Origin of the sequence: Rathayibacter tritici (assembly GCF_002932875.1) — a bacterium.
Taxonomy (GTDB): domain Bacteria; phylum Actinomycetota; class Actinomycetes; order Actinomycetales; family Microbacteriaceae; genus Rathayibacter; species Rathayibacter tritici.
In genome coordinates this window covers 1-56,226 of record NZ_PSWS01000070.1, presented here as the reverse complement: position 1 = coordinate 56,226, position 56,226 = coordinate 1, and the positions used below count along the sequence as shown (strand labels likewise).

The following is a 56,226-nucleotide window of genomic DNA, read 5'->3' as shown; positions in this document are numbered from 1 at the left end:
TCGATCCTGACGAAGGGGTCCCTGCTGCGGCGCGACCTGCCGCTTCTCCGCGAGGCCGCGGAGCACGTTCCGGTCGACCTCGGTGTCTCGATCGCCGTCTACGACGAGGAACTTCAGCGCTCCGTCGAGCCGGGGGCGCCCACGGCCGCGGCTCGATTGGCAACGGTCACCGCGGCACGGGAGGCGGGATTCGAGTGCTCGGTGTTCCTGATGCCGATCCTGCCCTTCCTGACCGACACCCGCGCGCACCTCGACGAATCGCTCCGAGCCTGCCGTGAGGCCGGCGCCAGCACGATCATGTACTCGACCCTCTACCTCAAGCCCGGAGTCAAGGAGTGGTTCCTGCAGTGGCTTGCGCAGGAGCACCCCGAGCTCGTCGACCGCTACCGCTCCCTCTACCCGGGCCGCGCCGCCTACGCCCCGCTGGAGTACCGCCGCTGGCTGTCGGAGCGCATGCGCCCGCTGATGCGGGCACACCGGCTGGAGCGCGGCGAGGAGGATCCGGCGACCGGATCGGTCCGCTCCTCTGCGCTGGGCTCGCTCGGCACCCTGCGAACCCTCGGTGGTGAGCGCCGCTCCCTCGAGCACGACGGTCTGCTCGTCGGCGAGCTCGGTGCCGAGCGCGCCGCGATCCTGCCGGGCGTCGGGCAGCCGACGCTGTTCTGAGCCGGTGGCGCAGCAGGCCGCGGCTAGGATCGTCCGCATGATCACCCGCTCCGGTGAGCCCTCGGGCTCCTGCGCCCGGAGCGCTCGCGACACGGGCCCGCGCCCGGTCCGCCTTGGCCTGCTCGACCCCGACGAGGACCAGCTCGCCGAGAGCGGCGCGTGGATCCGCTCGCACGCCCCGGACTTCGAGGTCGTCGTCGCCGCGTGCACCTGGCTCGATCTCGTCACGAGCGACGTGTTCCCCACTCAGGTGGTGGTCATGGCCACCGAGTTGCGCGAGCCGATCTCGATCGAAGCGCGGATCCGTACCTGCCGTGCCGCGGGCGCCGCTGTGGTTGTGCTCTCGGACAGCGAGGACGACGAGGTCCACGAGCGCGCGCTTCGCGCCGGAGCCGTCCGTCACCTCGCGAAGTCGCGTCCGATCGCCGAGGTGATGGAGCAGACTCGCGCCGCTCTCGAGATGCGCTCCGCCGACCTCTCGTCCGCGCAGTGGCGTCCGCTGCCGTCCGGGGTCGCCGCGCAACAGCGCCCTCGCCTGAGCGCGTGCGAGCTGGAGGCGTTGCGCCTGTACGCGTCCGGCTCGAGCACGCCGGAGGTGGCCGCGAAGATGAATGTGCGGTTCGAGACTGCCAAGACGTATTTACAGCGCGTGCGCCGCAAATACGTCGCCGTCGGCCGCCCCGCGAGCCGGCGCGCCGATCTGATCCGCCGAGCCGGCGAGGACGGGTTCCTCCCGTGAGCGCCGCGCACTCGCCACGGGGGAGTCTCCTCCGCACCAACCTCGAGGAGACCTGATGGCCAAGCTGTACTTCCGCTACGGCGCGATGAACAGCGGGAAGAGCACGTCGCTCCTGCAGGCCGCGCACAACTACGAGGAGCGGGGCCACCGGGTGCTGCTGGCCAAGCCCGCCGTCGATACGAAGGGTGACGAGCTGATCGTGTCGCGTTTGGGTGTCACCCGTTCGGTGGACGTCCTGTTCGAGCCCGACGGCGATCCGGTGGCCGTTTTCACCGCCGCGCGGGCCCGGGTCCTGGCCGAGTCGGCGCGCGATGTCAGCGCCCTCCTCGTCGACGAGGCACAGTTCTTGCCCGAGTCGCACGTGGACGATCTGCTCCGGATCGCCATCCTCGAGAACGTCCCCGTGCTGGCCTACGGCATCCGGACGGACTTCCGCACCGCCGCGTTCCCGGGCAGCCGACGGCTCCTCGAGATCGCCCACAGCCTCGAGGAGCTGAAGACGATTTGCCGGTGCGGGCGCAAAGCGATCTTCAACGGGCGCGTCGTCGACGGCCGTTTCGTGTTCGACGGTGACCAGGTCGCAATCGACGGAGCGGCGGTCACTTACGAGTCCCTGTGCGGCGCGTGCTACCTCCAGGAGAGCCGCGGTCGGCTCCGCGGCTAACCTGAGGAGCATCTCTCGCCTGGCCGACACCCATCGGAAACGAGGAAGTGGGTAGCCTGGCGACGTGACAACACCGGAAACGGAAGTACGCCTTTCGGAGCAGCAGGAAAGGTCGGGGAAATCGATGACGGCGCAAGGGACATCGCCGAAACGTCGACCGTCGTGGGAGCAGGACTACCGGCGACGGCTGTTGATCACGGACATCGTCGCGATCGTCCTCTCCGTCTTCGGGACGCAGCTCTTCTGGTTCGACCTGAACCTCAACTCCGACGTGGGCTTCCAGAACCCCGCAGACATCGCCGTCAGCTACACCTGGGTGTCCGTCGCCCTCTCGGTCGGCTGGCTCCTCGCCCTTCAGGTCTTCGACACCCGTGACCGGCGGATCGTCGGCACCGGCTACGTCGAGTACCGCCGCGTGGTCGACGCGTCGATCTGGCTCTTCGGCATCGTCGCGATCATCGCCTACCTGTTGCAGATCCTGCTGGCGCGCGGCTACATCATCACGGCGTTTCCCGCCGGGATCGTGCTCATCTGCGTCGGCCGTCTGGTCTGGCGCTCGTGGCTTACCCGACAGCGCCGCTCGGGCCGCTTTTCGAGCCAGGTCGTGCTGCTCGGCTCCCGCGCGAGTGTCCTGCACACCGCGCGTGAGCTGCGCCGCGGCAGCGAGGCGGGCTACAAGCTCGTCGGCGCCGTCTCCACGTCGGTCGGCGGTGCGGCCGCCCTGGAGAGCGAGCAGGAGCTCTCGGGCCTCGCGGTCCACAGCTTCACCGGGATCGACGGAGTCCGCGCGGTGATGGACGCCACCGGCGCCGACACCGTGGTCGTCACCAGTTCGGACGAGCTCGCTCCGCAGCGGATCCGCGAGCTCAGCTGGACGCTCGAGCCGGGGCGCGAGCACCTGGTTGTCGCGCCGAGCCTCACCGATATCGGTGGCCCCCGCATCCACACCCGCCCGGTCGCCGGTCTGCCGCTGATCCACGTGGAGACCCCGCGGTTCGACGGACGCCAGCGTTTCGCCAAGCGGCTGTTCGACATCCTCGCCTCGACGATGCTGATCATCCTCAGCGCGCCGGTCCTCGTGGTCGTCGCCGCTCTGGTCACGATGACGAGTCCGGGGCCGGTGCTCTTCCGCCAGGAGCGCATCGGTCTGAACGGAGCGACGTTCGAAATGCTCAAGTTCCGCTCGATGGTTGTTGACGCCGAAGCCCGTCTGGACGCTCTCGCCTCGCAGCAGCGCGCCGAGGGGAACTCGATCCTCTTCAAGATGGCGAAGGACCCGCGCGTCACGCCCGTCGGTGCGATTTTGCGCCGCTTCAGCCTCGATGAGCTGCCGCAGTTCCTCAACGTCTTCCGCGGCGACATGTCGCTGATCGGCCCCCGGCCGCCGTTGGCGCGCGAGGTCGAGCAGTACGAGGAGCACGTGCATCGCCGCTTCCTGATGAAGCCGGGCATCACCGGCCTCTGGCAGGTCAGCGGTCGCTCGAACCTCTCGTGGGAGGACACCGTCCGTCTCGACCTCTACTACGTCGAGAACTGGTCGATGACCGGCGACATCGTCATCCTCTTCAAGACCGCGCGCGCTGTGCTTGCCCGCGACGGAGCGTACTAATCGCCGCCGTCAGGGCCCGAGAGCCCCGCACACTGTCCCTCTCGATACTCGAGACCCCGTTCCGAGTCGTCTTCGGTGACGGCGTCAGCGATGAAGACGCGGCGCGCATCGCCGACAGCTGGGCGTCCTGCGCCGCTGAGCCGGACGGCGCGGCGCGGGACGTCCTCGCCGAGGTGGCCGTCACTCCCTCCGCCCCGCTCGACGACTCGCCGCGGGTCTCGAGCACCACTCTCGCGCAGCTGGAGGAGTCGCTCACCTCGACCCTCACCGTCGAGGCGATCGGCGCGCGGCGTGGCGACCTGCTGATGCTGCACGCGTGCGGGATCGCCGACGACTCCGGCCGCGTGCTCGCCTTCGTGGCCGCCTCGGGCACCGGCAAGACCACGATCGCCCGGACGCTCGGCCTCCGCTTCGGCTACGTGACGGACGAGACCGTCGCAGTGGCCGCCGACGGCCGCGTCCTTCCGTACCCCAAGCCGCTGTCGGTGAAGCCACTGACCGGCTCCGCGCCCAAGGCCCAGGTCGCCCCAGCGTCCCTCTCACTGCTGCCGGTCCCGAAGGCACCGCTACGGCTCGCGGGAGTCGTCCTGCTCGAGCGTCGGGACGGAGTCGGGGCCCCGTTCCTCGAGCACGTCGACCCTATGGAGGCGATCGAGGACCTCGTGCCGCAGACGTCCTACCTCTCGGCTCGTCCGCGCCCGATCACCGACCTCGTCCGCAGGCTGACCAGTCTCGGCGGCGTCCGGCGTCTGGTGTACTCCGAGGCCGACAGCGTCGTGCCGCGGGTCGAGGAGGTGTTCGCCACTCTCGGCGCCCCGGCTCCGACGATCTGGAGCGAGGTCGTCGCCCTGCCGCTCGAACCGCTCCACGAGGCGCGCCCCGGCTCGGTCCGGCGCGCTCCCGCCGACGACGCGGTCGCCCTTCCCGACGGACAGCTCCTGGTGTTCTGCGACGACACCCTCGTGCGTCTCTCCGGCATCGGGCCGCTTGTCTGGCGGCACCTCGGCAGCGCAGTGGACGTCGACGGCCTCGTCGCCGCAGTGCTCGACGAGGCCGGTCCGCCGCCTCCCGGGGTCGATGCCGCGGCGGTGGTCGAGGCGGCCCTGGTCGAGCTCGAGGGCCTCCGCGTTATCACGAGAGGGACTTCTCCGAGGCTCACCCCCGACGGGTGGCACGTATGACGCGCCTCGCGTCGAGGGTGATGGAGCCCTGTGCCAGACTTCGGAAGAACATGTCCACGGCGTCCGCCGCGTGATCCGTACCAGCGAAGGAATCTGACTCCGTGGAACTTCGAGACGTCCTCCGGCTGCTTCGTGACCACTGGATCCCGATCGTTGCGGCGATCCTCCTCGGTACCCTCGTCGCCTTCGGCTGGTCACTGACGCAGAAGCCGCGTTACGTCGCCGACTCGCAGGGTCTCGTCTCGGTCGCCACCGGGGGCGGGGGCAGCGATGACAGCCAAGCGATCTACACCCAGCAGATCGCGCAGACGGTCGCCAAGTCGAACCTCGCGACCTACATCCCCATTGCCACCTCGCGCGATGTGGCGCAGATCGCGATCGACAGCCTCGGGCTCGACGTCTCGCCCGCCACGCTGATCTCGGCGATCACCGTGCAGCCCGACACCGTCGCTCCGGTGATGAAGGTCAGCGCCACCGCCTCCACGCCGGAGGGCGCGCAGAAGCTCGCCGACGCGTGGGTCTCGGCGATCGCCACGAAGGTGCAGCAGGTCAACCAGGAGACGGGAGTGGGCGACACCGTCACCCTCACCGTCCTGCAGACCGCCGCACTTCCGTCCGCACCGGCGTTCCCGAATCTGCGCCTCGTCCTCGCGGTCGGCGCGCTCGTCGGCCTCGTGCTCGGCCTGATCTACGCGTTCGTCCGCAACACCCTCGACCGTCGCATTCGCACCGCAGAGATGGTCGAGCGCCTGTTCGATCTGCCCGTGGTCGGCACCCTCCCCGTCGACAAGCGCCTGAGCGAGACCAACCGCATCGTCCCCGAGGCCGACACCACGGACTATGTGAAGGCCGACGGCAAGCACGCTCTCGCGGAGTCCCTTCGCGAGCTGCGGACGAACCTGCAGTTCATGAACATCGACAGCCCGCCGCGGATCATCGTCGTGACGAGCCCGCTGCCCTCTGACGGCAAGTCGACCGTGACCGCGAACCTCGCAGTCACCCTCGCCGCGTCCGGTCAGCGCACCGTCGTGGTGGACGGCGATCTTCGCAAGCCCACCGTCGCCAAGTCCTTCGGCCTCGTGCCCGGTGTGGGCCTGACCGATCTGCTGATCGGCAAGGCCGAGCTGCAGGACGTCCTGCAGCCGTGGGGCCCCTCCGGCAACCTCTGGGTGCTCGGCGCGGGCTCGATCCCGCCGAACCCGTCCGAGCTCCTCGGCTCCAACGGGATGGACATCCTTCTGCACGAGATCGCCCGCGAAGCCATCGTCATCGTTGACGCACCGCCGCTGCTTCCCGTGACCGACGGCGCCATCCTCACCGCCCGCACCGATGGTGCGCTCGTCGTGATCTCGGCCGGCAAGACGACGACGGATGAACTCGGCAAGGCGATCCAGAACCTCGAGCGGGTCAGCGGGCACACCCTCGGCGTGATCCTCAACCGTGTGCCCGCGCGCGGTCAGGTCGGCCGAGGCTACGGCTACTACTACACGAGCTACTACGGCTCCGAGCGATCGGGCGCCCGCCCGGACACGGCCGTCGAGGCCGAGCCCGCGCCGACCTCGGCCTGAGCGTTCCGCGATGATCCTGTCCGGAGACGACTCCGCCCGCCCCGCACGACGGAGCTGGCGACCGGACGAGCCGGTCGCCGCCTCCGCCGCCCCGGTCTTCACTGTGCTGTCCGTCTGCACCGGAAACATCTGTCGGTCGCCGATGGCCGAACAACTGTTGCGCGCTGCGCTCGGCGATGCGACCTCCCCGAACGGCGGTCCGCTCTTCGCGTTCACCAGCGCCGGAGTGCGGACCCGCGCCGGGCTGCCGATGGACGCGATGTCGGCGCGCTTCTCGGCGCAGCACGGCGGTGACCCGGCCGCTCACACCAGTGCTGTGCTGGACGAGGCGGTCGTCGGCGGGGCCGACCTTCTGCTCACGATGACCCGCGACCACCTGGTCGACGCCTCCCGGCGCTTCCCGTCGCTCCTGCTCCGCGGATTCACTCTGCTCGAATTCGCGCGAGTACTCCCGTTCGTGGTACGTGAAGTGCCGCTGCCGGCCATCGAGGATCCGGCGGCGCGACTCCGCGCCGTCGTGCGGCTGGCCGCCGCCCATCGTGGGCGTGCCCCGCGCGGTGAGGGCGACGACATCGAGGACCCGATCGGCCGGAGCGAGGCCGTGCACGAACGCGTCGCCGCGCAGATCTCGGCCGCTGTCGCCGACGTCTCCCGTGATCTGAGAGCATTGGCGCGGCGGTAGTCGCGCGCCACCGGCGCGCCGACGCCTCGCCGCATCACCTCGCTCCCTCCTCACCGTCGCGACCGCGACACGAGCCTGTCACGATTCGGAGACCCCCTGTGAAGCTTTCTGTCATCGGCTGCGGCTACCTCGGTGCCGTCCACGCCGCCGCCATGGCCGAACTCGGCCACGACGTCATCGGCATCGACGTGGACCAGAAGAAGATCGACGCTCTCGCCGCCGGCACCGCGCCGTTCTTCGAGCCGGGCCTACCCGAGCTGCTGTCCTCCGGGGTCGCCTCCGGCCGCCTGCGCTTCTCGACCGACATGGCTGACGCAGCCGGTGCCGCGGTGCACTTCGTCGCCGTCGGCACGCCCCAGAAGCCGGGCGAGAACGCCGCCGACATGACCTACGTCGACTCGGCGATCGACGGCCTCCTGCCGCACCTCGGCGCCGACTCCCTGGTGGTCGGCAAGTCGACCGTCCCCGTCGGCACCGCTGCGCGCTTGGCCGAGCGGATCGCCTCCTCCGGCGCGACCCTTGCCTGGAACCCCGAGTTCCTCCGCGAGGGCTTCGCCGTGCAGGACACGATCAGCCCCGACCGCCTGGTCTACGGCGTGCCCGAGGGCGCAGCCGGAGTCGCGGCCAAGGCGACCCTCGACGAGGTCTACGCGACCGCGCTCGCCGCCGAGACCCCACTGGTGGTGACCGATTACGCCACCGCCGAGCTGGTGAAAGTCTCGGCGAACGCCTTCCTCGCCACCAAGATCTCGTTCATCAACGCGATTGCCGAGATCGCGGAGGTCACCGGTGCCGACGTCACACAGCTCGCCGACGCGATCGGCTATGACGTGCGCATCGGCCGCCGCTTCCTCAATGCCGGCATCGGCTTCGGCGGCGGCTGCCTCCCCAAGGACATTCGGGCCTTCTCCGCGCGAGCCGACGAGCTCGGTGTGGGCGGCTCAGTCGCCTTTCTCAAGGAGGTCGACGCGATCAACCTGCGCCGCCGCCAGCGTGTCGTCGATCTCGTCACCGAGGGCCTCGGTGGGTCCGTCACGGGGCGCCGAGTCGCGGTGCTCGGCCTAGCGTTCAAGCCCGAGTCGGACGACATCCGTGACTCGCCGTCTCTCGACGTGGCTATGCGCTTGCACGACCTCGGCGCCGTGGTGGTCGCGACCGACCCGGAGGCGATCGAGAACTCGCGCCGCCGCTGCCCCGAGCTCAGCTATACGAGCGACGTCGACGAGGCCCTGACCGGCGCCGACGCCGTGGTCGTCGTCACGGAGTGGAAGCAGTTCCGCGCCCTCGATCCGGCTGCCGCCGCTGAAAAGGTGGCCAACACCTTCCTCGTGGACGGACGCAACTGCCTAGACCCCGCGGCCTGGCGCGCAGCCGGCTGGGAGTACCGCGGCCTCGGTCGCTGATCCGCCCGGGCCGTCGGCCGCGCTCTCAGAGCACGCGGCTCGGCTGATCCGCCACAACGCCGGAGGTGCCGCGGAGGGGGATGTGCGCGAAAGCGTCGTCTCGCTCGGCAGCCCTCCGGCGTCGCTGCGCATGGACGATGATCCGCAGCAGAACCCCGGCCAGAGCACCGAGCAGGGCTCCCGAGGTGTTCATCACCACGTCCTGCAGGCTTGCGAAGCGGGACGAGAGGAAGAGCAGCTGTCCGGTCTCGATCAGCGAGCTCACCAGGGCGCCGACGACGACCGCGATCCACGCCGACCGGGGGCGCAGGTTGAGCGCGAGGAGCAGGCCGAGGGGGACGAACAGGGCGATGTTGGCGCTGGCCTCGAGGAAGGCGTAGTCGACCCGGGGCAGATGGTGCCGGGAGAACCACGAGCCCACTCGGCCGAGGTCGCCTCTCATCCCGCTATCGACGGGCGTCGGCCAGAAGGCGATCATCGCGAGTGCGATCAGGTAGGGCACGCCGATGGCGAGGGTGAGGCGGCTGAGCGACCGAGTCACGGTGCTCCTCTCGTCGGGCGTCGGGCAGAGGCGACGACGGCGGCGGAAGCTCAGTCTGACCTGTGGCCCCTGGGATAGGGCCGGGAGGCGCAGGGGGACACTGTGAGAGGCGCGGGAGAAGACGTCAAGGGTCGCGGGGAGGCGGGAAGCGACTCCGTAGGCTCGCGAGCCGCGAGGCAGCCCGGCCTGGAAACGACGAAGCCCGGCCGGATCATCGATCCTGGCCGGGCTTCTCACCGGTCGGGGTAGCGGGATTCGAACCCACGACCTCCTCGTCCCGAACGAGGCGCGCTACCAAGCTGCGCCACACCCCGGCGTGCTCGTCACGGAGAACCGCTCACGAGCCTCGACAATAGTAGCCGATTTCCGGGGCGCTGTCGGACATCCCTGTCAGGCGGAGGGAGCGGCGGAAGGAGCGGCGGAGGGAGCGGCGGGGGGAGTGAGCGTCACGAGCGTCACCTCGGGGCGGCACGCGAAGCGCACGGGCGCGTAGATCGACGTGCCGACTCCGGCCGAGACGTTGAGGTAGGCGCTGCGCCGTCCGCTGTCCCATGTCGTCGAGCCGGCGACCTTATCGCGCGGGATGTCGCAGTTGGTGACGAGGGCGCCGAAGCCCGGGACGCAGACCTGGCCGCCGTGGGTGTGTCCGGCGAGGATCACCTCGGCTCCGCGGGCGACGAAGTCGTCGAGGACGCGCTGGTAGGGCGCGTGGGCGACGCCGATGCTGACGCCCGCCGGTCCGTCCTCCGAGCCGCGCAACTCGTCCACGGCACCGGCGACGAGGTCGATGCGGTCGAGGCCGATGTGCGGGTCATCGACGCCGAAGAACTCGATCCGCGTGCCCTTCACGGTGATGCTCTCGGCGCGGTTGTTGAGATCGATCCAGCCGAGTCCGCCGGAGAAGAAGCCGGTGAGGCCCTCGATGTCGAGGTCGGCCTCGTGCTGCTTCGGATTGGTGGAGGGACCAAGGAAGTAGCGGAGCGGATTCTTGATCCGCGGGCCGAAGTAGTCGTTCGAGCCGTTCACGAAGGCGCCGGGGATCCCCGCGAAGGGCTCGAGGGCCCGGCGGATGCCGAGAACGCCGTCGCGGTGGCCGAGGTTGTCACCGGTGTCCACGACGATGTCCGGCGCGAGCGCGAGGAGCGAGCGGACCCACTCCTGCTTCTTCGACTGCCAGGGGGCCATGTGCAGGTCCGATACGTGCAGGATGCGGATCGGATCGGCACCCGCGGGCAGCACCGCGAACGAGGTGCGGCGGACGGTGAACAGCGTCCGCTCGATGCCGATGCCCCAGGCAGCCGCGAGGGTTCCGGCGGCGGCGATGGTCGCGAGGGCGGTGGTGAGGGGGCGGCTGCTGCGTCCAGTCATGGGTCCTTCTCTCGCGGGTCGGCCGCGAGCGCGACCGCGTTCATTCTGCCGGACGCTCCCGGCAGTGGCGCCCTGGCTCAACCACGGGGCGCGGGCCCGGCGCTCATCAGCAGGGTGACCTCGGCCCCTCTCGAGAGGCGGGAGCCGGCGGGGTCGGTGCTGGTGCCGACCATGCAGGTGTGTAGCGCGTTGTCGGTGGTGCCGGTCTTGCCGATGTGCGGAACTCGGCTGCGGGGGGTGGAGAGCGCCCCCGTTCCTCCGGTGACCACCCGCTGTAGCGCGTACCCGGCGGTCGCGGCGACCTCCTCCGACATGCCCTGGCTGCACTCCGAGGCGGGCGGGGCGATATCGGCGCCCGTGCGGTCCACGATGCGGTCGATCGCGACCGGGGTGGTGCCCAGAAGGGTGGGCGCGAGTTTCTGGAGTTCGGTGCCGTCGGCGCGGTGCACACCCGTCGGGAGGGCGGTGTTGCGAATGCCGCAGTGGTCGAGCTGCTGCGCCATCGCGGCGAAGGAGGTGTTGATGGAACCGGTGGTGGCCTGGAGCGTCGTGGTGACTCCTCCATTGCCGCCCTCGTCGTGCCCGGGGTTCCAGGGCTCGCTGACGTAGTAGACCCCGTCGGGCTCGCAGCTGTCGCGGAACGTCGTGTACGCGCGGCGGGTGCCGTCGACGCTCTCACCGAGCGAGTGCCCCTCCTGCAGCCACTCGGCGAGAGTGAACACCTTGTCGGTCGAAGCGACCTGGAATCCGGAGGAGCCGCCGTAGCCGAAGTCGGCGTTGTCGTTGACACTTGTGGACGTGGCGCCGGTCAGATCCGGATCGTTGGAGTAGTCCTTGTTCTGGGTCATCGCGAGGATGCGGCCGGTGCCGACCTCGACCGACACGCTCGCGCTGCCGATGTTAACGTTCGCCCGCGCTTGAAGGTCGCGTCGCGCTCGTCCTGGCTCGCCCCGAAGGCCGCTACTCCGGCAGTCTGGCAGCCGGTACTGGGCTCGGTGATCACGAGCACATTCTTGACGTACTGCTGCGTGATCGAGGAACCGCCTTGGACGTCACCGCCCATCGCCGTCGTCGCCGCGGCGCGCGCCGTGCCGCGTCCTTGACGAACGGCGAAATGTCGTCCCAGCCCACCTCTACCCGGTTCTGCGCGGAGAAAGAGGCCAGCAGTACGTCGCCACCGGAGGAGTCCTTCGCAGAGACGTTGCTCTTCTCGGCGAGGTCCCCGATCTCGAGGTACTCGGGGAGGTTGTCGAACATCTGGACCGTATTCCCGGCGGCCATGCCGCTCAGCGCGATCGCGGGCGTCAGCGAGGCGGCCACCAGGACTCTCGCGACGACGCTCATCGCGACGATGCCGATCGCGCCTCCGACGGCGCCCCCGATGGTCTTCACGACTCTGGTCCCACCCTGGCCCGACGTAGAATCAGCGTAGTCGCCGCGCTCGGACGAGCCGCGGCGCTCATCCCGCCGACGCGCGGCGCTCAGCAGTCGTCCCGCACCGGCCGCACCCGAGGAGAGCCATGTCCGTCCCGCGCTGGGAGTACATCACCACCCCGCTGATGATCCACAACACCACGGCAATCCTGAACACCTGGGGGTCGGAGGGCTGGGAGCTGGTCCAGATCGTGACCGGGCCCGAGGGCGGACTCGTCGCGTACCTCAAGCGCCCCGTCGCCGAGGCGGGCGCGTGATCGCCGAGCGGCTCGCGGAGCTCGGCATCGAGCTGCCCGCGGTGGCGGTTCCCGCCGGTGCGTACGTCCCGGCGGTCGTGCACGGCGGCCTCGTCTACACGGCCGGGCAGATCCCCTTCGTCGACGGCGCCCTGCCGCTGACGGGCACTGTCGGCGCCGAGGTGTCGCCCGAGCAGGCGAAGGACCTCGCCCGCACCTGCGCGCTCAACGCGCTCGCGGCGGTCGCCGACGCGATCGGCTCGCTGGACCGCGTGACGCGCATCGTGAAGCTCACCGGATTCGTCGCCTCGGCCGCCGGCTTCACCGGTCAGCCCGGCGTGATCAACGGCGCCTCGGAGCTGCTCGGCGACCTGTTCGGCGACGCCGGTCGGCACGCGCGCTCGGCCGTGGGCGTGGCCCAGCTGCCGCTCGGCGCTCCGGTCGAGGTCGAGCTGATCGTCGCGTTCGACTGACGCAGCCGCCGCTCCTCTCCCGCCCGATGCGGTGGGGGGAGGAGCGGCGGTCGCCGAAGGCCCGTCGTCAGTCCGCGGCAATCGCCGAACTGATCACGGCCATCACCTGCGTGTCCGCGAGGGTCGTCGTGTCGCCCACGGTCCGTCCCTCCGCCACGTCGCGCAGCAGCCGACGCATGATCTTGCCCGAGCGTGTCTTGGGCAGTTCCTGCACGACGAAGATCCGCTTCGGGCGAGCGATCGCTCCGATGTGTTCGGCGACGTGCGCCTTCAGGGCGGCTTCGAGTTCGTCGTGCCCGTCGGCGAGAGCCTCTGCCTGGCTCGCTTTCGCGATGACGAACGCGACCACGGCCTGGCCGGTCGTCTCATCCGCCGCGCCGACGACCGCCGCCTCCGCGACGACCGGGTGCGAGACGAGCGCCGATTCGATCTCGGCCGTCGACAACCGGTGGCCGGAGACGTTCATGACGTCGTCCACGCGTCCGAGCAGCCAGAGGTCGCCGTCCCGGTCTCGGCGAGCACCGTCGCCGGCGAAGTAGCGGTCGCCGAACTTCGACCAGTAGGTCTCGACGTAGCGCTCCGGGTCGCCCCAGATGCCGCGCAGCATCGCCGGCCACGGCTCAGTGATCACCAGGAGTCCGCCCTCGTCGGCGCCGACCGGTCGTCCGGACTCATCGACCACGTCGATCGAGATCCCGGGCAGAGCGACCTGGGCGGATCCGGGCTTGAGCGTGGTGACGCCCGGCAGCGGAGACACCATGATGGCGCCGGTCTCGGTCTGCCACCAGGTGTCGACGATCGGGGTGCGGCCGCCGCCGATGACGTCGCGGTACCAGATCCACGCCTCCGGGTTGATCGGCTCGCCGACCGATCCGAGCAGACGCAGGCTCGACAGATCGAAGCGCTGCGGGATCTGCCGGCCGAGCTTCATGAACGAGCGGACCGCCGTGGGCGCCGCGTAGAGGATCGTCACGCCGTGCTTCTCGATGATCTCCCACCAGCGGCCGGGGTGCGGGCTGTCCGGGGTCCCCTCGTACATCACCTGGGTGGCCCCATTCGCGAGCGGGCCGTAGACGACGTAGCTGTGGCCGGTGATCCAGCCCACATCCGCGGTCGACCAGTAGACGTCGGTCTCGGGGTGCAGGTCGAAGACGGCGCGGTGCGTGAAGGCGACCTGGGTGAGATAGCCCCCGCTGGTGTGCAGGATGCCCTTCGGCTTCCCCGTCGTGCCGCTGGTGTAGAGGATGAAGAGGGGCTGCTCGGCCGGGAACGGCTTCGCGACGTGCTCGGCGTCGACCGCGACGATCTCCTCGTGCCACCACAGGTCGCGCCCCTCGTGCCACGCGACCTCGTTGCCCCCGCGACGCACCACAAGGACGTGCCGCACGCTGTGCTCGCCCCCGAGTGCGAGCGCCGCGTCCACGGCGGGCTTGAGGGGCGAGACCGCGCCCTTGCGCCAGCCGCCGTCGGCGGTGATGACGAGCTTCGCCTCCGCATCGTCGATGCGCGCGCGCAGGCTCTCGGCGCTGAAGCCGCCGAAGACGACGGAGTGGACCGCGCCCAGCCGGGCGACGGCGAGCATGGCGATGACCGCCTCCGGGATCATCGGCAGGTAGATCGCGACGCGGTCGCCGGCGCGGATGCCGAGGCTGGTCAGGAGATTCGCGGCTCGTTTCACGTCGGCCGTGAGCTCGGCGTAGCTGATGGAGCGGGAGTCGCCGGGCTCGCCCTCCCAGTGCAGGGCGACGCGGTCGCCGTGGCCGGCGAGCACGTGCCGGTCGAGGCAGTTGTAGGCGACGTTGAGCTCGCCGTCGTCGAACCACCTCGCGAACGGCGGCGCGCTCCAATCGAGGGTGCGGGTGAAGGGCCGGTGCCAGTGCAGGAGCTCGCGGCTGCGGGCGGCCCAGAATGCGAGTCGGTCCTCCGCGGCCTCGTCGTGGAGCGCGGCGGTCGCTACCGCCCCGGAGGCGAAGTCGGCCGGGGGCGGAAACCGGCGGGTCTCGTGGAGGAGACTGTCGATGGCGTTCCCGTCGGCGGCCGGGGCATCGGGGGGAGTGGACATCTGCGATTCGCTCCTTCGCGAGTGAGACGTTCGCCGGCCCGCGCGGTCGGCGTCGAACCACCGTATCGCTCGGCTCCGACGCTCACGGTCGGGTTGGTGAAGCTGAGTGTCCGGCGGGCTTCGGATAAGAGTTCGCAGAGAACAGCATCCGGACTTGGCGAATCGCGGTCCGTCCCCTACAGTTACATACGGCCGAATGAACTTCGGCCCAGCGGCGCAAGCGATTCCCCCCAATCCAGCGCCGCCGAGGCGGCACCTGTTCCCCCCAATGGGTGCCGCCCCCTTCTTTCCGCCGGATCACGGTGGACGAACGCCCCCGCTCGAGCCCGGCTCGCGGGGGCGTTTCCTCGTCCGAGGGGCCTCCGCGCAGCGAGCGCGGCTCGTGATGCCTCCTCCACAGGTCCGGACGAGCGCGTCTCTCTTCCGATCGACTGCCTCGACGCCCTGACGGGCGGCGGCGGCTTCTACCGTGCGGGGATGAGCCCTGACTTCGTCCCCCTCGTCCCACCCGAGCACCGCCGTGATTCGACGCCGGTACGCCCGGCCGCCGCCGCCCTCGGGCTGCTCGCCCCGCACGCCGCCGATCCCGCAGTGACCGACCTCTTCGTGAACGGTGGCGCGGGCCTGTGGGTCGACCGCGGCAATGGTGCGGAGCGAGTGCCGGAGTGGACGCTGGACGCACCAGGAGCGCGGCGGCTCGCGGTGGCGCTGGTCGCGGCCGGCGGGCGGCACGTCGATGAAGCAAGCCCCTGCGTCGATGTCCGGCTGCGGCACGGTGTGCGGGTGCACGTCGTGCTGCCGCCGGTGGCGACCGGGGGAGCGCTGGTCTCGGTGCGGGTCCCGCGGGCCGACTCCTGGACGCTCGCGGAGCTGCGGGCGGCGGGGATGCTGGACGAGGACGGGGTCCGGCTGCTGCGCCGCGCGGTCCGCGAGCGCTGGAACCTGCTGATCTCGGGGGCGGGCGGATCAGGGAAGACGACCGTGCTCGGTGCGCTGCTCGGCTGCGCGTCGCCCACCGAGCGGATCGTGGCGATCGAGGACGTCGGCGAGCTCCGGCCGGCGCACCCGCACGTCGTGTCGCTCGAGGCGCGGCAGCCGAATCTCGAGGGCGCCGGAGCCATCGGCCTGGATCGGCTCGTGCGGGAGGCGCTGCGGATGCGACCCGACCGTCTGGTCCTCGGGGAGTGCCGCGGCGGGGAGCTGCGCGAGCTGTTGTCCGCGCTGAACACCGGGCACGACGGAGGCGCGGGCACCCTGCACGCGAACTCGCTCGAGGACGTGCCCGCGCGGCTCGAAGCGCTCGGGGTCCTCGCGGGTCTGGGGCCCGAGGCGACCGCCCGACAGACGGTCAGCGCGATCGACCTGGTGCTGCACCTCGAACGACGCGGCGGGCGGCGGCGGCTCGCGGCGTCCGGGACGTTCGCGCTCGATGGCGACGGGCGGCTGCGGGTCGAGCGGGGGACGCTGCCGAGCTCATCGAGGTCGGGCGGGTGAGAGGCCGTGACGGCCTGGACGAGGTCGCAGCTGTGGTGCACCGGCTGGCTGTGCTCCTCGCGGCGGGAGTTGCTCCGGCGTCGGCACTTGCGTACCTCGCGGCTGCGGAGGGAGCGGACCGCGGGGACGCGCAGCGACGGCGGCTCCTTCGGGCGGTGTCGGAGGAGGCCGCGCGCGGCGGCGACGTGACCGAGGCGCTGCTGCGCGGGGTCCCGGCCTCGCGGCGGGGCGGCCGGCGGCGGCGCCCCGCCCGGTGGAAAGCCCCTGCACCGGATGCCGGTGAAGCGACAGCGTGGGCGGCGCTGGCCGCTGCGTGGCGGGTGGCCGCGGACTCCGGCGCGCCGGTCGCCAGCGCTCTCGGCGAGCTGGCGGAGTCGCTGCGCGAGCTGGCCCGCGCGCGCCGGGACATCGCCGTGGCTCTGGCCGGCCCCGCCGTGACGGGGCGGGTCGTGGGCGCTCTGCCGCTCGCCGCACTGGGTCTGGGTGGGCTGCTGGGCTTCGACGTGGTGGGCGTGCTCCTCGGGACAGTGCCGGGTCTGGTCTGCCTGGTCGGAGGCGTCGGGCTGATGGCAGGCGCGCACGCCTGGACGCGGCGGCTCGTGCACCGGGCGTTCCCCGACGATCCGGCGCCCGGCCTCGCCCTCGACCTCCTCGCGGTCGCGCTGGCCGGCGGGGGATCGATCGGTTCGTCGCGCGCCCGGGTGCTGGCGTCGCTCGCCGAATGCGGCCTCGACGCTGATGAGCGGGTTCTGGCCGACGCCGACCCGGTGCTCGCACTGTCGGTGGCGGCGGGCGTCCCGGCAGGCCGTCTGCTGCGGAGCGAGGCGGCGCTGGTGCGGGCTCGGGCGTCCTCCGGGGCGCGGGAGCGCGCCGCTCGGCTCGGTGTGACCCTGATGCTGCCGCTGGGGGTCTGCGTGCTGCCGGCGTTCCTCCTGCTCGGGGTGGCTCCGATGGTCGTCTCGGTGCTGCTCTCGACGTTCTCGGTCGCGGCGTGAGGCGGTCAACGGCTCCTCCACAGGGGCGGGATCCCGCTGTGCTCCACAGATCGGCCGACAGCCGCCCCGGCGGGAGCACTGGTGCGCGATCCTCGGAGGACGGGGGCATGGAGCGGGGCAGAACGGAGCAGGACAGATGGGCAGCGACACGGCGATCAGCAGTGGGGGAGTCGCGCGGAGCGGGAGGGTCCGCCGGGGCCCCGGTGCGGGGAGTGGCCGGGCAGGGCGGAGCCCCGGCCCGGCGAGCGGCGGGAGTGTCGCGTCACAGGCAGGAGTCGGCGGCCACCTCTCGCTGGGCGGCTACGACGACCAGTGGCGTTGGCGCGGGAGAAAGGGGTTCAGCGTGCTGAGCGAGGAGGAGGGGTCGGCGACGGCGGAGTACGCGATTGCGACGATGGCTGCCGTCGGCTTCGCCGGGCTGCTGGTGGTCATCCTCAAGGGCGACGAGGTGCGGAGCATCCTCACCGATCTGGTGACCCGCGCGCTCACCGCAGCGGGATGAGAGCTCTCTCGCTCCTGCGGGCGCGGCTCGCGCCGGAGCAGGGGTCGGCGACGGCCGAGCTCGCCCTCGTGCTCCCGGCAGTGGTCGTGGTGCTGGCGCTGTGCCTGGGGTCGGTGGCGGCCTCGGCGCAATACATCCGGCTCGTCGACGCCGCGGCGGACGCCGCTCGGTCCGCGGCGCGTGGTGACGACCCCGGCGTGCCGCTCGCCCGCGTGGTGGCGGCGTCCGTCTCGACGGGGGAGCAGGACGGACTGGTCTGCGTCGACGTCGCGGCTCGCCTGCACCCCGTGCCGACGCTGTCGCTCCCGGTCTCGGTCCGGTCCTGTGCACTGGGCGGGGGCGGCTGATGCGCCCGGCGCTTCGCGGGATCTGCGACGGGGACCAGGGATCGGCCGCGGTCGTCGCCGTCGGGGTTGTCGCAGGCACGATCCTGGTGACGGCCGCCGTGCTCGCCGGCTGCGGCGGAGTCGTCGGGCATCAGCGGGCGGTGGCGGCGGCGGACGCGTCGGCGCTCGCCGCCGCGGACGTCGCGTCCGGACTGCTCGCCGGCGACCCATGCGGGCGGGCGGCGGAGGTCGCTCGCGCGAACAGCGCCGAACTCCGTCTCTGCACGATCGACGGAGGCGGAGCGAGCGTCGAGGCGGCGGTTGCCGTGGAGCCGCTCTCTCTCACCTTCACCGCGCGGTCGCGGGCGGGGCCGCCCCCATGAGCCGGGCGTCCTGCGCGAGGGTACCTCAGTCGGAGCTGAGGCGCTGGTAGCGGTACGCGGCAGCGGTCGGCAGGGCGCCCGACCCCTCGTCATGCTCTAGGCCGCCGGAGAGGAGGTAGATGTAGCGGGAACCCGCGCGGGTGCCGGGGATCTCCAAGCGCGCGGCGGGAGCCGAGTCGTCGCCGTACCCGCGGCGGAGGGTCTTCCCCTCCAGTGGGCCGTCGAGGAGCTTGGCCGTATAGGCGGAGGTCGTGGTGGTGTGCGTCGTTGCCATGCCTCATCATGCGCCGATCGGCGCCGCGCGTCACCCCACCCCCAGTGGCCCAGGCAGGTGACGCGGAGGCTGTGGCCTGTATTGTCCCGGGGTTCCTGGGGTCCAGGCCCGGCGAGGGGACAGGACGCCCGGAGTCAGTGTGTATGGTGTGCCTGTCGGGCGGCCCCGCCGATGGGGACGCGTCGCCGTTCCCCGCACCACGTCGCCGCGCACCGTCTCCCCGCAGCAGGGGATGTCGGACCACTGGTCGTCCGACCCGACAGCACCAATCAAGGAGAACTGTGTCCGGCACGAAGAAGCTGGTGATCGTCGAGTCGCCGGCGAAAGCCAAGACCATCGCCCAGTACCTGGGCGACGGCTACGAGGTGCTCGCCTCCGTCGGGCACATCCGCGACCTCATCGAGCCGAAAAACCTCCCGCCGGAGCTGAAAAAGGGCCCGCTCGGCAAGTTCTCCGTCGACGTCGACAACGGCTTCGAGCCGTACTACGTCGTCTCCGACCAGAAGAAGAAAACGGTCGCCGATCTCAAGCGTGCCCTCAAGAACGCCGACGAGCTCTACCTCGCCACTGATGAGGACCGCGAGGGCGAGGCCATCGCGTGGCACCTGCTCGAGGAGCTCAAGCCCAAGGTGCCCGTGCACCGGATGGTCTTCCACGAGATCACGAAGGACGCGATCCAGAAGGCACGCGACAACACGCGCGACATCGACACCTCGCTCGTCGACGCGCAGGAGACCCGCCGCATCCTCGATCGCCTCTACGGCTACGAGATCTCGCCCGTGCTCTGGCGCAAGGTCGGCCCGGGGCTCTCGGCCGGACGCGTGCAGTCGGCGGCGACTCGCCTCGTCGTCGACCGCGAGCGCGAGCGCCTGGCCTTCGTCTCGGCGAGCTACTGGGGCCTCGCGACCGTGCTCGCACCCGAGTCGGACGCTGCGGCAGGATTCGACGCGCGCCTGGCGCGGCTGGACGGCAAACGGATCGGAAGCGGTCGCGACTTCGACGACCGCGGAGAGCTGAAGGGCGATGTCACCGTCCTCGACGAGTCCTCCGCCGAAGCCCTTGCCGTCGCACTGCGCGACCCCGCCACGACGGTGCGTGTCTCGAACCTCGAGTCCAAGCCCTACTCGCGGCGCCCCGCCGCCCCATTCACCACGTCCACGCTTCAGCAGGAGGCGGCACGCAAGCTCCGCTTCTCGGCGCGCCAGACGATGAGCGTCGCGCAGTCGCTCTACGAGAACGGCTTCATCACCTACATGCGGACCGACTCGCCCGGGCTTTCGCAGCAGGCGCTGAACGCTGCGCGCACCCAGGCGGCCTCGCTCTACGGCGCGGCGACGGTCCCGGACAAGCCGCGTCTTTACTCCGGCAAGAACAAGAACGCACAGGAGGCGCACGAGGCGATCCGGCCAGCGGGCGAGACCTTCCGCACTCCCGACCAGCTCTCGGGCACCCTCCGCGGCAACGACCTGCGCCTCTACGAACTCATCTGGAAGCGTACGGTGGCCTCGCAGATGGCGGACGCGAAGGGCTCGACCGCCACGGTCACGCTCCTCGCCGAGCCGGCGGGCGACATCGCGCAGACCGTCGAGTTCACCGCCTCCGGCACCGTCATCACCTTCCGCGGCTTCCTGCTCGCCTACGAGGAGGGCCGCGACGAGGAGCGCCACGGAGCCCGCGACGAGAAGGACGCCAAGCTGCCTCCGCTCGAGGTGGGCCAGAAGCTGGTCGTGGCCGAGGTCGAGGCGAAGGGTCACGAGACGTCCCCGCCCCCGCGCTACACCGAGGCAAGCCTGGTCAAGTCGCTCGAGGAACTCGGCATCGGCCGTCCCTCGACCTACGCCTCGATCATCTCCACGATCGTGGACCGCGGCTACGTGACTCCGCGCGGCACAGCCCTCGTGCCCAACTGGATCGCCTTCTCGGTGGTGCGGCTGCTGGAGGACTTCTTCTCGGACCTCGTCGAGTACGACTTCACGGCCGAGATGGAGGGCGACCTCGACCGAATCGCCGGTGGCGAGGAGGACCGCGTCTCCTGGCTCAACCGCTTCTACTTCGGCGGAGGTACCCACCCGGGGCTCCGCCACGTCGTCGACAACCTCGGTGAAATCGACGCGAAGAGCATCAACTCCGTGCGGATCACCGACGACATCACCCTGCGCATCGGTAAGTACGGGCCCTACCTCGAGGTCGCGCAGGAGGAGGGGCAGGAGACGCCCCGGCGCGTTAACCTGCCGCTCGAGCTGGCCCCCGACGAACTCACCCCCGCCAAGGCGCAGGAGCTCGTCGACGCCCCGGTGCAGACCGACCGCGTGTTGGGCAGCAACCCCGACTCCGGCAAGACGGTCGTGGTCAAGGACGGCCGGTTCGGCCCGTACGTGACCGAGATCGACCCCGAGCCCGAGACGACGGCGGATCCGGCAACGGGTGAGGTCGTCGAACCTGCACCCGTGAAGCGCGGCGCGAAGAAGTCCGCGGTCGTCAAGCCGCGCACCTCCTCTCTGTTCAAGTCGATGGACGTCGCGTCGATCGACCTGGCCACGGCACTGCGTCTCCTCGATCTGCCGCGGACCGTCGGTGAGGACCCCGAGAGCGGGGAGCCGATCACTGCGCAGAACGGCCGCTACGGCCCGTACATCAAGAAGGGCACCGACAGCCGGTCGCTCACGAGCGAGGACCAGATCTTCGAAGTCGACCTCCCGAGCGCGCTCGAGATCTTCGCGCAGCCCAAGTACGGGGCGCGGCGTGCGTCGAGCGCACTCAAGGAGTTCGAGGCGGACCCGGTCAGCGGCAAGCCGATCCGCATCCGCGACGGCCGCTTCGGCGCATACGTCACCGACGGCGAGACCAATGTCACGATCTCCAAGGGCATGACGATCGAGGAGATCGACTTCGAGCACGCGGTCCAGATGCTCGCCGACAAGCGGGCGAAGGGTCCGGCGAAGAAGGCTCCGGCCAAGCGCGCGCCGGCGAAGAAACCTGCCGCGAAGACGACGGCCGCGAAGACGACCGCCGCGAAGATACCCGCCGCGAAGACGACGGCGGCCAAGACCACCGCCGCGAAGAAGCCTGCCGCGGCGCGCGCGACCGCCGCAAGCCGCGCGGCGGCGTCGGCGACCCCCGAGGCGACGGACGCGACCGAGTCGTGACGGGGCTGTTCGTCACCCTCGAGGGCGGGGACGGCGCGGGCAAAACGACGCAGGCCCGGCTGCTCGAGGAGTGGCTGGGCTCGCGTGGCGAGACCGTCGTCCGCACCCGGGAGCCCGGCGGCACCGAGGTGGGCGTGCAGATCCGCGAGATCGTGTTGCACCACCGTGGCGAGATCGCCCCCCGGGCCGAGGCGCTGCTCTACGCCGCGGACCGCGCCCAGCACATCGGCACGCTCGTGCGTCCGGCGCTCGAGCGCGGCGAGGTCGTCGTACAGGACCGCTACATCGACTCCTCGGTTGCTTACCAGGGTGCGGGCCGGGTGCTCGACGCGGTCGAGGTCCGGCGCCTCTCGGAGTGGGCGACCCATGACCTGCGGCCCGATCTGAGTGTCCTGCTCGATCTGGACCCCTCCGTCGCACGCGGCCGGCTCGACGCGGCCCGCACCCGCTTCGACCGGCTCGAAGCCGAGAAGGCGGAGTTCCACGGACGCGTCCGCGAGGGGTTTCTGGCCATTGCCGCGGGCGATGCGGAACGGTTTCTCGTGGTGGACGCCTCACGTCCGATCGAGGAGATCGCGGCCGAGATTCGCTCCCGCGTCGAGGCGCTGCTCGAGCGTCCGTCCGCTGTCGGTACTCATGGTTAGCCTGGTGGCATGACCGTCTGGAGCCAGCTCGTCGGGCAGGAGCACGCCATCGACGCCCTGCACGACGCGGCCGCGCCCCGGGACGGCCGCGGCCGCGAGTCGGCGTCGATGACCCACTCCTGGCTCCTCACCGGCCCGCCCGGGTCCGGGCGCTCGAACCTCGCCTACGCCTTCGCCTCCGCCCTGCTCTGCCGGCGGGGCGGCTGCGGTGAGTGCCCCGATTGCCGCCAGGTCGCGGCCCGCTCGCACCCCGATCTCTCGGTGCTCGCGACCGAACGCGTGATCATCTCGATCGACGAAGTGCGCCGCCTGGTCAGCAGCTCGCAGTATTCGCCCTCGGTCTCGCGCTATCGCGTCATGGTCATCGAGGATGCCGATCGGATGAGCGAGCGCACCTCGAACGTCCTGCTGAAGGCGCTCGAGGAGCCGCCGGAGCGGACGGTCTGGATCCTGTGCGCCCCGAGCGAGGCCGACCTGCTCCCCACCATCCGCTCCCGCGTGCGCTCGGTGCGCCTGCGCGTGCCGAGCGTGGCGGACGTCGCCGGGCTGCTCCGACGCCGCGACGGTGTCGACGCCGAGACCGCCGAGCGCGCCGCCCGCCAGGCGCAGAGTCACATCGGCATGGCGCACCGTCTCGCGACCGACGCGAACGCCCGCGAACGGCGGGAAGAGACCCTCCGGATCGCCCTGCGCCTGCGCGGAGTCTCGGACGCCGTGCTCGGCGCCGCGCGGATGATCGAGGTCGCGACCGAGGACGCCAAGGCGATCACGATCGAGCGCGACGAGGTCGAGCGGCAGCAAGCGTTGCGGTCGCTGGGCGTCGAGCCCGGCGGCACCGTGCCGGCGCAGCTCCGCTCGCAGCTCCGAGCGCTCGACGAGGACCAGAAGCGGCGGGCGACGCGCAGCCTCCGCGACGGCCTGGACCGGATCCTCGTCGACCTCCTCTCCCTCTACCGCGACGTGGTGCGCCTTCAGCTGGGAGCGCCCGGGGGCGTCATCAACGAAGAGGTCCGCGCCGAGATGACGGCCCTCGCGGAGTCGACTCTGCCCGAGCGCACTCTCGCCGTCCTCGAGGCGATCGCGACCGCCCGGCAGCGCATCGACGCCAATGTCTCCCCGGTCCTTGCTCTCGAGGCCCTGCTCGTGGTCGCCGCTCGGCGCCCGGTGGCCGCGTGAGGAGGGGGCGCCAGTCGGCAGCCGTGCTCGCGATCATTGCGGCCGCGTCGCTCCTCACCGCCTGCTTCGCACCCGGACCGAGCGTGGAGCGGACCTCCTCCCCGCAGCCGCAGGCCGTCGCAGCCGGTCTCGAGCCCTACTACTCCCAGGTCCTGGTCTGGGACGACTGCGGCGACGGCGCCCTCTGCACCGACGCGACCGTGCCGCTGGACTGGGACAACCCGTCGGGCGGGACCGCGTCGATTGCGCTGGTCCGCCGCCCCGCGACGCGGGGTCCTGCACTCGGATCACTGCTCGTGAACCCGGGCGGGCCGGGTGCCTCGGGCGCCGACCTCATTCGGGACAGCGCCGACTACGCGGTCGACTCGGCGCTCGCGGCCCGCTACGACGTCGTCGGTTTCGACCCCCGCGGAGTGGGGGCCTCGACCGCGGTCTCGTGCGTGGACGCCGCAGGACTCGACTCCTACCTCTACGACATCACGCCGGGGGAACGGGGCAGTGACGAGTGGATCCAGGCGCAGCGCACGTCGGACGCGGCGTTCGCGTCCGCGTGCGAGCAGCGCAGTGGTCCGCTTCTTGGCGAGGTCGGCACGACGAGCGCGGCCCGCGACCTCGACGTGCTGCGCGCAGCTCTCGGTGACGAGACGCTGCACTACCTCGGCTACTCCTACGGCACCTTCCTCGGCGCGACCTATGCGGGGCTCTTCCCCGAGCGGGTCGGGCGTCTCGTCCTCGACGGCGCGATCGACCCGGCGGCGACCTCGTTCGACGCGGCGCTCCAACAGGCGAAAGGTTTCGAAAGCGCCCTGCGCGCCTACTTGGCCGACTGCCTCCGCTCGGCCGACTGCCCGTTCACCGGCACGGTCGACGCGGGCGCGGCCCAGCTGGGCCGGATGCTCGAGGACGTCGAGGCGTCGCCGATCCGGGCCTCCGATGGCCGCGAGCTGGGCGCGAACACGTTGTTCACGGCCATCGTCTACCCGCTCTACGACGCCACCGCGTGGGGATCGCTGAGCGGGATGCTCGCCGAGGTGCGCAGGGGCGACCCCGAGATCGCCTTCCAGTTCGCCGACGCGTACAACGGACGCGACGGGGACGGGCAGTACTCGAGCAACACCACCGAGGCCTTCCTCGCAATCAACTGCGTCGACTACTCCTACAACGCCGACACCGCCTCGATGCGCGCCAACGAGGCGGCCCTCGAGCAGGCCGCGCCGACGCTCGGGCGCTACCTTGCCTACGGAGACATCCTCTGCAGCCAGTGGCCGGCCGCGTTCGAGGGGTCGCGCGCGCCGATCACCGCCGAGGGCTCGGCACCGATCCTGGTCGTGGGGACGACGAACGACCCGGCGACCCCCTACGTCTGGGCCCAGGCCCTGGCGGGTGAACTCGCCGCCGGTCACCTCGTCACGTACGACGGCGAGGGCCACACGGCCTACAACAAGTCGAACTCGTGCGTGAACGACGCGGTCGACGCGTACCTGCTCGAGGGGACCGTTCCGAAGGAGGACCCGCAGTGCTGACCGAGCAGGAGTGCATGCAGCAGCTCGGGCTCCGCGAGCGCAAGCGCCGCGCCACGCGTCGGGCGATCGAGATCGCGGTCCTGCGCCTCGCGAGCGAGCGCGGTCCCGAGCGCGTGACCATCGAGGACGTCGCGCGTGCCGCCGACGTGTCGACACGTACGTTCTTCAACTACTTCGCCTCGAAGGAGGACGCGCTGGTCGGCGGTCTCCCCGTAATCGCCGACGAGACCGCCGCCGCCTTCGTCGCCGGTCGGGGCACGGTACTCGATGATCTCCAGGTCGTCTTCGTCGCGGCGATGGAGGAGCCGTTCGAGGAGGACCGAGAGCTGCACGTCCTCCGGCGCGCACTCTTCCGCGAGCATCCCCACCTCGTGGGGCTCAAGATCGCCGGGATGCGCGAGTTCGAGCTCGCGATCGAGGGGCTGGTCGTCGAGCGCCTCGGCCACCAGGACGATGACGTCGAGCGCGTCCGCAGCCGGGCGCGGATGCTGACTCTCCTCGGTCTGGCCGCAGTGCGCCACGCCTGGGCGGCCTGGGTCGATCACGACGGCAAGGAGGCGCTGCCCGGCCGAATCGCCCGCTCGTTCGAGGAGCTGCGCGGTGCGCTGGCCTGAGCGGGCCGCGGCGGTCTCGGGCGCGTTCCGGGCGCCACCCGGCGGGGCAGTGGCCCGATTCACTCCAGGGTGCGCGAGCAGGCTATGCTGGTTAATCGTGTCCGAGGCTCCGGCCCTACGTACACGCCGCCTTAGCTCAGTCGGCAGAGCGTCTCACTCGTAATGAGAAGGTCGTGGGTTCGATTCCCACAGGCGGCTCCGTGTTGCCGGGGCTCCGTGTCCTCGGGCTTCGTGTCCTCGGGCTCCGTGTCGCCCGACCTGCGACGCCCAGGTCGCAGCCGGTTAGCCTGGTCGTGATGATCGCCACTCCGCCTCGCCGCCGCCTCCTCGCGATCGCCGCGGTGCTCCTCGCCGCCGTGCTGGGTATCGCTGCCTTCGGCGCTGGTACGGCAGTGGGCAGGGCCACGGAGCCGGACGCGCCGGTGGTGGCAGTGGCCGCGGCTCGAACCGCTCCTCCGAGTCCGACCGCCACGGCGCGGCCAAGCGCCGCCGAAGCAGGTGAGGCGCTGCGCACCTGCTCCGTCGCAGGGCTCGCGGCCGATCCGCGACTGGGCTCGCTGCAGGCGCGGGTGGTCGACGCCGCGACGGGCGAGGTGCTCTTCGACCGTGGGGGCGCGACGGCGTCCCGCACCGCCTCCGCTCTCAAGATCCTCACGGCAGCGTCGGCACTCGCCGTGCTCGGGCCCGACGCGCGCATTGCCACCACGGTGGTGCGCGGGAGCGCGCCGGGGAGCGTCGTCCTCGTCGGCGGTGGCGACCTCACCCTGAGCCGGTTGCCCACCGGGCAGGAGTCCACCTACGCAGGGGCAGCGCATCTCGACGACCTCGCGGCGCAGGTCGAGAGCGCTTGGGACGCCGACCCTTCGACGGACGGCACGTCGATCACGTCGCTCGTGCTCGACTCCTCCCTCTACTCCGGTGAGACATGGCAGCCCAGCTGGAACCGCAAGGAGCAGGTCGACGGGTACATGCCCGAGATCACGTCGCTCCAGGTGGACGGCGACCGCGAGGATCCGGCGGCCTCCACCTCCGAGCGCGGCACCGATCCGGTCGGCCGCGCGGGCCAGGCATTCGCCGACGAACTGAGCGGCGCGCCCACGATCTCGACCGGGACCGCGCCCGCCGGTGCCGCCGTGCTCGGGACGGTCGAGTCGGCCCCGGTCGGCACCCTGGTGCAGCAGATGCTGCTGGTGTCCGACAACGCGATCGCCGAGATGCTCGCGCGGCTCGTCGCGATCCGCACGGGCGCGGGCAGCGATTTCGGCGCGGAGCAGGCCGGTGTGCTCCAGGGGCTCGCGGGATACGGAGTCGACACGTCCGGCATCACACTCGTCGATGGCTCCGGTCTCAGCGACGACAACGCGGTCGCCCCGGCGTTCTTCACCGAGCTGCTGCGCAGGGTGCAGGCCCGCGAGGGGCAGCTGGGCGTTCTCCTCGACGGCCTGCCGGTGTCCGGCCGGACAGGGTCGCTGTCCTACGCCGACCGCTTCGCCGGTGACAACGCTGCCGCAGACGGGGCGGTGCGCGCGAAGACCGGCTGGATCGACACGGGCTACACCCTCGCCGGCGTGATCACCGCGGCGGACGGCACCGAGCTGACCTTCGCGATCTACGCTCTCGGCGACGTCACGGACTCGGCGAAGACGGCCATCGACACCCTGGTCACCGGCGTCTACCGCTGCGGCGGGGCGTTGTCCGACTCGTGATTCGAAGCGGCGTCGACCACCACCTCCTCGTCTCGGAAGGACCACGATGACCACCGCACTCCTCATCGTCGATGTGCAGAACGACTTCACCGAGGGAGGTGCGCTCGCCGTCACCGGTGGCACGGCCGTCGCCGAGGGCGTGAGCGCGTACCTCGCGGCGCACCCGGACCGCTACGCCGCGGTGCTCGCCTCGCGCGACTGGCACGAGGGCCACTCCGACAACGGTGGTCACTTCGCAACGGAGCCAGATTTCGTCGACAGCTGGCCTGTGCACTGCGTCGCAGGCACGACGGGGGCGCAGTTCCACCCGGGCCTGGACACCGCGCACATCGACGTGCAGATCCTCAAGGGCCAGGGCCGTCCCTCCTACTCCGCGTTCGAGGGTGCGACGCAGGAGGGGGCGGCGCTGGACGCCGTGCTCGCCGACCGGGGCATCACGGAACTCGACGTCGTGGGACTCGCGACGGATCACTGCGTCCGCGCCTCGGCACTGGATGCGCGCCGGGCGGGGCTCGAGGTCCGGGTGTTGAGTGATTTGGTGGCGGGCGTCTCTGAGGAGGCGAGTGCGGCGGCGCTGCGCGAGCTGACGGAGGCGGGGGTCCGCGTCGAGCGCTCACGCTGAGGGAGATCTCCCTCCACAGGGCTTGGCGGCGCGGGAGTTCTCACGACGGGCCAGGACCTCGCTCGCGGTGGGACGTCCCGACCTACACTGGAGGACGGAAAGCTCCTCTCCGCGCGGTCTCCGCGCTTCGATCCGAAGAAAAGGTTCCCTCCCGTGACTGATTCCGTCGCCGCTAGCGCCGCCGAGACCGCTCTGCTCGCGAGCATTCCCACGCAGCTGCTGATCGGTGGTGAGTGGGTGGACGCGTCCGGCGGCGGCTCGATCGATGTCGAGGACCCGGCGACGGGGGCGGTCCTCGTCTCGATCGCCGATGCGACCCCGGGGGACGGTGTCCGTGCGCTCGACGCCGCGGTCGCAGCCGGGCCCGCGTGGGCGGCGACCGCGCCGAGAAAGCGCGGCGAGATCCTGCGGAGGGCCTTCGACCTCCTGCAGGAGCGCACCGAGGAGTTCGCGCTCCTGATGGCGCTCGAGATGGGCAAGCCGGTGGCGGAGGCGCGGGGTGAGGTCGTCTACGGTGGCGAGTTCCTGCGCTGGTTCAGCGAGGAGGCCGTGCGCATCACGGGCCGTTACGGCGTCTCGCCCGAGGGCAGCGGGCGGATGATCGTCTCGCAGCACCCGGTCGGCCCCTGCTATCTGATCACCCCGTGGAACTTCCCCCTCGCGATGGCGACCCGGAAGATCGCCCCGGCCCTCGCAGCGGGCTGTACGGTCGTCGTGAAGCCGGCCGAACTCACTCCGCTGACCACCCTCGCCTTCGCGGCTCTGCTGGCCGAGGCGGGGCTGCCCGCGGGTGTCGTCAACGTGATCACCACCTCGTCGGCCGGGGCTGTCTCGGCTCCGATCCTCGCGGACCCCCGGCTCCGGAAGCTCTCTTTCACCGGCTCCACGCCGGTCGGGAGGACGCTGTTGCAGCAGGCGTCCGAGAACGTGCTGCGGACGTCGATGGAGCTCGGCGGCAACGCGCCGTTCGTCGTGTTCGAGGACGCCGATCTCGATCGCGCCGTCGAGGGCGCCATGCTCGCCAAGTTCCGCAACATCGGCCAGGCCTGCACGGCCGCAAACCGTTTCTTCGTGCACGAGTCGATCGCCGAGGAGTTCGCCGCGCGGGTCACCGAACGCGTGAACGAGTTGCGGATCGGCCGCGGCACCGAGGACGGGGTGAGCATCGGTCCGTTGATCGATGAGCACGCCGTCGAGAAGGCGGCCTCCCTCGTGGCCGACGCGGTCGCGCGCGGTGCGAGCCTGCGCACGGGAGGGAGCCGCCTCGACGGGCCCGGCCATTTCTACGAGCCGACCGTTCTCACCGGAGTCGATCGGGGGAGCGAGATCCTCCGCACCGAGATCTTCGGACCGGTCCTCGCGATCGTGCCCTTCGGTGACGAGGACGAGGCGGTAGCGCTCGCGAACGACACCGAGTACGGGCTCGTCTCGTACGTCTTCACGCGCGATCTCGCCCGCGGCCAGCGGATGGTCGAGCGGATGGCGACCGGGATGATGGGCCTCAATGTCGGCGTCGTCTCCAACGCGGCAGCACCCTTCGGCGGGGTGAAGCAGTCGGGGCTCGGCCGCGAGGGCGGGCTCGAGGGGATCCACGAGTACCTCAGCACCAAGTACACGCTCACCCCCGATCCGTTCGTCTGATCACATGGAGCGCATCGAGATCACGACGCTCGAGGACCCGCGTCTTCGCGACTATGCGCACGCCACGGACGTTGCGCTGAAGAATGCCCGCGGGCCGCTCGGGCTCTACATCGCGGAGTCGGCGCTCGTCCTGGAGCGCGCGCTCAGTGTCGGCCATCGGCCGAGATCGGTGCTCGCTCTCGGCGGGTCGGCTGCGGAAGCGGAGCGCCTGGTCGGTGCGTTCGATGTGCCCGTCTTCACCGGCCCGGGCGAGCTGCTGGCCGAGCTCACCGGGTACACCCTGCACCGCGGGTTGATCGCGGCCGTGGACCGGCCCGAGCTGCCCGATCCCGCCGAGCTGCTCGCCGGCGCTCGACGCATCGTCGTGCTCGAGGACGTGGTCGATCCGACCAACGTCGGCGCGATCTTCCGCTCTGTCGGAGCCATCGGAGCGGACGCTGTGCTCGTCACGGCGCGCTGCTCCGATCCCTTCTATCGCCGCGCTATCCGGGTCAGCATGGGCACCGTGCTGCAGGTGCCGTGGACTCGCGTCGGCGACTGGGAGTCGACGCAGCGGCTCCTGCGCGGGGCGGGCTTCACCATCGCGGCGATGGCGCTGACACCGGAGGCTGTGCCGCTGCGGGAATTCGCCGCCCGTGCCCCGGAGCGGGTAGCCCTGGTGCTCGGCACCGAGGGTCAGGGGCTCAGCGCTCAGGCGCTCTCCGCGGCCGATGTCGCCGTGCAGATTCCGATGAGTCACGGGATCGACTCGCTCAACGTCGCGGCGGCCGCCGCGGTCGGTATGTGGGCGCTCGCCGATCCCTCGTAGAACAGGACATTGTGCCCCATTGGGGGTGACAGTCGTCGGGAGAGCGCGCCCACCCCTGACGACGCTCGGTCACTGCGCTACCGTGGCCGCAGTCCCGCCCGCACCTTCGCCCGCATCCCGACCGCACCGGTCACGAACGAGGTCGCCCATGCTCCCGCGTACGAGGCTCCGCCCGCCCATCGCGCTGATCGTTGGCGCCGCGCTCGCCCTGGGTCTCACCGCCTGCACGGGCCTTACTGCCGACGTGCCCGACGACGCCGTCCAGGAGTCGAGCACCGTCCCGACCACCGAACCGACGTCGTCGAGTTCGAGCGATCCAGAGGACGCAGCGCGCATCGCCCGCCTGATCACGGACTGCCTTGCCCGCTACGGCCTGGGGGAGCGCCCGCCGCTCGCCAGCCCCCTCGCCGACGACCAGGACCGGATTGCGGCGCAGCGTGCCCGGGACGCGTACGACTCGACTCTGACCAACTGCTCGGCCCAGGCGCTCGCGTCTCCCCAGCCGGGGACAGACTCGACCGGCGAGCCGCGAACCGACCCGACCGGTGAGCCCGGGAGCGACAGCGCAGGTGATTCCGGGAGTGAGCCCACCGTGGTGCCCGGGGGCGAGCCGACCCGAGCCGCGGAGGGCTGATCGTGCGACTGGACGGGACATCCGCGCTGGTCGCGGGCGGCGCCTCCGGACTCGGGGCCGCAACTGCGACCGCGCTCGCCCTCGCGGGAGCCCGAGTCGTCGTGCTCGACCTGCCGCGGGCCGTCGAGGCGGCGAGCCTGCCCGGGTCGGTGCGATTGATCGCGGGAGACGTGCTCGACTCCGACGCGCTCGCACGGGCCGTCGAGGCGGCAGGGGAGCTGCGGATCGCCGTCAGCTGTGCCGGCATCGCCCCACCGGGGCGGCTCCTCGGACGGGACGGGCCGCTGCCGCTGGAGGAGTTCGAGCAGGTAGTGCGCGTGAACGTGACGGGGACCTTCAACGTGCTGCGGCTCGCGGCGGCCTCGATCGCCGAGCGGGAGCCGATCGACGGCGAGCGCGGTGTGCTGGTGACGACCGCCTCCATCGCCGCCTTCGAGGGGCAGATCGGGCAAGCGGCCTATGCCGCGTCGAAGGGAGCCGTGGCCGCGCTGACGCTGCCGCTCGCGCGGGAGCTCGCCGCCCGGCTGGTGCGCGTGGTGTCGATCGCACCGGGCACCTTCGACACGCCCCTGCTCGCCGGCCTGCCGGAGAAGGCGCGGGAGGCGCTCGGCTCCGCCACACCCCATCCGGCCCGCCTCGGCCGCCCCGAGGAGTTCGCCGCGCTCGTGCGGCACATCGTCGAGAACCCCCTGCTCAACGGCGACACCATCCGGCTCGACGGCGCGCTGCGGCTGCCGCCGCGCTGAGCCGCCGAGGGACCACGGGGCACCACGGCGGAGGCGGGTCACGAGACTGCGCCGCTTGTCGCCCGCCCGGAGCAGCGGGGCGTCAGACCAGGAGCTGGTGCTTCGCGAGGTCGCGGTAGAGCGGGGTGGACTCGACGAGTTCGGAGTGAGTGCCGACTCCGACAACCTCGCCCTTCTGCAGGACGACGATGCGGTCGGAGTCGACGACCGTCGACAGGCGGTGCGCGATGACCAGCAGGGTCCGGTTCTCGGCGACCGCGTCGATCGCCAGGCGCAGCCGTTGCTCGTTCAGGCCGTCCAGGCTCGAGGTGGACTCGTCCAGGAGCAGGATCGGCGGGGCCGCCAGGAGCGCGCGGCCGATCGCCAGGCGTTGGCGCTCGCCGCCCGAGAGCATCACTCCGCTCTCGCCGACGGGTGCGTGCAGGCCGAGCGGATTGCGTTCGAGCACGTCGGTCAGATTGACGGCCTCGAGCACGCGGAGGCACTCGGCATCGTCGGCGTCGGGGCGGCCGAGGACGAGGTTCTCGCGGATGGTACCGGCCAGAACAGGAGCGTCCTGCTCGACATAGCCGATCTGCGCGCGCAGGGCGTCGCGGTCGATGGCCGTGATGTCGACACCGCCGAGGCGGACGACGCCGGCTTCCAGGTCGTAGAAGCGCTCGATCAAGGCCAGGATCGTGCTCTTGCCCGCGCCCGACGGGCCGACCAGCGCGGTGCGCTTGCCGCGCGGCACCGTGAACGAGACTCCGCGCAGGACCGTCCGGTCGCGCTCCTCGACGGCACCCTGCTCAGCGAGCACGGCGCCCTCTGCAGCGGGCACAGCGCCCTCCTTGTACGAGAACACCACGTCCTCGAACGAGATCGCCTCCTCCGCGACGCCCGCGCCGAATCCGCCGGAGCTGGCGTCGCCGTCGCCCTCGATCGGCAGGTCGATGATCTCCTGAATGCGGCCGAGGGCCCCCAGGGCCGAGTTCACCGAGGTGATCGCGCCGATGAAGTTGCCCAGCGGCATCACCATCATGAAGAGGAAGAGGATGAACGAGATCAGCTGAGCGATGTCGATCGCTCCGGACGCGACGCGGTAGCCGCCGACGCCGAGGACGGCGAGGAACGCGACCTGGAGGGCGATCCCGGCGACCGGCACGACGAGGGCCGAGATGTGCGCGACGCGGACGCCCAGGCGGTAGGCCTCGGTCGCGTGCTGGTCGACGACCGCGATCTCGCGATCGGTCGCTCCGGCCGCGCGGATCGTGCGCACCGCGCTGATCGCACGCTCGACGGCGGCGGCCAGGTCGCCGACCTTCTCCTGCGCCTTGCGGCTGGCCGTGCGGATGCCGCGGCCGAGGGTCAGCGCCAGCCCGAGGGCCACCGCCACCACGACCACGATGATCAGCAGCAGCACCCAGTCGATGACCGCCATCGCGATGATCGCTCCGACGAAGACCAGCGAGCCGGCGATCGAGTCGACGAGCCCCTGAGTCAGCACCGCCCGCAGGAGCGTGGAGTCGGAGCCGACGCGCGAGACGAGGTCGCCGGTGCGGCGCGCGTCGAACTCTCGGATCGGCAGGCGCAGGAGCCGTGCGACGAGTCGGCGTCGGCTCGAGAGCACGATCCCCTCGCCCGTGCGCTGGAGCAGGTAGTGCGCGAAGCCCGAGATGAGCCCGGAGGCGACCACCAGGCCGACGAGCGCCCAGACCAGCGGCCCGAGGTCGAGCCCGGACTGCACGCGGGTGATGACCTGGCCGACGAGGAGGGGCTGGCCCAGGCTCGCCGCCGCCCCGAACAGGCTCAGTACGACGACGACCGAAAGGATGCCGCGGTGCTCGAGGAGGTAGGGCACGAGCTGCGAGAAGGAGGCGCGGGGTCCGTCGTCGCGGGAGGGTCGTCGGCCGCCGCGCCGGGAGGTGGTGGTGCTCATCGCCGTCTATTCTGCCCCGGGATCGCTGCGAGCAGGCCGCCAGCGGGCGAGCTGGTGCGGCGGGAACGCGAACGGCCCGCCGGGGGACACCGACGGGCCGTTTCGAGCGGAGAGACTTACGAGATGTTGTCGTGGTACGACGCGTTCTTCGTCTCCGTGGAGAGCAGGAGCGCGATCAGCGTCAGCACCGCCGCGGCGCTGAGGTAGAGGCCGACCAGCACGGTGCTACCGGCCGCGGCCTTCCACAGCGCGACCGCGATGATCGGCGCGAGTGCCGCTCCGAGGATCGACGCGAGGTTGTAGGCCATCGCCGAGCCGGTGTAGCGGACGTTGGTCGGGAACAGCTCGGGTAGGACGGCGCCCATCGGGCCGAAGGTCAGGCCCATCAGCGTGAAGCCGAGGACCAGCAGCGCCATCGCGCCCGCGAAGCCGGCGCTGAACAGCGGCACGAAGAGCAGGCCGAAGACGATGATCGCCGCGGTCACCGTGAGCAGCGTGCGTCGACGTCCGAAGCGCTCGGCGAGCGGGCCGGAGACGAGGGTGAACACGCCGAAGAACACGACGCCGACGATCAGCATGATCAGGAAGTCGTTGCGGCTGTAGCCGAGGCCCGGCACGGCGCCGTCGGCGGGCGCCGTGCCGTAGGTCAGCGTGAACGTGGTCATCAGGTAGAAGAGCACGTAGGTCGCCAGCATGATGAAGGTGCCCAGGATGAGCGGGCGCCAGCTCGTGACGAAGACGCGAGCCAGAGGCAGCTTGGCCACCTCGCCCTTTTCGACCACCTTCTGGAACGCGGGAGTCTCGACGAGCTTGAACCGCACGTACAGGCCGATGATCACGAGCACGGCGCTCGCCAGGAACGGCACGCGCCAGCCCCAGGCGGCGAATGTCTCGTCGTCCAGAGTGCTCGACAGCACCAGGAACAGCACGTTGGCGACGATGAAGCCGATCGGCGCGCCCAGCTGCGGGAACGTGCCGTAGATGGCGCGCTTGCCGGCGGGTGCGTTCTCGGTCGCGAGCAGCGCGGCTCCTGACCATTCGCCGCCCAGGCCCAGGCCCTGGCAGAAGCGCAGCACGACGAGCAGGAACGGAGCGAGGAAGTCCCACCCCGGCGTGAGCGCGGTGGGCAGGCAGCCGATCAGGAAGGTCGCGACGCCCATCGTGAGCAGGGACGCGACGAGGGTGCCTTTGCGGCCGATGCGGTCGCCGAAGTGGCCGAAGATGATCGATCCGATCGGGCGCGCGATGAAGGCGACGCCGAAGACGGCGAAGGAGGCGAGCTGCGCGGTGGCCTGGTCGTCGTTGGCGAAGAAGAGCGCGGGGAAGACCAGGACGGCGGCGGTTGCGTAGGCGTAGAAGTCGTAGAACTCGATCGACGTGCCGATGAGGCTCGCGAGGATCACGCGCCCGCGGGAGTTCTGCGGGGCGGCGGCAGGCGCGTCGGAGACAGTGGGAGAAGACATGTGGGAGGCGCTCCGTGTGAACGGCGGCTCCCCTCGAGCCGGCGGGGCGGGGCGTCGGTCGGGCGTCGCGGGCCGCCGGGCGAGGGGAGGAGAGGGGTCGCTTGTGACGACCCGATCACCTTAGTCCGAGTTCTCCCAGGCTCGTGTGCGCTCTGGCGCAGGACGGGCCTCCCCGCAGCCGGTTAGCCCCGCAGCGAGCGCAGGAGCAGCGCGGTCGAGACCGCCGCCTCCGCCGCCTCGCGCCCCTTGTCCTCCTTCGAGCCGGGAAGGCCGGCCCGGTCGATGCCCTGCTGCTCTGTGTCGAGGGTGAGGACGCCGAAGCCGACCGGCTTGCCGGTCTGGATCGACACGGTCGTGAGCCCGGAGGTGGCGGCGTCCGAGACGTACTCGAAGTGCGGCGTGCCTCCGCGGATGATCACGCCGAGCGCGACGACCGCGTCGGCGCCCGCCTCCAGCGCCGCCTTGCAGGCCACGGGCAGCTCGAACGAGCCGGGGACGCGCACGAGCGACCAGGAGGCGCCGGCCTCGTCGAGGGCCCGGCTCGCTCCGGCGATCAGACCGTCGCTGATCTGCTCGTGCCAGGTCCCCGCGACGACGACGACGCGCAGGTTCGAGCCGTCGAGGGGGGAGGTGGTGGGGGCGCCGCTACCGGCCATTGCTACTCCTTCGTGGTGGCGCCGGAGAGCCCGGCGTCAAGGGCGAGGCCGGAGATCCCGGCGTCGAGGGGGTGGTGGTCGAGGACGCTGTCCAGAGCGTGGCCCATCCGGTCGCGCTTGGTCTCGAGGTAGCCCTCGTTGAATGCGCCGATCCCGACCACGAGCGGGACCCGCTCGGCGACGACGATGCCGCGGTCGGTGAGTTGGCGGACCTTCTCGGGGTTGTTGGTGAGCAGGCGCACCTCGCGGAGGCCCAGGTCCTCGAGGATCCCGACCGCCGCTCCGTAGTCGCGGGCGTCGGCGGGGAGTCCGAGCGCGAGGTTCGCGTCGAGAGTGTCGAGGCCGTCCTCTTGCAGGCGGTACGCGCGGAGTTTGTTGATCAGGCCGATGCCCCGGCCCTCGTGGCCGCGGAGGTAGACGACGACGCCTCCGTCCCGCTGGATCGTGTCGAGGGCGGCGTCGAGCTGCGGCCCGCACTCGCACTTGAGCGAGCCGAACGCCTCGCCGGTCAGGCACTCGGAGTGCACGCGCACCAGTGCGGGTAGTCCCGCGGTGACGCCACCGGCGAGGATCGCGACATGGTCGGCTCCGGTCTGTCGATCGCGGTAGGCGCGGATCCGGAACGGGCCGTGGTTGGTCGGCACCGTGGTCTCGACTTCGAAGCTCACCCGCGGGCTCTCCGGCACGGAGACTGCGACGGGCACCTCGGTGTCGCAGTGGAACTCCTGCAGGTAGGCGAGGAGGGCCGCGACCGTCGTCACCGGTACGCCCTCGCGCTCGCCGAGGGCGATCAGGCCGGGCAGTCGCATCATCTCTCCGTCCTCCGCGACGATCTCGGAGATCGCGCCGACGGGGTACAGACCGGCGAGCTTCATCAGATCGACCGCCGCCTCGGTGTGCCCGTCGCGCTCGCGCACGCCGCCGTCGACGGCGCGCAACGGCAGGATGTGCCCGGGTCGGTTCAGGCGGGCGGGAGTCGCCTCCGGGTCGGCCAGCACCCGGAGCGTGTGTGCGCGGTCGGACGCGCTGATCCCGGTCGAGAGGCGATCGGCCGCATCGACCGAGAGCGTGTACGCGGTGCCGCGGGGGTCCTCGTTCTCGAGGACCATCAGCGGGAGTGCGAGGCGGTCGGCGATCTCGTTGGTCATCGGCGCGCAGATGAAGCCGGAGGAGTGGCGGACCATCCAGGCGATCGTCTCCTGGCTGGCCAGCTGCGCCGAGACGATGACGTCGCCCTCGTTCTCGCGGCCCTCGTCGTCGGCGACGATGATCGGCCGGCCGGCACGCAGGGCCTCGACGGCCTCGGGGATGGTCGCGAGGCTCACGAGTGGGCCTCTGCGACGGAGCGCAGCGCGAGCATCCGCTCGACGTGTCGGGCCAGGACGTCGGTCTCGATGTTGACCTGCTCGCCGATCGCGCGCGCTCCCAGAGTGGTCACGGCGAGCGTCTCGGGAATGAGCGAGACCTCGAACCACTGCTCCGGCTCCGCGGCGGGGCTGATCGCTGAGACGGTCAGCGAGACGCCGTCGACCGCGATCGAGCCCTTGTCGACCACCAGCGCAGCGAGCCCCGCCGGCAGCGAGAAGCGCAGCACCCGCCAGGCCTCGCCCGGGGTGATCGTGAGCAGCGTCGCGGTGCCGTCGATGTGGCCCTGGACGATGTGCCCGCCGAGCCGGTCGCCGACCAGTGCAGCGCGCTCGAGGTTCACCGGGTCGCCCACGCTGACGCCGTCCAGCGTCGACATCCGCAGGGTCTGCGCCATCACATCGGCGGTGAAGCCCTCGTCGGTGTGCTCGACGACGGTGAGGCAGACGCCCGAGACCGCGATCGAGTCGCCGTGGCGCACGCCCTCGACGGCCAGCGGGCCGCGGATGCTGAGGCGGACGGCGTCGGTGCCGGGCTCCACGGCCGTGACGACGCCCCTCTCCTCGATGATTCCGGTGAACATCAGTGCGCCTCCATCTGCAGGGCGTGGGGGCGGCGGGCCGGGGTCCCGGCACCGCCCGCGGGGAGGGCGTCGGGGCGTGCGATCACGAGCAGGTCGTCGCCGAGGACCTCGACCGAGCGGAGGGAGAGGCGTCGAGCGTCGCCGATGCTCGTCACGCCGAGATCGCCGAGCGCGAGTCGAGGGCCGCCGAGCAGGGCGGGTGCGAGGAAGACGAGGTACTCATCGACCAACCCGGCGGCGACGAGGGCGGAGGCGAGCGTCGGCCCGCCCTCGACATAGACGCTACGGATCTCGGCGGAGTAGAGGCGCCCGAGGACGGCGGCGAGGTCGTGAGTGCGCTCGAACATCGCGGCACGGGGGTGCGCGTGCAGTCGGGCGCCGGCTGGGATGGACCGGGTGCCGACGACGACGGGCACCGGTTGATCAGTCATCAGCTCGCCACCGTCGCCGCGGGCGGTGAGTGCGGGGTCGTCCGCGAGGACGGTGCCGGTGCCGACGAGGATCGCGTCGTGCGCGGCGCGCTGCTCGTGCACACGCTGGCGGGCCGCCGCGCCGGTGATCCAGCGGCTGCTGCCATCGGCGGCCGCGGTGCGGCCATCGAGCGTCGAGGCCCACTTCAGCGTGACGGAGGGGCGGCGTCGGCGGGTCGCGCTGAGCCACGGGTGCAGGAACTGCTCGCCCTCCTCGATGAGTACGCCCTCGATCACCTCGACGCCTGCCGCGCGGAGGGTGCGCCCGCCGCCAGCCGAGCGCTCGCCGGGGTCGGCCACGGCGTAGACGACGCGCGAGATGCCGGCCTCGATCAGGGCGCGGCTGCACGGGCCGGTGCGCCCGGTGTGGTCGCAGGGTTCGAGCGAGACGACGGCCGTGGCTCCGGAGGCGGCGCCGGGCGCGACATGCGAGAGCGCGTCGACCTCGGCGTGCGCGGTACCGGCGCCGCGGTGCCAGCCCTCGCCCAGCGCTGTGCCGTCGGGCGCGAGGATCACGCAGCCCACGCGTGGGTTGGGTCCGCGGGAGGGCCCGCGCTCGGCGAGCGCCAGCGCCCGGCGCATCGCGTGCTCGTAGTCGATCGTCATTCCCGGTCTTCCGTTCGTCGCCGAACTCCGGGGTCTCGATCGACGGTGCGCGGGCACCGTCGCTGCGCATCGCGCGATGATGCGCGACGCTCGTGCTGCCTCTCCTCCGGACTTTCACCGTCGGTCCTGGAGTTCCACCAGGTCAACCACCGCCCCTCGGGAGGGGCTGTGGCTCGCGGACTGTCACCGCCGGTTCGGAATTCTCACCGACCCCGGAGCACGTGCTGTCCGGTCAGCCTACCCACCTGTCGAGGGGTGGCAGGCCCCGCGGGTCACACTCGGGGGGAGCGGTCGGCTTCGGGCGCGCCCGGCAGGGAGAAGGGTGGACTTGCCTGCACCATTGCGTCCGACCAGAAACGTCAGCCCCGAACGGAGCTCGAAGCTGTCGTCCTGAAAGACGGTCGTCGCTGCGAACCGCTGAGTGACGCGGCGGAAACTGATACTGCTGCTCATGTCCGAGACTTCGGTGCTCGGGCCCGTTCGGTCAGCGCGTCCATGCGTGATCCCCTTTCTAGGCGAAGAAGTGTCACGTGCCGGTCACAGTAACGAGGACGACAAAAGTGCGCAACCCTCAGAAGGTGTCGTCGGAGGAGAGCGCCGAGGCGCACGCGCCGTGTCCGCCCGGCGGCGGGCGCGCCTCCGGCTACCCTCGGTGCGATGGACGAGGACAGGTACGGGCAGGACGTGCTCGCGGGGGACTGGCGGGCGCGGGGCAGGGTCGAGGTGGCGGTCGTCGAGGCCGAGCGCGATCTGGTGGTCGAGGAGGTCGCCTCCGGTTTCGTCGGTGCCGTGCTCGGCGTGGAGCTGCGGATGGTGCGGCTGGAAGACCGGTTCGGCAAGGTCCGCGTGTTCCCGCTCGGTCCGGGGTTCCTTCTGGACGGGAAGCCCGTGTCGCTCAAGGCGCCCGGGCTCAAGCGCGACGCCAACCTCGGCCGCGCTCGCTCCGCCTCCGGGTCCTTCCACGTCGCGGACGCGAGATCCAGGGTCGCGCTGCCGAGCCGCATCTATGTGGAGGGGCGGCACGACGCCGAGCTGGTCGAGAAGGTCTGGGGCCACGACCTGCGGATCGAGGGGGTCGTCGTCGAGTACATCGAGGGCGTCGACAACCTCGACGAACTCGTCCGCGAGTTCCGGCCAGGGCCGGGGCGTCGTATCGGCGTGCTCGTCGACCACCTCGTGCGCGGGTCGAAGGAGACGCGCATCGCCGAGAAGGTCGCGGCTGGCCCGCACGGCGCCCATGTCCTCGTCGTGGGCCACCCCTATATCGACGTCTGGCAGGCCGTGAAGCCCGACCGGCTGGGCCTGGAACGCTGGCCCGAGATCCCGCGCGGGATCGAGTGGAAGCACGGCATCTGCGAGGCGCTCGGCTGGCCGCACGAGGAGCAGGCGGATATTGCGGGCGCCTGGCAGCGCATCCTCGGCCGGGTGCGCACCTTCCAGGACCTGGAGCCGGCGCTGCTGGGCCGAGTCGAGCAGCTGATCGACTTCGTGACGGAGCCGGCGTGACCCGCCGCGCCGGGCTCGCGCTCGCGCTCGATGCGGTGCTCGTCCTGGTGTTCGTGCTGATCGGGCGGCGAAGCCACGAGGAGGGGTCGGCTCTGCTCGGTCTGCTCGGCACGCTCTGGCCGTTCCTCGTCGCGCTCCTCGCGGCCTGGGCGGTGTCGCGCTCGTGGCGGGCGCCGGACCGGATCGTGCCCACGGGGCTGGTCGTCTGGGCGGTGACCGTGGCGGGCGGGATGCTGCTCCGGATCGCCTCGGGCCAGGGCGTGCAGTGGAGCTTCGTGATCGTGACTGCCGTGGTGCTGGCCGTGTTCCTCCTGGGCCGCCGCGCACTGACGCAGCTGGTCGGGCGCCGACGCTAGCGGGACCGCCCGCTCGGTCGAACCGTCCGCGCCTGTGTCGCGGGGCACTTCTCGGTGACGCCCCGTCGCGCCGCACACGCGGCGCGCCTCCTCCTGGCACCATGTCGGCATGCCCCGCCTGCTCGCCGTGTGCCGCGTCGTCCGCCTCCTGCCCGACTCCGGTACGGTCGGCGTGCGCGACAGCACGGCGTCCTGGTCGACCGGTGGTACCGCGAGCACAGCCCGGCCGACGCGCAAGCGCTCGTCGACGCTGAGGCGGCGGGATCACTGCGCCCGGCGTCGGCGCTGCGGGCGAGCATCGAGCGGGCGCTCGCCCGAGGTCGGCTACTCGCCGCGCGCCTCGCGCTTCAGTCGGCGCTTGACCGCCCGCTCCGTGAGCACGGTCAGGTAGTCCTGCACGGGCCGGTCCTGCAGCCCGGCGAGCTCCTCGCGCACCAGCGGCGCGACCTGCTCCTCGGAGTGGTCGGGGAACTTTTTGCGCACGTTCGCGGTCACGTCGCGCACCACCTGGTCGAGATCGAAGTCGGTCGTCATGCGGTGATCCTGCACGGTGGAGGTGAACAGGAGGGGCGGAGTGGTTCCCGCCCCTCCTGCCCGCAGCTCGTCAGCTCGTCAGCTCGCGGCGACGGCGATCTCGTTCGGGGTCACGTCGAGCTCGCCCGTGGCGACGATCTCGCCCGTGACGAGGTCGACGGCGTGGATGCTGTCGGCGGCCGGGTCGGTCACGTAGGCGATGTCGCCCGCGATGGTGATGGCGGGGTGCGGGTCCTGCCACTCGACGGGGCTCTCCCACGCCTCGACGACAGGGTAGGCGGCGGTCAGCGCCCCGGTCTCGGGGTCGAGCACGTGGATCGCGCCGTCTGAGCCGATCAGGTAGGCCAGATCATCGGGGCCTCGGGCGACACCGCGGAAGGTGTACTCGACGCCGTCGGGCAGATCGATGACGTCGAGGGTCTTCGCGGCCGTGTCGATCACCGCCACGCGGTTCAGGAGGTAGCCCTCGGCGTCGCGGTCGTCCTTGTAGTCGCCGACGACGATCGGGCTGGTCTCGCTCACCCAGGCGTTGCCCATCCGGCCGTACGGCTGGTCGGGTGCGTCGAGCTTGGTGATCTCGCCGCCGTCGTAGACGAGGGCGCCGTCCTCGCAGCCGAAGACGACGACCTCGTTCTCGGCCGTGCCCTCGCCGTGGACGCCGGGGCACTGGTCGTTCGTGGCCGTGACGGCGCCGGACGCCTCGCGCACCTCGATCCCGGTGCGTCCGTCAGCGGTGCCGACCGTCGTGAGAAAGGTGCCGTCCTCTAGGACGATCGAGACGCCGTGGTGGGCCTGGACTCCGGGGATCGTCTCGGTTTCGGGCGCGCCGTTCGATGTGGCCAGGTCGGCGGTCTCGAGGACAGTGGTGTCGCTCGTGCCGTCCGCGTAGAGGATGGTCTTCCCGGCGTGGCGGACGACGTGGCCCGGGGTGTCCGCGGGGAAGACCGTGCCGGTCAGTTCCGGCTCGCCGGTGGTGCCGGCGCCGGTGTCGAGGAGCTGGAAGCCCTCGCTCATCGTGACCATGATGTGCCGGCCGTCGCCGGCGGGGTTGAGACGGGTGAACTCCTCGGAGTCCATGTCCGCGACGGTCTTGAGGGTCGTGCCGTCGAGGACGAGAATGCCGCCCTCGTAGGCGACGGCGACGCGGGGACCGGCGGCTGCGGTCGTGCTCGTGGCGGAGGACTCCGCGGCGGGGGGCGTGCTCGAGGAGCAGGCCGCGAGGACCGCGATCGAGCCGAGAGCGATCAGGCCGAGGCCCGCCCGCCGGAGGTGGGGGTTCTGCATGGGTGTGTCTTCTTCCTGGTGGTGGGTGTGCGGATTCAGGGCGAGAGCCCGGTGGCGATGCGCTGCGTGTTGACGCGCATCATGGCGAGGTAGTCGGGAGCGCCGCCCTCGGGTCCGGTCAGGGACTCCGTGAACAGCTCGACCACCTCCACGCGGATGTCGGCCTCGCTCGCGAGCGCCTGGACCAGGCGGTCGGGGGATGAGGACTCCGCGAAGATCGTGGGGACACCGGTCTGCTCGACGGCGTCGACGAGGTCGGCGAGGTCGGAGGCGGAGGGTGCCGCGAGGGTGGTGCCGCCGGGGACGACCGCGCCGACGACGTCGAAGTCGAAGCGGGCGGCGAGGTACCCGAAGACGTGATGGTTGGTGACCAGCGCTCGGCGCTCATCAGGAATGCCGGCGAAGACCGCGGTCATCTCGGAGTCGAGGTCCTCGAGCTCGGCGCGGTACGCGGCCGTCCGCTCGGCGAGCACCGTCGGATCCATGCCGTCGAGTTCCGCGAGCACGGGGCCGAGGGCGTCGACGACGTCGAGCATCCGTCCCGGGTCCGTCCAGAAGTGCGAGTCCGGGCTCCCCTCGGCGTCGCCCTCGCTGTAGTCGAGGACGTCGATCACGTCTCCGGCGATGAAGGCGGGCACGTCGGCGGCCGAGGCCTCGTCGAGGTGCTGCTGGAGGCCCTCCTCGAGCCCGAGCCCGTTCGAGACGACGAGGTCGGCGGAGCGGAGGCGGGCCGCCTCCTGCGCCGAGATCTCGAAGGAGTGCGGATCCGCGTCCGGCTTCATCAGGGTAAGCACCTGCGCTTCGTCGCCGACGAGCTCTCCCACGACGTCGCCGAGGATGTTCGTCGAGACGATCACGAGTGCTCGGTCGTCCTCCTCCGCGGTGGCGCAGCCCGAGAGGAGGAGGACTGCCGCGGTGCAGGCGAGCGCCCAGCGGCGCCTCATCGTCCCGTCTCCGCGACGAAAGCCGGCTCGGAGGCGGTCTCGAAGCTGCGGGCGATCCGCGCTCCGTCCGCGTAGTCGATCTCGTGCAGCCTCCGCTCGGCAGGAGCGCTGAGGTAGGCGCGCTGCTGGTCGGCGACCAGGACAGGCCGGGCCCCGGTCGCCAGTGACTGGGCGACGAGGGGTGCCGTCTCGGCCAGGACCGCCCCGTCGGCGCCGTCGAGCACCAGGACGCGGCCGTCGGCGGCGAGGGCGAGCACGGTGTCGTCCGCATCGTCGACCGCGGTGACCTGCACTAGCGGAGTCGGTGCCGGGAGCAGGCTCCAGGAGCGGTCGCGGGTGTCGAGCAGCCAGATGCCGTCCTCCCCGGCGAGGGCCGCGACGGTGGGGCGGCCCTCCCGATTCGCGAAGGCGGTGGCGGGCGCGGCAGTGGTCCCCGAGGGGTAGGTGATGCGCTCGATGACGAGTCCCTCGCCCTCGACGGAGGCGAGCAGGGCGCCGTCGGAGCAGCCGATGACGGCGCCCACGCGGGTGGTGATCGTGCCGGCCGCATCGGGGCACGCCTCGCGCAGGCCGGTCGGCTCGCCGTCCGAGTCGTAGCCGACGACGTCCGTTGCGGATCCGGAGCCCTCGGTCACCAGGGCGGAGGAGCCGACTGGCACGACCATCCCGGGTCCGGGCTCGACGTCCCTTCGGAACCGCTCGACGATCTCGCCCCGCGACAGGGCCTCCGTGTCCAGGAGGACCGCCTCGCCGGAGTCGGGGAAGAAGAGGCCCGTGCCGCCGCTCGTCGAGAGGTTCGTCGTGGCGACGGTCGCCGTCCCCGCGCCCTCGACGGTACCGACCAGGCGCGGATCCGCGCGGTAGTAGTGGAAATGGTCGACGTGGTCCCAGGTCCACACTCCGCTGTCGATGATCTCGACGCCCGCGGCGGTCTGCGCGAAGAGGTAGCGGCCGTCGGTCGTCATCGCGGCGGGCTCGCCGATGGAGCCGAGGGCGCTGACGCTCTCGTCGAGCAGATCGAGATGCGAGACGGCACCGGAGGGGTCGATCGAGGTCAGGCCGAGGCGGGGTTCGGCCAGTTCGGCGGCGTTCGCGATCGCGCCGTGGCCGGAGTCCCCTGCGGTCGGTGCGGCGGGATCGGTCGGTGCGGCGGGATCGGTCGAGCAGGCGGCCAGGCCGAGTGCGAGGGCGCCCAGCAGGAGGGTGGAGGCGGCAGTACGGGAGTGCACGGAGTCCTTTCGACGGGGAGCGGGGCGGTCTCTGGGCGGCCTCATGCGGCCGCCAGGGGAGCGCTCGACCGGGAGGCGAGGGCCGAGGTGGCCGCGCGGACCGACCAGGAGACGGCCGCGATCGCGATGGCCGTGCCGGCGACCGAGGCGCCCGCGGCTGTCGCTGCGTGCCAGGAGACGAGCAGGCCGACGAGCACGGAGGCCGCGCCGAGGATCGAGGCGAGCACCATCCGAGTCGGGATGCGGGTGGTCCAGTGACCGGCAGCGACCGCGGGAGCCAGCAGCAGCCCCACGACGAGCAGCGAGCCGACCGCCTGGTAGGACGCGACGACGGCGAGGGTCACCAGGCCGACCAGCACCGCCTGGGCCGAGCGCGGGCCGAGACCGAGTACCGCGGCGATGCGCGGGTCCAGCGCCAGGGCGACGAGCGGACGGTGGAACGCCGCCGCGACGATCAGGCCGACTCCGGCCGCTGCGGCGAGCAGACCGATGTCGACGGAGGTGATCGCGAGGATGTCGCCGAAAAGGATCGAGGTCGCATCCGTGGCGAAGCTGCCCGAGTGCGAGATCACGATGACTCCCAGCGCCAGCATCGCGACGAACAGCAGACCAATGCTGGTGTCGTAGGACAGGCGTCCGCGCCGCTGCAGGGCCGCGATGCCCAGGCTCATGGCGACGGCGCTCGCCGCTCCTCCGATCAGCACCGGGACACCGAGCACCGTCGCCAGCGCAACGCCGGGGAGCATCCCGTGGGCCAGTGCCTCGCCGAGGAAGGCCATCCCGCGGATGACGACCCAGGTACCGACGACTCCGCAGAGGACCGCGACGAGGGCGCCGCCGAGCAGGCCGCGCTGGAGGAAGTCGTGGGCGAACGGTTCGAGGAGTCCGACGAGAGCGTGGGGCATGCTGCCCGACCGTACACGATAATGAGAACGTTTATCACTCCTGTACGCTCGTCGAGATGGATGTCCCGCCCCTGCCCGAGCCCCCGATCCGCCTCCGCGGTGCGCGCGTCGACTTCGGCGCCCGCCGTGCACTCGCGGACCTCGACCTCGACGTCGCCGCGGGCTCCCTCACCGCGATCGCCGGATCCAACGGCGCCGGTAAGTCGACGCTTCTGGAGGTGATCGCTGGCGTTCGGCCTCTGACCGAGGGCTCGCGCGAGGTCACCGGGGCGATCGCGTTCGTGCCTCAGCGGACGTCGATCCCGGACCGCCTGCCGGTGACGGTGCGCGACGTGGTGGCGGTGGGCACCTGGGGCAGGCTCGGCCGCCTCCGCCGGAGCGACGCCCGAGCCGCCGGGGCGATCGCGGCCGCACTCGAGCGGATGGAGCTGACCGGCCTCGCCCGTGAGAGCTTCGCGGTGCTCTCCGGCGGCCAGCGGCAGCGCACGCTGCTCGCGCAGGGGCTCGCCCGCGGAGCGGATCTGCTCCTGCTGGACGAGCCCACCACCGGCCTGGACGCCGCGAGCGCCGATCGGATCCGCGCGGTCCTGCGCACGGAGGCCGAACGCGGTGCGAGCGTGGTCTGCGTCTCGCATGACCCCGCCGTCCTCGCCGACGCCGACCGCGTCCTCGCGCTCGCCCACGGCGCCCTCTCCGACGGATCCCCGCGCCGATACCCGGTAATTCGTCGCAAAGAGTCGTCACACGAGCGGAATGACGACCGTTCGTGACGAATCACCGGGGCGCGAGGTTCCGGGGGCGGGGGCCGGCGCGGGCTGGGAGGATGGGGGGATGACCTCGACGCTGCTCGACCGGATGCCGACGCCCGACGCGGACGGGCGGGTCGACGACGACGAGGTGTACCTGGCCTTCACGGAGTGGGCCGAGTCGCGGGGGTTGCCGCTCTACCCGGCGCAGGACGAGTCGATGCTCGAGATCGCCTCCGGCTCGAACCTCATCCTCTCCACTCCTACCGGCACCGGGAAGTCGCTGGTCGCGATCGGCGCGCACGCTGCTGCGCTCGCCTCCGGACGCCGCAGCTTCTACACGGCGCCGATCAAGGCGCTCGTCTCCGAGAAGTTCTTCGCGCTGGTCGAGGTCTTCGGCGCCTCGAACGTCGGCATGGTCACCGGCGACTCCTCGGTCAACGCTGACGCACCGATCATCTGCTGCACGGCCGAGATCCTGGCCAACCTCGCGCTCCGGCACGGCGCGGACACTCCGGTCGACCAGGTGGTGATGGATGAGTTCCACTTCTACGCGGATCCGGCGCGCGGCTGGGCCTGGCAGGTGCCGCTGCTCACCCTCCCGCACGTTCAATTCGTGCTGATGTCGGCGACCCTGGGCGATGTGACGGCGCTCGCCGCCGATCTCAGTCGCCGCACCGGCCGCGAGACCGCCCGGGTCACCGGCGTCGAGCGTCCGGTGCCGCTGCACTACTTCTACGAGATCGCGCCGATCCACGACTCCATCGAGGAGCTGCTCGCGACGAACCAGTCGCCCGTCTACGTCGTGCACTTCTCGCAGGCCGCGGCCCTCGAACGCGCGCAGGCGCTCACCAGCGCGAACATCGCCACTCGCGAGCACCGCGACCGGATCGCCGAGGTGATCGGCGGCTTCCGCTTCACCACCGCCTTCGGCAAAACGCTCTCGCGCCTCCTCCGGCTCGGGATCGGCGTGCACCACGCGGGCATGCTGCCGAAGTACCGCCGACTGGTCGAGCAGCTCGCGCAGCAGGGGATGCTGCGGGTGATCTGCGGGACGGACACACTCGGTGTCGGCATCAACGTCCCCATCCGCACGGTGCTGCTCACCGCCCTGACCAAGTACGACGGCACCCGGTTGCGCCAGCTCTCCGCCCGCGAGTTCCACCAGATCGCCGGCCGCGCCGGCCGCGCGGGCTACGACACAGCGGGCACGGTCGTGGTGCAGGCGCCCGAGCACGAGTCCGAGAACCGCAAGGCTCTCGACAAGATGGGCGATGACCCGAAGAAGCGGAGGAAGTGGGTCGCCAAACGTGCGCCGCAGGGCTTCGTCAGCTGGGGCGAGCCGAGCTTCCGCAAGCTCGTCGACGCGGAGCCCGAGACGCTGACCTCGCACATGACCATCACCTCGGCGATGCTGCTGAACGTGATCGCCCGCGGCGGCGACGCCTACGCGAACGTGCACGCCTTGATCTTCGACAACCACGAGCCGTGGCAGCGCCAGTTGCAGCTCGCCCGCCGCGCGCTGGGCATCTACCGCACCCTGCGGGAGGCGGGCGTCATCGAGCAGAGCGTCGGTGCGGACGGCGCGATGCGCATCCGCTTGACCGTCGACCTGCAGCCGAACTTCGCGCTGAACCAGCCGCTCTCGCCGTTCGCGCTCGCCGTGTTCGACGTGCTCGACCCCGAGTCGCCCACCTTCGCGCTCGACGTGATCTCGGTGCTGGAGGCGACGCTCGATGATCCGCGCCCGATCCTCGGCGCCCAGCAGTTCCAAGCCCGCGGCGAGGCGGTCGCGGCGATGAAGGCGGAGGGGATTGAGTACGAGGAGCGGATGGAGCTGCTCGAGTCGGTGACGCACCCCAAGCCGCTCGAGGAGCTGCTCGCGGCGACCTTCGAGACCTACACGGCCGCGCAGCCCTGGGTGAAGGACTTCGAACTCTCGCCCAAGTCAGTCGTGCGCGACATGTACGAGCGGGCCATGTCGTTCGGCGAATACACCGCCTTCTACAAGCTCTCGCGCTCGGAGGGACTGGTGCTGCGGTACCTGTCCGACGCGTTCCGCGCGGCCCGGCAGACCATCCCCGACGAGCTGAAGAACGAGGAGCTGCACGACCTGATCGAGTGGTTGGGCGAGCTGGTGCGCCAGGTCGACTCCTCGCTGGTGGACGAGTGGGAGGAGCTGGTCAACCCGGCGCTGCACGCGGCGGACCAGTCGATCGTGCCGCCCGCTCCGCGCCGTCTCACCGCCAACCACCGCGCCTTCCGCGTGCTGGTGCGCAACGAAATGTTCCGCCGGGTGACGCTCGCCGCGCTCGACGACCACGAGGCGCTCGGCGAGCTGGATGCGGCCGCCGGATTCGACGCCGACGCGTGGGGTGCGGCGCTGGACGACTACTACGACGAGCACGAGCGCATCGGCACTGGGCCTGACGCGCGGGGACCCGCGATGCTCCTCATCACGGAGGAGCCGACGCAGTGGCGGGTACGGCAGATCCTCGACGACCCGGCGGGCGACCATGACTGGGGGATCTCCGCGACGGTCGATCTGGCGGAGTCGGACGAGCAGGGTGCGGCCGTCGTGCGCGTGAGTGCAGTAGGCCGACTGGACTGATCAGCGGGCGCGCTTCTCCCGGCGCTGCATCTCGGCGGAGATGTCCGCCTCGGTGATCTCCTTGCGGGTCGGCCCCCATATCGACGCGGCCTGGCCCACGACGCCGATCCCGATGCCGACCATCGGCCAGATCGGCCAGAAGTAGCCGTCGGCGCCCGACGCGACCCAGACGGCCGTGGTGATCGCCGAGACGCTCGCCCAGCCGCCGACCGACCCCAGGAAGTCGCGGCGCCGCTTGACCTCGCGCACCGCCAGTGCGCGCTCGGCGTCCTCGACGCGATCGGGCTCGACCGCCTCGCCGGACTCGGCGCCCGGAACGACCTCCGCGGACCGGTCGCGGCGCGCAGACGGATCCGGAGTTCCCCATTCGTTCGTCATGCGGTCAGCCTACGCAGGCGGGCCCGCAGCCGGTACGCCCGGCTCCGCCGCCCGCCGACTCCGGCTGGCCGTGCGGGCACCTATCGCGGGCGCGGATTGGGCTTGGGCACCAGCGAAACGGGAGTCGCTCGGAACGGCTTGGGATTGGAGACGACCTGCTGGCCCTCCCTGACACGGATCGGTCGAGGTTGCGGTGGCGTCGGAACACGACTCGGCACGCGGTCTTCCTCCCGTCGATGAAACACTGACACTCAGATTCTTGCTCACGGCGCCGCGTGAAGGAAGCAGATGGCATGATCCCCACCACCGTCACGGGCATTCTTCTCCTGATTGTGCTGTTGCTCCCCGGATTCCTCTTCATCACGTTTCGCGAGCAGCACCGGCCGACGCGACGCTTGTCGACGTTCCGCGAGACGAGTGTGGTCCTGGCCGCGACGACCGTGTCGTACATCGTCCCGCTCGTCGTGGTGATCGCCGTCGCCGTCGTCGTGCCCGGGGCCCGCGAGGAGCTGGCTCGTGCCCTCGTCTCACCGCTGTGGATTCAGCCGCCCGACGCGTCAGAGGTCCGACACCTGGAGGCCGAGTCCATTGTCATCAGTGCGCGTCACCTCCGCTACCTCTCTGCTCGGTACTTCGCGATCACCGGTGGGGCCCCGCCGACGGATCGGGACCACCCCGATCCCGGTCGGCGCGGTCGCGGCACCCGCATCGTCCTCGCGATTATCTCCCTCGGAGTACTGGCGTTCCGGCGTCATCGCAGGCGCTAACCTCTCCGCCCGCCGACTCCGGCTGGCAGTGCGGGCACCACCAGGTGCGGCGCAGCTCGGGGTCGTCGCGCACCTCCTCGCGGACGAGTATCGTGACGCCGCAGCGCAGACACGGACGCCCGGCGCGGCCGGCGACCCAGTGCCTCTCGCCGCGGCGGGTGTCGCCGGTGGTGGTCTGGAACATCCCGGGGACGGTGACGGAGGCGCGCAGGCCCCGCGCGACCGTCGCGACGAGGGCGCGGACGTCGAGGGAGCCGATCGGTCGCCAGGGCCAGGCGCCGCGGAGGAAGCAGACCTCGTTGGCCCAGAGGTTGCCGAGGCCCGCGAGGCAGCGCTGGTCCAGGAGCGCGGCGATGACGGGCCGGTCCGGGATCCGGGAGAGGCGCGCGACGGCCTCCTCGGCGTCCCAGTCGGAGCGGAGTGGGTCGAAGCCGAGGTGGCCGATGGCGCGGGACTCGTCCCGGGTGGGGAGGAGTTGGACGACGGGGAGGTCGATGCCCCAGACGGTCGAGCCGTCGTCGAGGCGGAGGCGGACGCGGACGTTCTTCTGCAGTGACCGGGGACGACGCGGCCGGGGGTGGTCACGGTCCACGAGCCCTGCATACGCAGGTGGGTGTGCAGTGTTGACCCGCCGGCGAAGCGGGTGAGGAGGTGCTTGCCGTGGGTGTCGTGCTCCACAATCTGCAGGCCGGCGAGGGACGTGCCGGCCGCGTCCCCGGAGCGCAACTCGCCGTCGAGGACGGTGCGCCCGTCCGCCGCCCGTCTGAGGCGGGCGGCGAGACGGTGCACACTGTCTCCCTCGGGCATCCCCGAACTCTAGGAGCCGTGGCTCGTCGAGGTCAGGGGTCGCGCGGGATCAGGCGCCGCGGTACGCCTGCTGGTAGATGCGCTCGGTGCCGTCGGGCGCGGTGACCTCGATGGTCGCCGTGCCGGCCTTGATCGGCTTGAGCACGGTCACGGTCTTCACGGTGAAGGACTGGCCCGGCTTGACCGACTTCCGCGTCTTCGAGCCGTAGGCCGTCGTGATCTCGATCGACACCGTCTCGGGCCCGTTGTTGACCGCCGAGACGGTCAGCGTGCGCAACACCGCGAGGCGCTTGGTCGACGCCGTGGTGGCGACGTCGATGGTCACCGGAGCGGTCTCGGGCAGGTCGAGGCCGACGACGACCGGGTCGTGGTCGCTGGAGCGGTACGCCGAGGTGTCGTAGAAGATCGTCGCGTTGTAGTCGTAGCGGCTGTACTCCAGTGCCACGGACTCGCCGCTGTTGATGTTCCAGGTGTCGACCCCGGTGACCGTCCTGTCGGCGGCGGGAGAGGCGAAGACGTGGTCGAGCGAGCCGACCGCGCCGTCGAACGAGTACGAGTACGTGTCGTCCTTCGCTCCCTGGTCGATGTAGCCGGCGTCGGTGATGACCTTCACCGGGTCCTCCTGCGAGTAGGCGTTGAAGTCGCCGAGCAGGTAGACGAGTTCGGTGGCCTTGTCGGTGCCCAGGCGGTCGGCGAAGGCGACGAGGGAGGTCGCCTGAGCGACGCGCGATGCGTTCGAGGCGCCCTGGCCGTCGCCCTGGTCGGCGTCGGCACCCGATCCGGAGCCCTTCGACTTGAAGTGGTTCACGATCGCGACGAACTCGCTGGCGCTGTCGCCGATCAGGCGGAACTCCTGGGCGAGCGGCTTCCGGGCGTTCGAGAAATTCACCGTGTCGTTGAGCACGACGGACTCGCCGACCGGCTCGATCACGGCCTTCTTGTAGATGAAGGCGGTGCGGATGACGTCCTCGTCCGCGAGTGCGGGGAGCGCGGCGGGGGAGGGGACGTAGGCCCAGACCTCGGAGCCGATGGCCGCGTTGAGCGCGGCGGTGAGGGTGGCGAGGGCCTCGTCGCGGGGCTTGCCGAACTTCGCCGAGTTCTCGATCTCCTCGAGCGAGACGACGCCGGCGCCGAGCGCGTTGATCGCGGTCACGATCTTGGCCTGCTGGCGCTCGAGGTCGTCGGCGTTGGCCGCTCCACGCGCGTCGCAGCCGCCATTGACGGTGACGGGGTCGCCGTCGCGGTCGGTGTAGAACGTGCAGCCGCTGATCGAGTCTCCCGTGGTGGAGAAGTAGTTGAGCACGTTGAACGATGCAATCGACAGGTCGCCGCCGACGGCCTCGGGCTTTGCGGTGCGGGTGTTCGCGAAGGTCGCGGGCTGGACATCGTCGGCATTGTCGGCGGTGAGCTGCGTGGTGGGCTGGAAGGCCCAGCCGCCGTTGCGGTAGTCGAGGACGACAGGGCGGGAGAAGCTCGCCGGAGCGCCGACGCGGATCGGCTCGGTCGGCGTGAGGTAGGGCAGCGGGATCGCCTTGTTCGCGGCGGCGCCGAGGAAGTTGATCGAGGCGCCGTCGTCGAGCGTGACCGCCCGGGCGGCGTTGTCGGCGACGACGGCGGCGAGCTCCGGCGAGCCGGGACGCGCGACCTCCGTCGGCGTGAGCAACGGGGACGTGCCGGCGGCGAGGCCGACCGAGCCGAAGCTGTTCAGATCGAAGGTGTCGGTGACGGTGTAGGCCCCCTGCGGAGCGATCAGCATGCTCTCGAGCGCCTCGCGCTCGGCGGTCGCGCGGGGGAGCGAGACGGCTGCGGGCACCGGAGCGGCGGCGGCGTCGAGCGTGACGACGGACGCGGCCGAAGTCGGCGTGAGTTCCGTCAATCCGTTGTACTCGCTCACCGCGCCGGTGACACGCAGGTGATCGCCGATCTCGACCGAACCGACGGAGGCGGAGGAGAAGACGAAGACGGCGTCGGACGCAGTGCGGGTGCTCTCACCGCCGGTGCCGGGGGTCTGGATCACGTAGCCGTTGTAGCCGCCGGAGGGGTAGCGCGCGGTGACCACGCCGGAGGTGGTGACGGTGCGGCCGACGAGCGGCGACGCGTCTTGGGTGCCCTGGATGTCGGCGATCGAGACGGCCGGGATTTCCGCGGGCGGGGTCGTCGGGGGAGTGGTGGGCGGGGTCGTCGGCGGCGTGGATCCGGTACCCGCGGTCTGCGGGGTTGGCTCGCCGAGCACGAAGTCGGTCGCGTTGACGTCGGTGTCGCCGGTGGCGGTGTCCGCACGCGCGATCGTCTGCGTGAGCGAGGGGACCGTGGCGACGGCGGATTCGAACGTGTTCGAGGTGCCGTAGCCGACGAGGTCGAGCACCGAGTCCGGCTGGGCGGCGGCGCCGGTGGGCGGAGCGACGAGCGCGGTGGTCCCCTCGACCAGGAAGAGGGTGCCGCCGGCCGCGGCCATGTTCAGGCCGTTCGCGCTCTGGTCGGGAGTGGGGAGGGCTGCTCCGTTTGTACCGTTGCTGGCGCCCGCGAGCAGGAAGTGGCCGCCCGCCGGGACGGAGCCGGTGAGCGGCACGGTCGTGGAAGGATTCGCGGTGCCCGTCGCGGAGCGGTACTGGATCGAGAGCCCGCCGAGGGCGATCTCGGCCGCGGTGGGGTTGTAGAGCTCGACGTAGCGGTTGCTGAACGCCGCGCCGGCGGAGCCACCGCGGGCGAAGATCTCGCTGATGACCAGCTCGTCGCCGGAGGGGGCGGCGGTGGCGGGAGTCGCGACCAGCGCAGTGGCCGCCAGGGCCAGGCCGGTCAGGGCTGCTAGGCCGAGCCGGCGCCTGCGTCGGTGGTCGGGCGGGGTGGGAGAGTCGGGCATGGTGGTCCTCTCGATCGCCGCTCGGAAGAGCGGTCGCAGCGTCGTCGCGGCGCGGCGCGGCCGGCACACCCCCAGAAGGGGCACGCATGGTCACGCTATGCAGTGCGGGTGCCCGGCCTGTGAACCGGACATTTCATGAACGTAAACTCATCCACCGACATCGGGGCGTGCGCCGGGTGCGGTCAGGCCCGATCCGGACCGCACGGCGCCACCGCGTCGACGCCGTAGAGGCCGTGGAGACCGAAGAGGTTCCCGGTCCGGAAGCTGGCCCGGTCCACCGGTCCGCCGGTGCCGTGCACGACGGGGAGGGGGCGGTCGCGGGCGATCCTGACCGACATCCCGAGCGACTCCCAGTAGAGAGCGACGAGCGCAGCGTCCGCGGCGGCGGTGCTTCCGTGCGGAGCCCAGATGTCGAAGCCGACCGCGGAGCCCGCGACCACGGCCGACCCGATCGAATCCACGCCGATCGAATCAGCGGCGGTCGGGCCGGGCACACCGTCCAGGTGCTCCCGCGTCGCCACGATCAGATCGATGATCCGCTCCGACACCACCCGCGCGCCGTCGGGTCCGATCGTGTCCGACATCGCCCTGCCTTTCGCTCTCCTTCTCGCCGGAGCGACTTTACAAGGCTCGGTTGAGAAGGGCAGCACTCGCGGTCTGTTCGCGGCTTCGCGCGTCACACTCATCCGATGATCTCCTTCGAGTTGGCCCGCGCCCTGCGCACTGCGGGCGCGCGCTGGACGCCCGTCACCGGCGACCACTTCCGCATCGAGCGGGAAGGCTTCGACGGCGATGTCTTCACCGTCAGTGACATGACCATCGAGGCCCACGAGTATCCGACCGGGACGGTCCTCGGTTTCAACGGCACGACGGAGTGGGCCCTGGACTCCGTCTCGCTGGAGGACTCGCTCTGGCTGCCGCGGGAGGACCAGCTGCGGGAGCTGCTCCGCGGGACGTTCCGTTCCCTCCGCCGGGTGACGGAGCCGCAGCTGCGGTTCGTCGTCGAGGTCGAACTCGGCGGGCAGCCGCGGACCTTCGAGGCCGCTGCGGCCGAGAACGCCTACGCGGAGGCGCTACTCGCGCTGGTCAGCTCGGTCGCGGTCGACCTCGACGACGTGGACGCCGCCGACGTACTCGACGCCGACGGGACGGACGCTCCCGGCCGGGTGGACGAGCGCGCCTAGCCAGCAGCGGGCTCCGGCGGCACGCCCGGCCGGCCTAGGAAGCGGCCTTCTCGGTCGTCGCGGCCTTCTTCGTCGGCCGCTTCTTCGCGGGTGCTGCACCTTCCTCGACCGTGTCAGCCGCCTTTGCGGCCGCCTTCTTCTTCGCGGGAGCTTTCGCAGGCGTCTTCGGTGGTGACGGCGGTGAAGCCTTCTTCGCGGGTGACTCCGCTGCCCCCTTCGCTCCGCGGCTGCGCTCGACCGAGCGCTGGAGCGCCTCCATCAGATCGAGCACCTCGCCGCCGCCCTCCTCCCCCGGAGCTTCGCCGAAGGTTGCCGCGGTGTCGAGGGCGTCGCCCTGCTCGATCTTGGCGTCGATCAGCGTGCGCAGCTCCTCCTGATAGGCGTCGTGGAACTTCGCGGCGTCGAAGTCCTCGGAGTACGCGTCGACCAGGTGCGCTGACATCTCCAGCTCGCGCGCCGCGATCCGGGTGCTCCCCGCCAGCGACGAGAACTCGACCTCCCGCACCTCGTCGGCCCAGAGCAGGGTCTGCAGCATCAGCAGGTTGCCGCGCACCCGCAGCGCGGCGAGCCGGGTCTTCTGCCGCAGCGCGAACTCGACGATCGCGGTGCGGTCCGTCTGCTCGAGGGTGCGTCGCAGCAAGACGTAGGCCTTGGGGGACGAGGAGTCGGGCTCGAGGATGTACGCGCGGTCGAACATGATCGGGTCGACCTGCTCGCTCGGCACGAACTGCACGATGTCGATCTCGCGGTCGCGCTCCTCGGGTAGCGCCTTCAACTCGTCCTTCGAGAGCACCACCGTGCGCTCGCCGTCGTCGTAGGCCTTGTCGATGTGGTCGAAGGTGACGACTTCGCCGCAGATCTCGCACCTGCGCTGGTATCGAATCCGGCCGCCGTCTTTGTCGTGGACCTGGTGCAGGGGGATGTCGTGGTCCTCGGTCGCGCTGTAGATCTTCACCGGCACGTTGACCAGGCCGAAGGTGATCGCGCCCTTCCAGATGGCTCGCATGCGCCCAGTGAACACCGTGTCCCCGGCCGCCGGTAGCCCTGCCGCCCGCGCGAGGGAACCCCGGACCGTCGAGGGAGCCCGCTGTTATAGGCGGTCTCGACGGTTCGGGGTTCCCTCGCGCGGGCGGCAGGGCTACCGGCGGCCGGGGACACGGTGTTCACTGGGCGCATGCGAGCCATCTGGAAGGG

Annotated in this window: 55 protein-coding genes, 2 tRNA genes, 1 pseudogene and 1 riboswitch (1 of these 59 only partly in view); of the genes and pseudogenes, 33 read left to right on the top strand and 25 right to left on the bottom strand. The window is 71.3% G+C overall.

The annotated features are described in order from the left end of the window. The 8 genes from C5D07_RS14230 to C5D07_RS14195 all read left to right on the top strand — a co-directional run. Positions 1-666: the 3' portion of an Rv2578c family radical SAM protein gene (locus tag C5D07_RS14230; protein ID WP_084416002.1), read on the top strand. Its footprint begins 462 nt before the window's first position; 666 of the gene's 1,128 nt are visible here — the last part of the coding sequence; its start codon lies off the left edge, out of view; its stop codon occupies positions 664-666. Between the two features lie 37 nt (positions 667-703). Beyond that, positions 704-1,405, top strand: coding sequence for a response regulator transcription factor (locus tag C5D07_RS14225; RefSeq protein WP_068254945.1), 702 nt, complete (start codon positions 704-706; stop codon positions 1,403-1,405). Positions 1,406-1,460: 55 nt separating this feature from the next. Next, positions 1,461-2,069 carry a thymidine kinase gene (locus C5D07_RS14220; RefSeq protein ID WP_068254942.1) on the top strand — a complete coding sequence of 203 codons (609 nt, stop codon included), beginning with the start codon at positions 1,461-1,463 and terminating at the stop codon, positions 2,067-2,069. A gap of 124 nt (positions 2,070-2,193) precedes the next feature. Next, positions 2,194-3,678 carry a sugar transferase gene (locus C5D07_RS14215; protein ID WP_068254940.1) on the top strand — a complete coding sequence of 495 codons (1,485 nt, stop codon included), beginning with the start codon at positions 2,194-2,196 and terminating at the stop codon, positions 3,676-3,678. 173 nt (positions 3,679-3,851) lie between these two features. Beyond that, positions 3,852-4,859 (top strand): hypothetical protein, encoded by a 1,008-nt coding sequence (locus tag C5D07_RS14210; RefSeq protein WP_068254937.1) that lies wholly within the window; start codon positions 3,852-3,854, stop codon positions 4,857-4,859. Positions 4,860-4,960: 101 nt separating this feature from the next. Then, positions 4,961-6,427, top strand: coding sequence for a tyrosine-protein kinase domain-containing protein (locus C5D07_RS14205; protein ID WP_068254935.1), 1,467 nt, complete (start codon positions 4,961-4,963; stop codon positions 6,425-6,427). A gap of 10 nt (positions 6,428-6,437) precedes the next feature. Further along, positions 6,438-7,109, top strand: coding sequence for an arsenate reductase/protein-tyrosine-phosphatase family protein (locus C5D07_RS14200; protein ID WP_084416001.1), 672 nt, complete (start codon positions 6,438-6,440; stop codon positions 7,107-7,109). Positions 7,110-7,207: 98 nt separating this feature from the next. Further along, positions 7,208-8,512 (top strand): UDP-glucose dehydrogenase family protein, encoded by a 1,305-nt coding sequence (locus C5D07_RS14195; protein ID WP_104259606.1) that lies wholly within the window; start codon positions 7,208-7,210, stop codon positions 8,510-8,512. A 25-nt stretch (positions 8,513-8,537) separates the two neighbouring features. On the opposite strand, the gene C5D07_RS14190 is transcribed toward C5D07_RS14195, so the two are convergent. From C5D07_RS14190 to C5D07_RS16195, 5 genes are all read right to left on the bottom strand, one after another. After that, the gene (locus C5D07_RS14190; RefSeq protein WP_068254929.1) at positions 8,538-9,053 is read right to left on the bottom strand and encodes a VanZ family protein; all 516 of its coding nucleotides are present in this window, start codon (positions 9,051-9,053) and stop codon (positions 8,538-8,540) included. Positions 9,054-9,293: 240 nt separating this feature from the next. Beyond that, positions 9,294-9,367: transfer RNA gene (locus C5D07_RS14185), tRNA-Pro, on the bottom strand. Between the two features lie 76 nt (positions 9,368-9,443). Next, entirely contained in the window at positions 9,444-10,421 is a 978-nt protein-coding gene (locus C5D07_RS14180) for a metallophosphoesterase (protein WP_104259605.1), read from the bottom strand. A 77-nt stretch (positions 10,422-10,498) separates the two neighbouring features. Beyond that, positions 10,499-11,305: a penicillin-binding protein 1A gene (locus C5D07_RS14175; protein WP_104259604.1), complete on the bottom strand. Its 807-nt coding sequence runs from the start codon at positions 11,303-11,305 to the stop codon at positions 10,499-10,501. A gap of 115 nt (positions 11,306-11,420) precedes the next feature. Continuing rightward, positions 11,421-11,813: a hypothetical protein gene (locus C5D07_RS16195; protein WP_068254922.1), complete on the bottom strand. Its 393-nt coding sequence runs from the start codon at positions 11,811-11,813 to the stop codon at positions 11,421-11,423. A gap of 128 nt (positions 11,814-11,941) precedes the next feature. On the opposite strand from C5D07_RS16195, the gene sp36 reads away from it, so the two are divergent. Together sp36 and C5D07_RS14160 are read left to right on the top strand one after the other, a co-directional pair. After that, the gene (sp36, locus tag C5D07_RS15845; protein WP_164861113.1) at positions 11,942-12,112 is read left to right on the top strand and encodes a Sp36 family protein; all 171 of its coding nucleotides are present in this window, start codon (positions 11,942-11,944) and stop codon (positions 12,110-12,112) included. Then, complete coding sequence (locus C5D07_RS14160; protein ID WP_211286388.1) at positions 12,109-12,564, top strand: RidA family protein; 456 nt, start codon at positions 12,109-12,111, stop codon at positions 12,562-12,564. Before sp36 ends, C5D07_RS14160 begins: the two co-directional genes overlap by 4 nt. Positions 12,565-12,631: 67 nt before the next feature. Here C5D07_RS14160 and acs read toward each other — a convergent pair whose 3' ends face one another. Further along, on the bottom strand, positions 12,632-14,626 hold the full coding sequence (acs, locus tag C5D07_RS14155) for an acetate--CoA ligase (RefSeq protein WP_104259603.1): 1,995 nt from the start codon (positions 14,624-14,626) through the stop codon (positions 12,632-12,634). A 477-nt stretch (positions 14,627-15,103) separates the two neighbouring features. Here acs and C5D07_RS14150 point away from each other — a divergent pair, with 477 nt between their 5' ends. The 5 genes from C5D07_RS14150 to C5D07_RS14130 all read left to right on the top strand — a co-directional run bounded on the left by C5D07_RS14150 (position 15,104) and on the right by C5D07_RS14130 (position 18,326). Beyond that, complete coding sequence (locus tag C5D07_RS14150; RefSeq protein ID WP_084415998.1) at positions 15,104-16,120, top strand: TadA family conjugal transfer-associated ATPase; 1,017 nt, start codon at positions 15,104-15,106, stop codon at positions 16,118-16,120. Beyond that, positions 16,117-17,115, top strand: a complete 999-nt coding sequence (locus tag C5D07_RS14145) for a type II secretion system F family protein (RefSeq protein ID WP_249028246.1) — start codon at positions 16,117-16,119, stop codon at positions 17,113-17,115. The genes C5D07_RS14150 and C5D07_RS14145 overlap by 4 nt, the downstream gene beginning before the upstream one ends. A 343-nt stretch (positions 17,116-17,458) precedes the next feature. Continuing rightward, a complete protein-coding gene (locus tag C5D07_RS14140) occupies positions 17,459-17,617 on the top strand; it encodes a DUF4244 domain-containing protein (protein WP_249028245.1) in 159 nt (52 codons plus the stop codon). Next, on the top strand, positions 17,614-17,964 hold the full coding sequence (locus tag C5D07_RS14135) for a TadE family type IV pilus minor pilin (RefSeq protein ID WP_104259602.1): 351 nt from the start codon (positions 17,614-17,616) through the stop codon (positions 17,962-17,964). The genes C5D07_RS14140 and C5D07_RS14135 overlap by 4 nt, the downstream gene beginning before the upstream one ends. Continuing rightward, the gene (locus C5D07_RS14130) at positions 17,964-18,326 is read left to right on the top strand and encodes an Rv3654c family TadE-like protein (RefSeq protein WP_068254910.1); all 363 of its coding nucleotides are present in this window, start codon (positions 17,964-17,966) and stop codon (positions 18,324-18,326) included. The genes C5D07_RS14135 and C5D07_RS14130 overlap by 1 nt, the downstream gene beginning before the upstream one ends. Positions 18,327-18,351: 25 nt before the next feature. On the opposite strand, the gene C5D07_RS14125 is transcribed toward C5D07_RS14130, so the two are convergent. Next, positions 18,352-18,600, bottom strand: coding sequence for a hypothetical protein (locus C5D07_RS14125; RefSeq protein ID WP_068254909.1), 249 nt, complete (start codon positions 18,598-18,600; stop codon positions 18,352-18,354). A gap of 281 nt (positions 18,601-18,881) precedes the next feature. On the opposite strand from C5D07_RS14125, the gene topA reads away from it, so the two are divergent. From topA to C5D07_RS14065, 12 genes are all read left to right on the top strand, one after another. Then, a complete protein-coding gene (gene topA, locus C5D07_RS14120; RefSeq protein WP_104259601.1) occupies positions 18,882-21,746 on the top strand; it encodes a type I DNA topoisomerase in 2,865 nt (954 codons plus the stop codon). After that, positions 21,743-22,390 (top strand): dTMP kinase, encoded by a 648-nt coding sequence (gene tmk, locus C5D07_RS14115; RefSeq protein WP_068254901.1) that lies wholly within the window; start codon positions 21,743-21,745, stop codon positions 22,388-22,390. Before topA ends, tmk begins: the two co-directional genes overlap by 4 nt. Positions 22,391-22,399: 9 nt before the next feature. Further along, positions 22,400-23,566, top strand: a complete 1,167-nt coding sequence (locus tag C5D07_RS14110; protein ID WP_068254898.1) for a DNA polymerase III subunit delta' — start codon at positions 22,400-22,402, stop codon at positions 23,564-23,566. Beyond that, positions 23,563-25,089, top strand: a complete 1,527-nt coding sequence (locus C5D07_RS14105; protein WP_104259600.1) for an alpha/beta hydrolase — start codon at positions 23,563-23,565, stop codon at positions 25,087-25,089. The genes C5D07_RS14110 and C5D07_RS14105 overlap by 4 nt, the downstream gene beginning before the upstream one ends. Further along, complete coding sequence (locus tag C5D07_RS15840) at positions 25,083-25,703, top strand: TetR/AcrR family transcriptional regulator (RefSeq protein ID WP_084415996.1); 621 nt, start codon at positions 25,083-25,085, stop codon at positions 25,701-25,703. The genes C5D07_RS14105 and C5D07_RS15840 overlap by 7 nt, the downstream gene beginning before the upstream one ends. Positions 25,704-25,828: 125 nt before the next feature. Continuing rightward, positions 25,829-25,901 (top strand) — tRNA-Thr (locus C5D07_RS14095). Positions 25,902-25,999: 98 nt separating this feature from the next. Further along, a complete protein-coding gene (gene dacB, locus C5D07_RS14090; RefSeq protein WP_068254893.1) occupies positions 26,000-27,409 on the top strand; it encodes a D-alanyl-D-alanine carboxypeptidase/D-alanyl-D-alanine endopeptidase in 1,410 nt (469 codons plus the stop codon). A 46-nt stretch (positions 27,410-27,455) separates the two neighbouring features. Further along, a complete protein-coding gene (locus C5D07_RS14085) occupies positions 27,456-28,031 on the top strand; it encodes a nicotinamidase (protein ID WP_068254890.1) in 576 nt (191 codons plus the stop codon). Between the two features lie 153 nt (positions 28,032-28,184). Then, the gene (locus C5D07_RS14080; RefSeq protein ID WP_104259599.1) at positions 28,185-29,672 is read left to right on the top strand and encodes an NAD-dependent succinate-semialdehyde dehydrogenase; all 1,488 of its coding nucleotides are present in this window, start codon (positions 28,185-28,187) and stop codon (positions 29,670-29,672) included. A gap of 4 nt (positions 29,673-29,676) precedes the next feature. Further along, a complete protein-coding gene (locus C5D07_RS14075; protein ID WP_068254886.1) occupies positions 29,677-30,480 on the top strand; it encodes a TrmH family RNA methyltransferase in 804 nt (267 codons plus the stop codon). Positions 30,481-30,628: 148 nt separating this feature from the next. Further along, a complete protein-coding gene (locus C5D07_RS14070; protein WP_068254884.1) occupies positions 30,629-31,114 on the top strand; it encodes a hypothetical protein in 486 nt (161 codons plus the stop codon). A 2-nt stretch (positions 31,115-31,116) separates the two neighbouring features. Further along, complete coding sequence (locus tag C5D07_RS14065) at positions 31,117-31,860, top strand: SDR family NAD(P)-dependent oxidoreductase (RefSeq protein WP_104259598.1); 744 nt, start codon at positions 31,117-31,119, stop codon at positions 31,858-31,860. 82 nt (positions 31,861-31,942) lie between these two features. Here the strand turns inward: C5D07_RS14065 and C5D07_RS14060 are convergent, their stop codons facing one another. From C5D07_RS14060 to C5D07_RS16470, 7 genes are all read right to left on the bottom strand, one after another. Next, positions 31,943-33,778: an ABC transporter ATP-binding protein gene (locus C5D07_RS14060; RefSeq protein ID WP_104259597.1), complete on the bottom strand. Its 1,836-nt coding sequence runs from the start codon at positions 33,776-33,778 to the stop codon at positions 31,943-31,945. A 116-nt stretch (positions 33,779-33,894) separates the two neighbouring features. Then, a complete protein-coding gene (locus tag C5D07_RS14055) occupies positions 33,895-35,241 on the bottom strand; it encodes an MFS transporter (protein WP_068254877.1) in 1,347 nt (448 codons plus the stop codon). Between the two features lie 182 nt (positions 35,242-35,423). Continuing rightward, positions 35,424-35,897 carry a 6,7-dimethyl-8-ribityllumazine synthase gene (ribH, locus tag C5D07_RS14050; RefSeq protein WP_068254876.1) on the bottom strand — a complete coding sequence of 158 codons (474 nt, stop codon included), beginning with the start codon at positions 35,895-35,897 and terminating at the stop codon, positions 35,424-35,426. A 2-nt stretch (positions 35,898-35,899) separates the two neighbouring features. Beyond that, a complete protein-coding gene (locus C5D07_RS14045; protein WP_068254875.1) occupies positions 35,900-37,222 on the bottom strand; it encodes a bifunctional 3,4-dihydroxy-2-butanone-4-phosphate synthase/GTP cyclohydrolase II in 1,323 nt (440 codons plus the stop codon). Further along, positions 37,219-37,845, bottom strand: coding sequence for a riboflavin synthase (locus C5D07_RS14040; protein WP_068254872.1), 627 nt, complete (start codon positions 37,843-37,845; stop codon positions 37,219-37,221). Before C5D07_RS14040 ends, C5D07_RS14045 begins: the two co-directional genes overlap by 4 nt. Continuing rightward, a complete protein-coding gene (ribD, locus tag C5D07_RS14035; RefSeq protein ID WP_249028244.1) occupies positions 37,845-38,921 on the bottom strand; it encodes a bifunctional diaminohydroxyphosphoribosylaminopyrimidine deaminase/5-amino-6-(5-phosphoribosylamino)uracil reductase RibD in 1,077 nt (358 codons plus the stop codon). Before ribD ends, C5D07_RS14040 begins: the two co-directional genes overlap by 1 nt. Before the next feature lie 89 nt (positions 38,922-39,010). Continuing rightward, positions 39,011-39,145, bottom strand: a riboswitch (FMN riboswitch). A gap of 13 nt (positions 39,146-39,158) precedes the next feature. After that, positions 39,159-39,374, bottom strand: coding sequence for an AAA family ATPase (locus C5D07_RS16470; protein ID WP_146076715.1), 216 nt, complete (start codon positions 39,372-39,374; stop codon positions 39,159-39,161). 204 nt (positions 39,375-39,578) lie between these two features. Between C5D07_RS16470 and C5D07_RS14030 the strand changes: the two genes are divergently transcribed. Both C5D07_RS14030 and C5D07_RS14025 read left to right on the top strand, forming a co-directional pair. Next, complete coding sequence (locus C5D07_RS14030; RefSeq protein ID WP_068254863.1) at positions 39,579-40,427, top strand: DUF3097 domain-containing protein; 849 nt, start codon at positions 39,579-39,581, stop codon at positions 40,425-40,427. Beyond that, complete coding sequence (locus C5D07_RS14025; RefSeq protein ID WP_068254860.1) at positions 40,424-40,783, top strand: DUF3054 domain-containing protein; 360 nt, start codon at positions 40,424-40,426, stop codon at positions 40,781-40,783. Before C5D07_RS14030 ends, C5D07_RS14025 begins: the two co-directional genes overlap by 4 nt. Positions 40,784-41,107: 324 nt before the next feature. Here the strand turns inward: C5D07_RS14025 and C5D07_RS14020 are convergent, their stop codons facing one another. The 5 genes from C5D07_RS14020 to aztB all read right to left on the bottom strand — a co-directional run bounded on the left by C5D07_RS14020 (position 41,108) and on the right by aztB (position 45,679). Continuing rightward, positions 41,108-41,317: a three-helix bundle dimerization domain-containing protein gene (locus tag C5D07_RS14020; RefSeq protein ID WP_068254857.1), complete on the bottom strand. Its 210-nt coding sequence runs from the start codon at positions 41,315-41,317 to the stop codon at positions 41,108-41,110. A gap of 78 nt (positions 41,318-41,395) precedes the next feature. Beyond that, a complete protein-coding gene (gene aztD, locus C5D07_RS14015; protein ID WP_068254854.1) occupies positions 41,396-42,601 on the bottom strand; it encodes a zinc metallochaperone AztD in 1,206 nt (401 codons plus the stop codon). Positions 42,602-42,636: 35 nt separating this feature from the next. Next, on the bottom strand, positions 42,637-43,545 hold the full coding sequence (aztC, locus tag C5D07_RS14010; RefSeq protein ID WP_104259596.1) for a zinc ABC transporter substrate-binding protein AztC: 909 nt from the start codon (positions 43,543-43,545) through the stop codon (positions 42,637-42,639). Continuing rightward, positions 43,542-44,774, bottom strand: coding sequence for an ABC transporter (locus C5D07_RS14005; protein WP_104259595.1), 1,233 nt, complete (start codon positions 44,772-44,774; stop codon positions 43,542-43,544). Before C5D07_RS14005 ends, aztC begins: the two co-directional genes overlap by 4 nt. A gap of 41 nt (positions 44,775-44,815) precedes the next feature. Beyond that, positions 44,816-45,679: a zinc ABC transporter permease AztB gene (aztB, locus tag C5D07_RS14000; protein ID WP_068254847.1), complete on the bottom strand. Its 864-nt coding sequence runs from the start codon at positions 45,677-45,679 to the stop codon at positions 44,816-44,818. A gap of 56 nt (positions 45,680-45,735) precedes the next feature. Here aztB and aztA point away from each other — a divergent pair, with 56 nt between their 5' ends. Both aztA and C5D07_RS13990 read left to right on the top strand, forming a co-directional pair. Continuing rightward, entirely contained in the window at positions 45,736-46,449 is a 714-nt protein-coding gene (aztA, locus tag C5D07_RS13995; protein WP_104259594.1) for a zinc ABC transporter ATP-binding protein AztA, read from the top strand. 61 nt (positions 46,450-46,510) lie between these two features. Beyond that, positions 46,511-49,036, top strand: a complete 2,526-nt coding sequence (locus C5D07_RS13990; RefSeq protein ID WP_104259593.1) for a DEAD/DEAH box helicase — start codon at positions 46,511-46,513, stop codon at positions 49,034-49,036. On the opposite strand, the gene C5D07_RS13985 is transcribed toward C5D07_RS13990, so the two are convergent. After that, entirely contained in the window at positions 49,037-49,414 is a 378-nt protein-coding gene (locus tag C5D07_RS13985; protein WP_084415994.1) for a 2TM domain-containing protein, read from the bottom strand. Positions 49,415-49,707: 293 nt separating this feature from the next. Between C5D07_RS13985 and C5D07_RS13980 the strand changes: the two genes are divergently transcribed. Then, positions 49,708-50,181, top strand: coding sequence for a DUF6338 family protein (locus C5D07_RS13980; protein ID WP_104259592.1), 474 nt, complete (start codon positions 49,708-49,710; stop codon positions 50,179-50,181). Here C5D07_RS13980 and C5D07_RS13975 read toward each other — a convergent pair. From C5D07_RS13975 to C5D07_RS13965, 4 genes and pseudogenes are all read right to left on the bottom strand, one after another. Then, entirely contained in the window at positions 50,135-50,773 is a 639-nt protein-coding gene (locus C5D07_RS13975; RefSeq protein WP_249028243.1) for an Fpg/Nei family DNA glycosylase, read from the bottom strand. The two genes, C5D07_RS13980 and C5D07_RS13975, sit on opposite strands and share 47 nt — an antisense overlap. A gap of 41 nt (positions 50,774-50,814) precedes the next feature. Next, positions 50,815-50,988: pseudogene (locus C5D07_RS16190) on the bottom strand (Fpg/Nei family DNA glycosylase); the annotation flags it as partial. Between the two features lie 49 nt (positions 50,989-51,037). Next, positions 51,038-53,848: an ExeM/NucH family extracellular endonuclease gene (locus C5D07_RS13970; RefSeq protein ID WP_104259591.1), complete on the bottom strand. Its 2,811-nt coding sequence runs from the start codon at positions 53,846-53,848 to the stop codon at positions 51,038-51,040. 182 nt (positions 53,849-54,030) lie between these two features. Continuing rightward, positions 54,031-54,432, bottom strand: a complete 402-nt coding sequence (locus C5D07_RS13965; protein WP_068254831.1) for a hypothetical protein — start codon at positions 54,430-54,432, stop codon at positions 54,031-54,033. A 105-nt stretch (positions 54,433-54,537) separates the two neighbouring features. Between C5D07_RS13965 and C5D07_RS13960 the strand changes: the two genes are divergently transcribed. After that, positions 54,538-55,032, top strand: a complete 495-nt coding sequence (locus tag C5D07_RS13960) for a pilus assembly protein CpaE (protein ID WP_308470771.1) — start codon at positions 54,538-54,540, stop codon at positions 55,030-55,032. A gap of 34 nt (positions 55,033-55,066) precedes the next feature. Here C5D07_RS13960 and ku read toward each other — a convergent pair whose 3' ends face one another. Next, positions 55,067-56,038, bottom strand: a complete 972-nt coding sequence (gene ku / locus C5D07_RS13955) for a non-homologous end joining protein Ku (RefSeq protein WP_104259590.1) — start codon at positions 56,036-56,038, stop codon at positions 55,067-55,069. Positions 56,039-56,226: the final 188 nt, after the last annotated feature.

Bases quoted from the DNA above. Each gene is read 5' to 3' on its own strand.
- acs (WP_104259603.1), bottom strand. From the start codon at position 14,626: ATGTCCACTCCCCCCGATGCCCCGGCCGCCGACGGGAACGCCATCGAC.
- C5D07_RS14110 (WP_068254898.1), top strand. From the start codon at position 22,400: ATGACCGTCTGGAGCCAGCTCGTCGGGCAGGAGCACGCCATCGACGCC.
- C5D07_RS14085 (WP_068254890.1), top strand. From the start codon at position 27,456: ATGACCACCGCACTCCTCATCGTCGATGTGCAGAACGACTTCACCGAG.
- C5D07_RS14020 (WP_068254857.1), bottom strand. From the start codon at position 41,317: ATGACGACCGACTTCGATCTCGACCAGGTGGTGCGCGACGTGACCGCG.
- C5D07_RS14075 (WP_068254886.1), top strand. From the start codon at position 29,677: ATGGAGCGCATCGAGATCACGACGCTCGAGGACCCGCGTCTTCGCGAC.
- C5D07_RS14180 (WP_104259605.1), bottom strand. From the start codon at position 10,421: ATGACTGGACGCAGCAGCCGCCCCCTCACCACCGCCCTCGCGACCATC.
- aztB (WP_068254847.1), bottom strand. From the start codon at position 45,679: ATGCCCCACGCTCTCGTCGGACTCCTCGAACCGTTCGCCCACGACTTC.
- aztA (WP_104259594.1), top strand. From the start codon at position 45,736: ATGGATGTCCCGCCCCTGCCCGAGCCCCCGATCCGCCTCCGCGGTGCG.
- aztD (WP_068254854.1), bottom strand. From the start codon at position 42,601: ATGCAGAACCCCCACCTCCGGCGGGCGGGCCTCGGCCTGATCGCTCTC.
- C5D07_RS14220 (WP_068254942.1), top strand. From the start codon at position 1,461: ATGGCCAAGCTGTACTTCCGCTACGGCGCGATGAACAGCGGGAAGAGC.
- C5D07_RS14200 (WP_084416001.1), top strand. From the start codon at position 6,438: ATGATCCTGTCCGGAGACGACTCCGCCCGCCCCGCACGACGGAGCTGG.
- C5D07_RS14125 (WP_068254909.1), bottom strand. From the start codon at position 18,600: ATGGCAACGACGCACACCACCACGACCTCCGCCTATACGGCCAAGCTC.
- C5D07_RS14070 (WP_068254884.1), top strand. From the start codon at position 30,629: ATGCTCCCGCGTACGAGGCTCCGCCCGCCCATCGCGCTGATCGTTGGC.
- C5D07_RS13960 (WP_308470771.1), top strand. From the start codon at position 54,538: ATGATCTCCTTCGAGTTGGCCCGCGCCCTGCGCACTGCGGGCGCGCGC.
- C5D07_RS14150 (WP_084415998.1), top strand. From the start codon at position 15,104: ATGAGCCCTGACTTCGTCCCCCTCGTCCCACCCGAGCACCGCCGTGAT.
- C5D07_RS14055 (WP_068254877.1), bottom strand. From the start codon at position 35,241: ATGTCTTCTCCCACTGTCTCCGACGCGCCTGCCGCCGCCCCGCAGAAC.
- ribD (WP_249028244.1), bottom strand. From the start codon at position 38,921: ATGACGATCGACTACGAGCACGCGATGCGCCGGGCGCTGGCGCTCGCC.
- C5D07_RS13965 (WP_068254831.1), bottom strand. From the start codon at position 54,432: ATGTCGGACACGATCGGACCCGACGGCGCGCGGGTGGTGTCGGAGCGG.
- ku (WP_104259590.1), bottom strand. From the start codon at position 56,038: ATGCGAGCCATCTGGAAGGGCGCGATCACCTTCGGCCTGGTCAACGTG.
- C5D07_RS14135 (WP_104259602.1), top strand. From the start codon at position 17,614: ATGAGAGCTCTCTCGCTCCTGCGGGCGCGGCTCGCGCCGGAGCAGGGG.
- C5D07_RS13990 (WP_104259593.1), top strand. From the start codon at position 46,511: ATGACCTCGACGCTGCTCGACCGGATGCCGACGCCCGACGCGGACGGG.
- C5D07_RS14030 (WP_068254863.1), top strand. From the start codon at position 39,579: ATGGACGAGGACAGGTACGGGCAGGACGTGCTCGCGGGGGACTGGCGG.
- C5D07_RS14130 (WP_068254910.1), top strand. From the start codon at position 17,964: ATGCGCCCGGCGCTTCGCGGGATCTGCGACGGGGACCAGGGATCGGCC.
- C5D07_RS14225 (WP_068254945.1), top strand. From the start codon at position 704: ATGATCACCCGCTCCGGTGAGCCCTCGGGCTCCTGCGCCCGGAGCGCT.
- C5D07_RS13980 (WP_104259592.1), top strand. From the start codon at position 49,708: ATGATCCCCACCACCGTCACGGGCATTCTTCTCCTGATTGTGCTGTTG.
- C5D07_RS16470 (WP_146076715.1), bottom strand. From the start codon at position 39,374: ATGAGCAGCAGTATCAGTTTCCGCCGCGTCACTCAGCGGTTCGCAGCG.
- C5D07_RS13970 (WP_104259591.1), bottom strand. From the start codon at position 53,848: ATGCCCGACTCTCCCACCCCGCCCGACCACCGACGCAGGCGCCGGCTC.
- C5D07_RS14040 (WP_068254872.1), bottom strand. From the start codon at position 37,845: ATGTTCACCGGAATCATCGAGGAGAGGGGCGTCGTCACGGCCGTGGAG.
- dacB (WP_068254893.1), top strand. From the start codon at position 26,000: ATGATCGCCACTCCGCCTCGCCGCCGCCTCCTCGCGATCGCCGCGGTG.
- C5D07_RS14215 (WP_068254940.1), top strand. From the start codon at position 2,194: ATGACGGCGCAAGGGACATCGCCGAAACGTCGACCGTCGTGGGAGCAG.
- aztC (WP_104259596.1), bottom strand. From the start codon at position 43,545: ATGAGGCGCCGCTGGGCGCTCGCCTGCACCGCGGCAGTCCTCCTCCTC.
- C5D07_RS14060 (WP_104259597.1), bottom strand. From the start codon at position 33,778: ATGAGCACCACCACCTCCCGGCGCGGCGGCCGACGACCCTCCCGCGAC.
- ribH (WP_068254876.1), bottom strand. From the start codon at position 35,897: ATGGCCGGTAGCGGCGCCCCCACCACCTCCCCCCTCGACGGCTCGAAC.
- sp36 (WP_164861113.1), top strand. From the start codon at position 11,942: ATGTCCGTCCCGCGCTGGGAGTACATCACCACCCCGCTGATGATCCAC.
- C5D07_RS13985 (WP_084415994.1), bottom strand. From the start codon at position 49,414: ATGACGAACGAATGGGGAACTCCGGATCCGTCTGCGCGCCGCGACCGG.